The 56,103-nt window shown below is 57.4% G+C and carries 53 protein-coding genes and 4 pseudogenes; 30 read left to right on the forward strand and 27 right to left on the reverse strand.

All coding sequences use genetic code 11. From position 1 onward, the window contains the following. The 5 genes and pseudogenes from ACQUTI_RS24510 to ACQUTI_RS24530 form a co-directional block, all read left to right on the forward strand. A pseudogene (locus ACQUTI_RS24510) lies at positions 1-257 on the forward strand (hypothetical protein); the annotation flags it as partial. Positions 258-806: 549 nt separating this feature from the next. Then, a complete protein-coding gene (locus ACQUTI_RS24515) occupies positions 807-1,226 on the forward strand; it encodes a translesion error-prone DNA polymerase V autoproteolytic subunit (protein WP_004892498.1) in 420 nt (139 codons plus the stop codon). A gap of 1 nt (position 1,227) precedes the next feature. Then, positions 1,228-2,493, forward strand: coding sequence for a Y-family DNA polymerase (locus ACQUTI_RS24520; protein WP_004892495.1), 1,266 nt, complete (start codon positions 1,228-1,230; stop codon positions 2,491-2,493). A 174-nt stretch (positions 2,494-2,667) separates the two neighbouring features. Further along, positions 2,668-3,096, forward strand: coding sequence for a GFA family protein (locus ACQUTI_RS24525; protein ID WP_001554382.1), 429 nt, complete (start codon positions 2,668-2,670; stop codon positions 3,094-3,096). Between the two features lie 219 nt (positions 3,097-3,315). Beyond that, on the forward strand, positions 3,316-4,476 hold the full coding sequence (locus tag ACQUTI_RS24530) for a lysogenic conversion protein (protein ID WP_428923398.1): 1,161 nt from the start codon (positions 3,316-3,318) through the stop codon (positions 4,474-4,476). Positions 4,477-4,707: 231 nt separating this feature from the next. Here the strand turns inward: ACQUTI_RS24530 and ACQUTI_RS24535 are convergent, their stop codons facing one another. The 4 genes from ACQUTI_RS24535 to ACQUTI_RS24550 form a co-directional block, all read right to left on the reverse strand. Then, the gene (locus ACQUTI_RS24535; RefSeq protein ID WP_004892492.1) at positions 4,708-5,385 is read right to left on the reverse strand and encodes an SOS response-associated peptidase; all 678 of its coding nucleotides are present in this window, start codon (positions 5,383-5,385) and stop codon (positions 4,708-4,710) included. Between the two features lie 204 nt (positions 5,386-5,589). Then, a complete protein-coding gene (gene sapB, locus ACQUTI_RS24540) occupies positions 5,590-6,555 on the reverse strand; it encodes a putrescine export ABC transporter permease SapB (RefSeq protein ID WP_017900865.1) in 966 nt (321 codons plus the stop codon). Next, positions 6,552-8,195 (reverse strand): ABC transporter substrate-binding protein SapA, encoded by a 1,644-nt coding sequence (gene sapA, locus ACQUTI_RS24545; RefSeq protein ID WP_023318043.1) that lies wholly within the window; start codon positions 8,193-8,195, stop codon positions 6,552-6,554. The genes sapB and sapA overlap by 4 nt, the downstream gene beginning before the upstream one ends. A gap of 334 nt (positions 8,196-8,529) precedes the next feature. Then, positions 8,530-9,438, reverse strand: a complete 909-nt coding sequence (locus tag ACQUTI_RS24550; RefSeq protein ID WP_428923399.1) for an SDR family oxidoreductase — start codon at positions 9,436-9,438, stop codon at positions 8,530-8,532. A 107-nt stretch (positions 9,439-9,545) separates the two neighbouring features. Here ACQUTI_RS24550 and ACQUTI_RS24555 point away from each other — a divergent pair, with 107 nt between their 5' ends. Next, a complete protein-coding gene (locus ACQUTI_RS24555) occupies positions 9,546-10,388 on the forward strand; it encodes a helix-turn-helix transcriptional regulator (RefSeq protein ID WP_049093361.1) in 843 nt (280 codons plus the stop codon). Here the strand turns inward: ACQUTI_RS24555 and ACQUTI_RS24560 are convergent. After that, complete coding sequence (locus tag ACQUTI_RS24560; protein ID WP_211774277.1) at positions 10,355-12,676, reverse strand: helix-turn-helix domain-containing protein; 2,322 nt, start codon at positions 12,674-12,676, stop codon at positions 10,355-10,357. The two genes, ACQUTI_RS24555 and ACQUTI_RS24560, sit on opposite strands and share 34 nt — an antisense overlap. A gap of 171 nt (positions 12,677-12,847) precedes the next feature. Between ACQUTI_RS24560 and ACQUTI_RS24565 the strand changes: the two genes are divergently transcribed. Both ACQUTI_RS24565 and ACQUTI_RS24570 read left to right on the forward strand, forming a co-directional pair. Next, complete coding sequence (locus ACQUTI_RS24565; protein WP_004203907.1) at positions 12,848-14,017, forward strand: M20 aminoacylase family protein; 1,170 nt, start codon at positions 12,848-12,850, stop codon at positions 14,015-14,017. 25 nt (positions 14,018-14,042) lie between these two features. Further along, positions 14,043-15,434: an MFS transporter gene (locus ACQUTI_RS24570; RefSeq protein WP_126494417.1), complete on the forward strand. Its 1,392-nt coding sequence runs from the start codon at positions 14,043-14,045 to the stop codon at positions 15,432-15,434. Here the strand turns inward: ACQUTI_RS24570 and pspF are convergent. After that, positions 15,425-16,414 (reverse strand): phage shock protein operon transcriptional activator, encoded by a 990-nt coding sequence (gene pspF / locus ACQUTI_RS24575; protein ID WP_017900793.1) that lies wholly within the window; start codon positions 16,412-16,414, stop codon positions 15,425-15,427. The two genes, ACQUTI_RS24570 and pspF, sit on opposite strands and share 10 nt — an antisense overlap. A 152-nt stretch (positions 16,415-16,566) precedes the next feature. Between pspF and pspA the strand changes: the two genes are divergently transcribed. The 8 genes from pspA (at position 16,567) to ACQUTI_RS24615 (ending at position 23,601) form a co-directional block, all read left to right on the forward strand. Beyond that, the gene (gene pspA, locus ACQUTI_RS24580) at positions 16,567-17,235 is read left to right on the forward strand and encodes a phage shock protein PspA (protein WP_004203910.1); all 669 of its coding nucleotides are present in this window, start codon (positions 16,567-16,569) and stop codon (positions 17,233-17,235) included. Between the two features lie 55 nt (positions 17,236-17,290). Beyond that, the gene (pspB, locus tag ACQUTI_RS24585; RefSeq protein ID WP_002901911.1) at positions 17,291-17,515 is read left to right on the forward strand and encodes an envelope stress response membrane protein PspB; all 225 of its coding nucleotides are present in this window, start codon (positions 17,291-17,293) and stop codon (positions 17,513-17,515) included. Beyond that, positions 17,515-17,874, forward strand: coding sequence for an envelope stress response membrane protein PspC (pspC, locus tag ACQUTI_RS24590; RefSeq protein WP_004203911.1), 360 nt, complete (start codon positions 17,515-17,517; stop codon positions 17,872-17,874). The genes pspB and pspC overlap by 1 nt, the downstream gene beginning before the upstream one ends. A 28-nt stretch (positions 17,875-17,902) precedes the next feature. Continuing rightward, positions 17,903-18,121: a phage shock protein PspD gene (gene pspD, locus ACQUTI_RS24595; RefSeq protein WP_168234195.1), complete on the forward strand. Its 219-nt coding sequence runs from the start codon at positions 17,903-17,905 to the stop codon at positions 18,119-18,121. Positions 18,122-18,223: 102 nt separating this feature from the next. Further along, the gene (locus ACQUTI_RS24600; RefSeq protein ID WP_335895017.1) at positions 18,224-19,621 is read left to right on the forward strand and encodes a YcjX family protein; all 1,398 of its coding nucleotides are present in this window, start codon (positions 18,224-18,226) and stop codon (positions 19,619-19,621) included. Beyond that, a complete protein-coding gene (locus tag ACQUTI_RS24605) occupies positions 19,618-20,679 on the forward strand; it encodes a YcjF family protein (RefSeq protein ID WP_335895016.1) in 1,062 nt (353 codons plus the stop codon). The genes ACQUTI_RS24600 and ACQUTI_RS24605 overlap by 4 nt, the downstream gene beginning before the upstream one ends. Before the next feature lie 227 nt (positions 20,680-20,906). Then, a complete protein-coding gene (gene tyrR, locus ACQUTI_RS24610) occupies positions 20,907-22,448 on the forward strand; it encodes a transcriptional regulator TyrR (RefSeq protein WP_004203915.1) in 1,542 nt (513 codons plus the stop codon). Positions 22,449-22,548: 100 nt separating this feature from the next. After that, positions 22,549-23,601, forward strand: coding sequence for an AbrB family transcriptional regulator (locus ACQUTI_RS24615; protein WP_004203916.1), 1,053 nt, complete (start codon positions 22,549-22,551; stop codon positions 23,599-23,601). A 70-nt stretch (positions 23,602-23,671) separates the two neighbouring features. On the opposite strand, the gene tpx is transcribed toward ACQUTI_RS24615, so the two are convergent. Continuing rightward, a complete protein-coding gene (gene tpx / locus ACQUTI_RS24620; protein WP_004203917.1) occupies positions 23,672-24,178 on the reverse strand; it encodes a thiol peroxidase in 507 nt (168 codons plus the stop codon). 102 nt (positions 24,179-24,280) lie between these two features. On the opposite strand from tpx, the gene ycjG reads away from it, so the two are divergent. Further along, entirely contained in the window at positions 24,281-25,246 is a 966-nt protein-coding gene (ycjG, locus tag ACQUTI_RS24625) for an L-Ala-D/L-Glu epimerase (protein WP_043521190.1), read from the forward strand. 2 nt (positions 25,247-25,248) lie between these two features. Here the strand turns inward: ycjG and mpaA are convergent, their stop codons facing one another. Next, entirely contained in the window at positions 25,249-25,956 is a 708-nt protein-coding gene (gene mpaA / locus ACQUTI_RS24630; protein ID WP_023318054.1) for a murein tripeptide amidase MpaA, read from the reverse strand. Between the two features lie 72 nt (positions 25,957-26,028). Between mpaA and ACQUTI_RS24635 the strand changes: the two are divergent. From ACQUTI_RS24635 to ACQUTI_RS24645, 3 genes and pseudogenes are all read left to right on the forward strand, one after another. Next, positions 26,029-26,142 (forward strand): annotated as a pseudogene (locus ACQUTI_RS24635) (hypothetical protein); the annotation flags it as partial. Further along, entirely contained in the window at positions 26,143-27,759 is a 1,617-nt protein-coding gene (locus ACQUTI_RS24640) for a peptide ABC transporter substrate-binding protein (RefSeq protein ID WP_053810936.1), read from the forward strand. Between the two features lie 412 nt (positions 27,760-28,171). Beyond that, complete coding sequence (locus ACQUTI_RS24645) at positions 28,172-28,831, forward strand: hypothetical protein (RefSeq protein ID WP_428923400.1); 660 nt, start codon at positions 28,172-28,174, stop codon at positions 28,829-28,831. Positions 28,832-29,276: 445 nt separating this feature from the next. Here the strand turns inward: ACQUTI_RS24645 and ACQUTI_RS24650 are convergent, their stop codons facing one another. Further along, complete coding sequence (locus ACQUTI_RS24650) at positions 29,277-30,161, reverse strand: LysR family transcriptional regulator (RefSeq protein ID WP_004203922.1); 885 nt, start codon at positions 30,159-30,161, stop codon at positions 29,277-29,279. Positions 30,162-30,330: 169 nt separating this feature from the next. Between ACQUTI_RS24650 and ACQUTI_RS24655 the strand changes: the two genes are divergently transcribed. The 3 genes from ACQUTI_RS24655 (at position 30,331) to ACQUTI_RS24665 (ending at position 33,683) form a co-directional block, all read left to right on the forward strand. After that, positions 30,331-31,464, forward strand: a complete 1,134-nt coding sequence (locus ACQUTI_RS24655; protein WP_335895014.1) for an alpha/beta hydrolase — start codon at positions 30,331-30,333, stop codon at positions 31,462-31,464. Between the two features lie 68 nt (positions 31,465-31,532). Then, the gene (locus ACQUTI_RS24660) at positions 31,533-32,735 is read left to right on the forward strand and encodes an MFS transporter (RefSeq protein WP_428923401.1); all 1,203 of its coding nucleotides are present in this window, start codon (positions 31,533-31,535) and stop codon (positions 32,733-32,735) included. Between the two features lie 78 nt (positions 32,736-32,813). Beyond that, positions 32,814-33,683, forward strand: coding sequence for an aldo/keto reductase (locus tag ACQUTI_RS24665; RefSeq protein WP_049092477.1), 870 nt, complete (start codon positions 32,814-32,816; stop codon positions 33,681-33,683). Positions 33,684-33,707: 24 nt separating this feature from the next. Here the strand turns inward: ACQUTI_RS24665 and ACQUTI_RS24670 are convergent, their stop codons facing one another. From ACQUTI_RS24670 to ACQUTI_RS24700, 7 genes are read right to left on the reverse strand one after another with little or no spacing between them, the layout of a single operon-like run. Beyond that, complete coding sequence (locus ACQUTI_RS24670; RefSeq protein WP_428923402.1) at positions 33,708-35,906, reverse strand: glycosyl hydrolase 2 galactose-binding domain-containing protein; 2,199 nt, start codon at positions 35,904-35,906, stop codon at positions 33,708-33,710. Then, positions 35,896-38,589, reverse strand: a complete 2,694-nt coding sequence (locus ACQUTI_RS24675; protein ID WP_428923403.1) for a response regulator — start codon at positions 38,587-38,589, stop codon at positions 35,896-35,898. The genes ACQUTI_RS24670 and ACQUTI_RS24675 overlap by 11 nt, the downstream gene beginning before the upstream one ends. 2 nt (positions 38,590-38,591) lie before the next feature. After that, positions 38,592-39,026: a globin gene (locus tag ACQUTI_RS24680; protein WP_004179506.1), complete on the reverse strand. Its 435-nt coding sequence runs from the start codon at positions 39,024-39,026 to the stop codon at positions 38,592-38,594. Beyond that, positions 39,023-40,417, reverse strand: a complete 1,395-nt coding sequence (locus ACQUTI_RS24685) for a DUF3131 domain-containing protein (RefSeq protein WP_371332480.1) — start codon at positions 40,415-40,417, stop codon at positions 39,023-39,025. The genes ACQUTI_RS24680 and ACQUTI_RS24685 overlap by 4 nt, the downstream gene beginning before the upstream one ends. Further along, positions 40,402-41,949, reverse strand: a complete 1,548-nt coding sequence (locus tag ACQUTI_RS24690) for a DUF3131 domain-containing protein (protein ID WP_004203929.1) — start codon at positions 41,947-41,949, stop codon at positions 40,402-40,404. Before ACQUTI_RS24690 ends, ACQUTI_RS24685 begins: the two co-directional genes overlap by 16 nt. Further along, complete coding sequence (locus ACQUTI_RS24695) at positions 41,946-43,277, reverse strand: DUF3131 domain-containing protein (RefSeq protein ID WP_315966892.1); 1,332 nt, start codon at positions 43,275-43,277, stop codon at positions 41,946-41,948. The genes ACQUTI_RS24690 and ACQUTI_RS24695 overlap by 4 nt, the downstream gene beginning before the upstream one ends. After that, the gene (locus ACQUTI_RS24700) at positions 43,274-45,091 is read right to left on the reverse strand and encodes a glycosyltransferase family 2 protein (RefSeq protein WP_315966890.1); all 1,818 of its coding nucleotides are present in this window, start codon (positions 45,089-45,091) and stop codon (positions 43,274-43,276) included. The genes ACQUTI_RS24695 and ACQUTI_RS24700 overlap by 4 nt, the downstream gene beginning before the upstream one ends. Positions 45,092-45,367: 276 nt before the next feature. On the opposite strand from ACQUTI_RS24700, the gene opgC reads away from it, so the two are divergent. The 5 genes from opgC to ACQUTI_RS24725 are packed head-to-tail and all read left to right on the forward strand — an operon-like array spanning position 45,368 to position 49,509. Next, positions 45,368-46,585, forward strand: coding sequence for an OpgC domain-containing protein (gene opgC, locus ACQUTI_RS24705; protein WP_226548438.1), 1,218 nt, complete (start codon positions 45,368-45,370; stop codon positions 46,583-46,585). Between the two features lie 10 nt (positions 46,586-46,595). After that, on the forward strand, positions 46,596-47,495 hold the full coding sequence (locus ACQUTI_RS24710) for a hypothetical protein (RefSeq protein ID WP_048294582.1): 900 nt from the start codon (positions 46,596-46,598) through the stop codon (positions 47,493-47,495). Between the two features lie 8 nt (positions 47,496-47,503). Continuing rightward, entirely contained in the window at positions 47,504-48,718 is a 1,215-nt protein-coding gene (locus tag ACQUTI_RS24715) for a PP2C family protein-serine/threonine phosphatase (RefSeq protein WP_109938607.1), read from the forward strand. Next, the gene (locus ACQUTI_RS24720; RefSeq protein ID WP_004183770.1) at positions 48,708-49,046 is read left to right on the forward strand and encodes an STAS domain-containing protein; all 339 of its coding nucleotides are present in this window, start codon (positions 48,708-48,710) and stop codon (positions 49,044-49,046) included. The genes ACQUTI_RS24715 and ACQUTI_RS24720 overlap by 11 nt, the downstream gene beginning before the upstream one ends. Positions 49,047-49,065: 19 nt before the next feature. Further along, positions 49,066-49,509 carry an ATP-binding protein gene (locus tag ACQUTI_RS24725; RefSeq protein WP_428923404.1) on the forward strand — a complete coding sequence of 148 codons (444 nt, stop codon included), beginning with the start codon at positions 49,066-49,068 and terminating at the stop codon, positions 49,507-49,509. Between the two features lie 71 nt (positions 49,510-49,580). Here the strand turns inward: ACQUTI_RS24725 and ACQUTI_RS24730 are convergent, their stop codons facing one another. Together ACQUTI_RS24730 and ACQUTI_RS24735 are read right to left on the reverse strand one after the other, a co-directional pair. Continuing rightward, positions 49,581-49,769: a hypothetical protein gene (locus ACQUTI_RS24730; RefSeq protein WP_004183775.1), complete on the reverse strand. Its 189-nt coding sequence runs from the start codon at positions 49,767-49,769 to the stop codon at positions 49,581-49,583. 301 nt (positions 49,770-50,070) lie between these two features. Continuing rightward, positions 50,071-50,250, reverse strand: a pseudogene (locus tag ACQUTI_RS24735) (LysR family transcriptional regulator); the annotation flags it as partial. On the opposite strand from ACQUTI_RS24735, the pseudogene ACQUTI_RS24740 reads away from it, so the two are divergent. Next, a pseudogene (locus ACQUTI_RS24740) lies at positions 50,248-50,871 on the forward strand (SDR family NAD(P)-dependent oxidoreductase); the annotation flags it as partial. The pseudogenes ACQUTI_RS24735 and ACQUTI_RS24740 sit on opposite strands and share 3 nt — an antisense overlap. A gap of 141 nt (positions 50,872-51,012) precedes the next feature. Here the strand turns inward: ACQUTI_RS24740 and ACQUTI_RS24745 are convergent. Next, the gene (locus ACQUTI_RS24745; protein ID WP_135712251.1) at positions 51,013-51,561 is read right to left on the reverse strand and encodes a DJ-1/PfpI family protein; all 549 of its coding nucleotides are present in this window, start codon (positions 51,559-51,561) and stop codon (positions 51,013-51,015) included. Positions 51,562-51,756: 195 nt separating this feature from the next. Between ACQUTI_RS24745 and ACQUTI_RS24750 the strand changes: the two genes are divergently transcribed. Continuing rightward, entirely contained in the window at positions 51,757-52,938 is a 1,182-nt protein-coding gene (locus ACQUTI_RS24750; protein ID WP_019705445.1) for a tyrosine-type recombinase/integrase, read from the forward strand. On the opposite strand, the gene ACQUTI_RS24755 is transcribed toward ACQUTI_RS24750, so the two are convergent. The 8 genes from ACQUTI_RS24755 to ACQUTI_RS24790 all read right to left on the reverse strand — a co-directional run bounded on the left by ACQUTI_RS24755 (position 52,919) and on the right by ACQUTI_RS24790 (position 56,015). Next, positions 52,919-53,110: a hypothetical protein gene (locus tag ACQUTI_RS24755; protein WP_004198241.1), complete on the reverse strand. Its 192-nt coding sequence runs from the start codon at positions 53,108-53,110 to the stop codon at positions 52,919-52,921. The genes ACQUTI_RS24750 and ACQUTI_RS24755 overlap by 20 nt on opposite strands. A gap of 136 nt (positions 53,111-53,246) precedes the next feature. After that, positions 53,247-53,648, reverse strand: a complete 402-nt coding sequence (locus ACQUTI_RS24760; protein ID WP_019705444.1) for a hypothetical protein — start codon at positions 53,646-53,648, stop codon at positions 53,247-53,249. Then, positions 53,645-53,869 carry a hypothetical protein gene (locus ACQUTI_RS24765; protein ID WP_102023222.1) on the reverse strand — a complete coding sequence of 75 codons (225 nt, stop codon included), beginning with the start codon at positions 53,867-53,869 and terminating at the stop codon, positions 53,645-53,647. The genes ACQUTI_RS24760 and ACQUTI_RS24765 overlap by 4 nt, the downstream gene beginning before the upstream one ends. Further along, positions 53,859-54,569: a Rha family transcriptional regulator gene (locus ACQUTI_RS24770; RefSeq protein ID WP_019705442.1), complete on the reverse strand. Its 711-nt coding sequence runs from the start codon at positions 54,567-54,569 to the stop codon at positions 53,859-53,861. Before ACQUTI_RS24770 ends, ACQUTI_RS24765 begins: the two co-directional genes overlap by 11 nt. 5 nt (positions 54,570-54,574) lie before the next feature. Further along, complete coding sequence (locus tag ACQUTI_RS24775; RefSeq protein ID WP_428923405.1) at positions 54,575-55,093, reverse strand: hypothetical protein; 519 nt, start codon at positions 55,091-55,093, stop codon at positions 54,575-54,577. Between the two features lie 40 nt (positions 55,094-55,133). Then, positions 55,134-55,574, reverse strand: a complete 441-nt coding sequence (locus tag ACQUTI_RS24780; protein WP_019705440.1) for a hypothetical protein — start codon at positions 55,572-55,574, stop codon at positions 55,134-55,136. Continuing rightward, positions 55,571-55,789, reverse strand: a complete 219-nt coding sequence (locus ACQUTI_RS24785; protein WP_129111496.1) for a hypothetical protein — start codon at positions 55,787-55,789, stop codon at positions 55,571-55,573. Before ACQUTI_RS24785 ends, ACQUTI_RS24780 begins: the two co-directional genes overlap by 4 nt. Continuing rightward, complete coding sequence (locus tag ACQUTI_RS24790) at positions 55,761-56,015, reverse strand: hypothetical protein (RefSeq protein ID WP_019705438.1); 255 nt, start codon at positions 56,013-56,015, stop codon at positions 55,761-55,763. Before ACQUTI_RS24790 ends, ACQUTI_RS24785 begins: the two co-directional genes overlap by 29 nt. Positions 56,016-56,103 lie beyond the last annotated feature (88 nt).

Raw genomic sequence — 56,103 nt, forward strand, 5'->3', positions numbered from 1 at the left:
GCTTGATACTGATACGAAAACAGGGTCACCTGAAGGAGCTACGTGTTGAATCAACCCCTCCAGTGGAGGGGATCATTGCTCGTAGAAGAGAACGCTATCCAGAAGATGTTTTTTTATTTCAGAGCCATTCTAACCGTGTGAAGTACCAACGCCGGCCGGTCACTATAATTGCTTTCAACGCCGCTTTACGTCGCGCCGCTAGATCATTACCAGACGTTAACGTAAGCAGTAGTAGCGCGAGAAACATACCGGACTAACCGCTTGTCCAGTCGCGTGTGGCCGATGTGACAGGCGTGGGGGTGAAGACTATTTACAAATATTTGCCAGTACAATACGGCGATAAAAAATCCCCTTGAGCAGGCACACTCAAGGGGAAAATACTACATAACATCATTGCTGTGTGCGTCTTTGCGCTCATCTATCTTCCAAGAAGATGCCTAAAGCTTCCAGATATTTCTGGTCTGAGCAGTTAAAACATCGGATCGGCGGCCTATGTGATAGGAGGGAGTGAAGACGATTTATAAATATTTACCAGCCGGTTAAGTTTGCTCACCTGCGAACCGTATGCAAGAGATCGCAGGTGAGCAATTTGCTATGAAGGCATTGCCATAGCTGAAAAATTTTAACCGCACCCTGTTTGTAAAACCATCAAACAGCTAAGGCCTGAAAACACTTTAAGACTTACCTTACTCGTTACATCAATGTGTTACGGCAATGACATAAATTGATAGCCAGAGCCTATATTGATATGTCGCCCTGTTAAAACTACTGTATATAAAAACAGTATTAATGTGAGCGAGACTATTATGCAGTTCTACACTCCCGTTGAGTTACGTCAGATCATGCTGCTCCCGTTGTACAGCGACCTTGTGCAATGTGGTTTTCCAAGTCCTGCACAGGATTATGTTGAGCAACGCATCGATCTGAACGAGTTGCTCGTTAACCACCCCAGTGCGACGTATTTTGTCAAAGCCGCGGGCGACAGTATGAAAGACGCCGGCATAGGGGAGGGTGATCTTCTTGTTGTGGATAGCTCAAGGACAGCAGTTCATGGCGATATCGTTATCGCTGCAGTGGATGGGGAATTCACCGTTAAGAAGCTGCAGCTGCATCCGCGGGTTCAGCTTAACCCAATGAACCCTGCATATTCGCCGATAGTCGTCGATAGCGAGGATACTCTCGATGTGTTCGGGGTGGTTACGTACATCATTAAATCGGCTGGCTGAAATGTTTGCACTTTGCGATGTGAACTCATTTTACGCATCGTGCGAGACCGTATTTCGTCCTGACCTGAAGGGGCGGCCGGTGGTCGTCCTGTCAAACAACGACGGCTGCGTGATCGCCCGTTCGCAAGAGGCTAAGCCCTTCGTCAAAATGGGTGAGCCTTATTTCAAGCAAAAGGACATGTTTCGCCGGCACGGTATTATCGCGTTTAGCAGCAACTATGAGCTTTATGCCGATATGTCCAACCGAGTGATGACAACGCTGGAGGAACTCTCTCCACGCTGCGAAATTTACAGTATTGATGAGGCATTTTGCGATCTGACTGGTGTGCGTAACTGTCGCGATCTTACCGACTTTGGCAGGGAAATTCGCGAGACGGTACTGCGCAGGACACACCTTACTGTCGGAGTGGGCATCGCCCAGACTAAAACCCTGGCGAAGCTGGCCAATCATGCTGCGAAACAGTGGCAGCGGCAGACCGGAGGAGTGGTGGATCTGTCTAATCAGGAAAGGCAGAGGAAGTTGATGGCTTTGCTTCCGGTGGATGAGGTCTGGGGAGTCGGGCGCCGCCTCAGTAAAAAACTGGAGGCAATGGGCATTAAAACAGTGCTTCAACTGGCGGATACAGATATCAGGTTTATCCGGAAGCATTTTAATGTGGTTCTGGAAAGAACAGTACGTGAGCTGCGTGGCGAGCCATGCCTTGGTCTTGAAGAATTCGCGCCGGTAAAGCAGGAAATTGTGTGCAGCCGTTCTTTCGGTGGCCGCATCACTGAATATCATGAAATGCGACAGGCGATATGCAGCTATGCATCGCGCGCAGCCGAGAAACTTCGCGGCGAGCATCAGTACTGCCGGTTTATCTCCGCTTTTGTCAAAACCAGCCCCTTTGCGCTCAACGAGCCATATTACGGCAACAGCGCATCTGTAAAGCTGCTTACGCCAACCCAGGATAGCCGGGACATAATTACCGCGGCGACGAAATGCCTCGATGTAATCTGGCGAGACGGACATCGCTACCAAAAAGCAGGGGTGATGCTTGGGGATTTCTACAGCCAGGGCGTTGCGCAGCTCAACCTCTTCGACGACAACGCACCACGGAAAAATAGCGAGAAACTGATGGAAGTTCTCGACCATCTCAACGCAAAGGATGGCAGGGGGACACTGTATTTTGCAGGGCAGGGGATCCAGACTGCCTGGCAGATGAAGCGGGAAATGCTTTCGCCTCGCTATACTACGAGGTTCTGTGACCTGCTCAAAGTTAGATGATTAGGCCATTAACGGTAGTGGTTATGCTGCTACAACAGTCCGCTTAGAGCGAAGAGCGGATATTCAGACCGACTGATAGCTGATTTTGAGTTGCCAAAAAGAGCGCTCCTATTCAGTACAAAAAGATGGTAATGTTTCATAAAATCTCTTAGACCTTGCAGGAATGGTTTTGAAATGAATGGATCTTGTTTGTGTGGAACAATTGAATTTGAACTTACTCATAAACCAGCAGTGTTTTATCGTTGTCATTGCTCGCTTTGCAGAAAGCAGAGCGGTGTGGGTTACAATCTCGCCACACTAGTCAAAGACAGTGAGTTTCGCTGGATTAAAGGGGAAAACTGCATTGCTTCATGGTCTAAGCCAACGGGGTACCGTACAGATTTTTGCAATGTATGTGGCTCAACTGTGCCTAACAGTCTGCGAGACGTACCTTATGTCTGGGTTCCTGTTGGTTTAATTGACGAACGTCTTGAAATGGAATGTGCAGGAGACTTCTGCACTGATGATGCAATGCCCTGGGATGAAACCCGCTCACCTAGTTGTCACGCTGGACCTGTCGAGTCGCTAGCCTCGCTTTTAAAGTACCTGAAACTCAATTCCTGAGCGTCAGCATTTGGCACAGAGCGGACAAGCTCACTGGACTGAAGGTCTGCGGTGAACGAGGAGCGGAGGCTAGCAGTTGAGCTCGTAGCCAAATAGTCGCATTACTAACATTGCGACGTGTTAATCAACGCGGAGCAGATCACGCTGGAGTGATATTCCTGTCGCAAGGCTCTAGATAATCCGTATATAATCATTATTCGAATCTTCGATGGAATGAATATGATGACAGAACCTTTAAGTTGGGAGCGCTGGCGCAAGGTTTACTTGAACAAGAAAAACAAAAAAAGAGCCTCGCTTGAACGGTGGGGACTACGAAACCTACATTCTGTAGAAGCTCTTGATCACATTGTTTCTGAAGTTAAAACAACATACTTAAACAACAATCCATATATTAAAGTCAGCGCAAACTCAGTTTGGGTTGATGGCACACCTCAGGCAAAGTTTACCGTAAGCAAGTACGAAAATGTGAAAAACTCCTCTACGAGTTACGGCAACACGAATCAGGTAAGTCTTAAAGCCAGGAAAGATGAAGTCCTTAACTGCGAACTAGCAGACCTTTTGTTTATCTTCAATGAATTTAACAGCCAAAATGGTTTTAAAAAAGTCCGTGCCGTTTTATTACAGGGCAAGTGCTCAGAAAAAAACAATTTATTGCCCGATGGACCTTCAACAGAAAAAGAAAGGAAGTTACTTGAATCGGTTAACCGGGAAGAATTGCTGACCTTATATCCTGGTACTAAAGCATCTGGTAATAAAATAGGGACGTACAAACTTGGTGGATATCAACCGGGACTCGCTGATTGCGCCAAGTATCTGATGATGCCGAAATATGAAGCGTGGAACTATAAATATCCTGAAGATACAGGACCTTACGTGATAGGTTGGCCAGAAAATTCGTCAAGTAAAAGTCTCGGTGTAACAAAAAATTACTTAGATGCAGTCATCGATGAAATGCTCAAATTTCAAACCATGGGAAGAGAGGTTAAATTCAAAAATGGCGATATAGACAGGACATGCGAATGGTCAAAAATGATAGATGACTTGCTGACAAGTTATCATGGCGTAACTATGAAGGGCTATGATCGTCAAAGGCGTTTCTATAAGTCATCTGGATATATTCCTAGCCATATTCAAAACCTTGGTTTTATGATCGATGATGTCAGTCTTTTGAGCCTCTTACAAATAGATTCTGATGATTTTGTCTGGTATTATCGCACTCGTTATGATTATTTTCTAAAAAAATATGGCATTCAGGTTGCAAAGTTAATACAACATAAGTTTGAGCAATATTTAAATTTACTTATTTCAGAGCAGGGACCTGTAATTCCGACGATAATTATAAATATTGATTATAATGAAGGTGAATTTTTTCGAGGTTAAATTATCATCATGCGGAAAATTAAATCCCTGTTTATACAGGGTTTCTCTTTTCTGCTCTAGTATCCATTAGAACCCCTCATTTATCACAGGGAAATTTCCGATTTATTATTTCTTATTTCATAAGATTTGTAAAAAGGACATGGTTATGGCTTATATCATGTGCTCCCAGCTAACTAATATAGCATGATGTTAGCAAGTTCCGCTTATGGCACATTCCGGACGTCATTAAAGCTACAGGCTTTTGATAGCCTCAATCAATTCAGGTCCCTGATTCTTCACGTTACCCACCGCGCGTGAAACTGGGCGCCATGTGAAATGGTCTGCTGACAGAGCGCCATCTGCAATTATTTTCTCTGCCTCCTTCCCTGCGATATCCCGCCTCATCCATTCGCGTGCTGCCTCCGGTGACAAAACCAGTGGCCGGCGGTCGTGAATATCTATCAGCCCTTTATCTGCTGCTGCGGTGACAATCAGAAAGCCTTCGGCTTCGTCTCCACGTTCAAATGGTGTACTCCCGATTGCCGCCATGAATATCGGCTGGCCATCGGCTCGATGGATAAAGTAGGGCTGCTTCTTGTCGCCTTCTTTTTTCCATTCGAACCATCCATCAGCAAAGCAGATCGCCCGGCCATGTTGCCAGAGAGGTTTAAACATTCTGCTAGCGGCTGCCGTTTCGACGCGTGCGTTAATCAGAGGCGGTTTATCCCACCACCCGGGTGCGTAACCCCAGTGAACCGGATCGAGGTGCAGTTGTTCGTCTCGTTCGCTCAGGAGCAAAACTTTAGTCCCCGGCGCCACGTTGTAACGCCCAATCGGCTCAGGGTCGTATGCGATGTCGCGCTCAGCTTCTTCTGCAAGATAAGCCAGGTATTCTTCGCGTGTCTGTGATTGGGCAAATCGTCCGCACATGGTTACCTCCAGTCTTCAGACTGAAAGTATAGAAGGTGTGGAGGAAACGTAGGAAGGGAACTCCGACAGCCACCTAACTGATGACTGTCGGAGATGACGTCAAAAACAATGTGTACAAAATTGTGTATTAAAATCAGGAAAATTGCACAATTTAAAAATTTAACTCATTGTTTTTAATTGACAAAAATATTTATTGTGTAGGTGCTATCGTAGGGCATACCATTCCTTATGTTTCAGTGGGTTAGCCATGGCACCGAGAATATCGGAAATCACGTTGACAATAATCACCAGCGCGCCAATCACCATTACTCCGGCGGAGATCGCCGCGTAGTCCTGCTGACGAATGGCGTTGATCAGCCAGCGGCCCAGTCCGGGCCAGCTGAACACCATCTCGGTGATCATCGCCAGGGTGAGCATGGTGGAAAACTGCAGGCCGAGGCGCGGGATCACCGGCGGCAGGGCGTTGTGCAGCACGTGGCGCAGTAGAATTTTGCGTCGCGACACGCCGCGGGTGGCGGCCGCCTTGACGTAGTTGGTGTCATAGACCTCGCTGGTGCTAATGCGCATCAGGCGGATCACTTCGGTAGTAGGGGCTACCGCCAGGGTCAGCACCGGCAGTACCATATGCCGGGCGGCGCTGACGATCATCTCATGGCGCCACGGCGAGTCCGAAAGCCAGGCGTCGATCAGCGCGAAACCGGTGACGTTTTTCACCTCATACAGCAGGTCGAAGCGGCCGGAGACCGGAAGCCAGCCGAGGGTCAGGGAGAAGAAGAGGGTCAGGAGCAGCGCGAGCCAGAAGACCGGGATCGAAAAACCGACCAGCGCAACGGCGCTGATCAGGGTATCGGGCCATTTGTTGCGCATCACACCGGCAATCATCCCCACCGGAATGCCAATCAGCAGGGCAAAGCCGAAGGCGAGGATGCACAGCTCCATGGTCGCCGGGAACACCTCGCGCAACTGCTCGGAAATCAACTGGCCGTTGATGCTGGAGACGCCAAAATCCCAGTGTAGTACCCCTTCAAACCAGAACAGCCACGCATTCCACAGGGTCGCGCCCTGCAGCGGGGCATGGGGGGTGAAGTAGCTCAGGCTGAAGCCGACAAAGGTCAGAAAAAAGAGGGTGACCAACAGCAGCAGCAGACGGCGCAGGGTAAAAATAATCATGGTTTTTTCACCTCTTCGTTTTTCTCCCGCGATACGCCAGCGAAGGAAGCGTTACCGAAGGGGCTAAGCACCAGACCTTTCATATCATAGCGATAGGCCTGCAACCGCAGCGACGAGGCCAGCGGCAGGACCGGCAGTTCACGGGCGAGGATGCGCTGGGCCTCTTTGTAAGCGTCCATCCGCGAGGAGAGCTGTTGCGAGAGCAGCGCTTTTTGCAGCACGTCATCAAATTCCCGGTTACACCAGTGGGCAAAGTTGGTTTGCGAGGCGATCGCCGCGCAGCTCAGCAGCGGCCGGAAGAAGCTGTCCGGATCGTTACTGTCCGTCGCCCAGCCGGAGAGCGTCAGGTCATGGTTCATGTCCATCAGCCGCGCCTCCTGGAAGCGCCCCTCCACCGGCATGATGATTACTTTGACGCCAATCTGCGCCATATCCGCCTGGATCAGCTCGGCTGTTTTCAACGGGCTGGGGTTCCACGCCTGCGAGCTGGTGGGAACCCACAGCTTGAGGGTAAGATTTTCCAGCCCCAGCGCCTTCAGACGAGCACGAGCCTCCTGGGGATTATATTCGGTAATCTTAGCGTCGTTATCGTAGGCCCAGGAGGCGCGCGGCAGCATCGACGCCGCCGTCTCCGCGGTGCCGTAGTAGATGGATTGCATCAGGCGCTGGTTGTTGATGGCCAGCGCCAGCGCGTGGCGTACCTCCGGGTTGTCCAGCGGCGGCTTGGCGGTGTTGAAGGCCAGCCAGGCAATGTTCATCCCCGGACGCAGCGTCAGGCGCAGGCGCGGGTCGTCACGCAGGATCGTCAACTGGCTGGCGGCCGGCCAGGCCAGCACGTCGCATTCGCCGGTCAGCAGTTTTGACAGGCGGCCGGTACCGCCGGAGCCGAGGTCGACCACCACCTGCGGCATCAACGGTTTGCCGCGCCAGTACCCGGGGTGGCGCTGAAGGCGAACATACTGTCCGGAGCGGTACTCGGACAACTGGAACGGGCCGGTGCCCACCGGCTGGCGATCGAGCTGTTCCTGACGATCGTCCTGCGTTAAGCGGGCGGCATATTCGGCGGAGGTAATCGACGCATAGTGGGTGGCAAGATGCCAGAGGAATGAGGCATCCGGCCGCTTGAGGCGAAATTCCACGGTCTGATTATCGAGCTTGCGGACGCTTTCCACGCTGTCGGCAAACTGCAGGCTGTCGAAATAGGGGAAGCTGCTGCCGTTGACGTTGTGCCAAGGGTGATCGCGGTTAAAGATGCGGCCAAAGGTAAAGATCACGTCATCGGCGTTGAAATCCCGCGTCGGGGAGAACCATGCCGTGCGTTGAAACGGGACGTGGCGACGCAGGTGAAAACGGTAGGTGGCGCCGTTATCAAGGACTTCCCAGCTCTCCGCCAGCTCGGGGACCAGCCGATAGGTATAAGGGTCGACGTCAAGCAGGCGATCGTAGATCTGCGCAGCCAGCGTATCGACGATCAGTCCGCTGCTCACTTTCTGCGGATTAAAGGTATTCACCTGGCCGCTGACGCAATAGACGAAACCGCTGTCGCGAATATCGGCGCGGTCGGGAAGCGCAGGGGCGGCAAAAGCCTGCCCACACAGCAGGGAAACCGCTGCCAGGAGAGATGACAATTTCAGGCGCATATTTTCTGTTTGATTATAGAGTTGAACTCTATCTTATTAAGATTCATAGACATTCACCACCGCCTTCAACAAGCCTGAGGGATAATGCGGTTACCGGGGGCGTATAGTATTCAGTCAATTGATTAAAATAGTCGCGGAACCGAGTCTGTATAATGAAACATGGTAACTTTTTATCGCCGATATCGCCAGTCAGCTCTGTTTGGCCGCGGTTGACCGGACGGTGGAAGCGACGCTAACGCCGAGGATAAATTCAGTATAGCGGGGAGAAAGCAGATGGTCCGACGGGCGGCTAACCCTACCCGTCGGGTGTAATAAAGGGATGGAACGTCTTCGCTTATTGTGACAACGTCACTTTTTGGTAATCCATATTCCGTAAATCCTCCAGCAGCCCGGGGCCGACCGGCTGCCACTGCAATCGCTCGCGGGTCCATGCCGAGCTGGCGCGCAGCTCAAGGGTGGTAAAGGGGGCAAACCAGCCGAACCAGGCGTCGGCCTGCGTCTCATCCAACTGGGTCTGCGGCAGATTTAAACCCCGGGCGATGACTGCGGCAATCTCACGTAACGCGATCCCCTCTTCAGCCACCGCATGGTAGCGTTCGCCCGCAGCGCCCTGCAGCAGGGCGCTGACGTACAGGCGCGCGACGTCATCGACATGGGCGGCGGACCAGCGGTTGTTCCCCTCGCCGCGCAAGGCCACCGCGCCGCTGGCGACCGCGCGCTCGATATAGCAGGTCAGCAGCCCCTGGCGCACGGTGTCATGCACCTGCGGCAGGCGAACCACCCGGACGTCCACTCCCGCCTCCAGCAGCTGCTGGCCGGCGAGCTCTGAAGCGGTGCGCGGACTGGGGTGCGCTGCGTTAAAGCACGACTCGCGGGCCGGGGCGCCGCCCCCGTCGTCGCCCATCAGAGTGCCGGAGGTGATGACCAGCGGCCGCTCGCTGCCGCGCAGCGCCTGGCCCATGGTCAGAATCGCCTGGCGGTCTTTCTCGCAGTTGGCGGCAAAGCGGCTGAAGTCGTGGTCGAAAGCGGTATGGATCACCGCGTCGGCGCGCTCGACGCCCGCCAGCAGCGAATCGGGGGCATCCAGCGTGCCGCGATGCACCTCGACGCCTGCCGCTTCCAGGGCCTGCGCCGTAGCGTCGGTGCGCGCGAGGCCGATAACCTGATGACCGGACGCCTGCAGCGCCGGAAGAATACGCGAGCCGATAAATCCGCTCGCGCCGGTAAGAAATATACGCATCATGAACCTCCTGAACGGGTTTTCAGGCGTATCCTACCCACGATGTCATACTATAAAAGTAGAGACATTATCGGGGTATAAATTCTAACAGGCAGACTCACAGGCAGATGATGAACACTTCTGACAATCATGCTTTAGGTGATTTTCTCCGCGCCAGGCGTCAGCGTCTCGACCCGGCGACGTTTGGCTTCCCGGCGGGACGCCGGCGCACGCCGGGCCTGCGTCGTGAAGAGGTCGCCCAGCTGGCCAGCATCAGCCCGACCTGGTATACCTGGCTTGAACAGGGCCGCGGCGGGGCGCCTTCCCGCGAGGTGCTGGAGCGGATCGCCCGCGGTCTGCGGCTGACCACCCCGGAGCGCGAACATCTGTTTATTCTCGCCTTCGGTCATCCGCCGCAGACCCGTTTGACGGTCACGGATGATATGACGCCGCGGCTGCAGCGGGTGCTCGACGCTTTCACCATTCCGGCGATTATCCGTACCGCCAGCTGGGACGTGATCGCCTGGAACGCGGCGGCGGCCAGGGTGCTGACCGACTACGGCCAGCTGCCGCTGGCGGAGCGCAACGTGCTGCGCCGCCTGTTTACCCGGCCTGAGGCCCGCTGCACCCTGGAGGACTGGCAGACGGTTGGGCAGCTTATCGTTAACGCCTTCCGCGCCGACGTCACGCGGATGGGCGCCACGAAAGAAACTGACCAGCTGATCGCGGAGCTCAGCCAGCAAAGCGTCGAGTTCGCCCGTTTCTGGCAAAGCCATGACGTCGCCGGCCACGGCGAAGGCTATAAGCGCATTAACCACCCGCAGATGGGCCCGCTCGATCTGGAGTTCACCTCTTTTGCCGTGGAAGGCCGCCCCGATCTGTCGCTGCTGGTTTTCAACCCGGCGACGACGGAGAGCCAGCGCAAAATTCACGGTTTGCTTCAGGCGTCAGGATCCTCGCCGGGGGAGAGCTGAGGGGTAAATTCGTACAGCGCCAGGGCGTTGCTCTCCAGCGAGTCGACCCGCAGCCAGTGGCCATCGAGCCGGGCCTCCTCCACGCTGAGCGCCGGACGAGCCTGATGCATCAGCCACTGATAATCTTCGGCGTCGGGGCCGCTGCGGCTGCGAAAGGCGTCCACCAGCGGGAACAGCGCGCCGTGGTGCTGATCGAACAGGTGCTGTTTGACGCGCCAGCGGCCCTTGAGCCCCTGCAGCCGCACACTGTACGGCTGGCTGAAGCGTTGAATAAAAGCCGCTTCGCTGGAGAGCCATGGGTTGTAGACCACCGTATTGCGCAGCAGTAGCTGGTAGTGCCCCTGATGATGGAGCAGCAGCAGGTTTTTGTCGTGGAACAGGATCTCGCCGCGCAGCCGTCGCCAGAGCCACAGCACCCAGTAAACCGGGCGCGGCAGCCCGTGCAGGTAGTGCAGCGCCAGGCTGGAGGTATCCAGCTTGCCGTTGGCGCGGGCTTCGCCCTGAAGGCCGGAATTTAACCAGAAGCCCGCCAGCCAGACCTGGTCAGCGACCCCCAGCAGATTATCCATCAACAGCGCGCCGCGAAAAAAGCGCCCGTTAGTATCCCGCGTATCGCCGGTCAGCGTATTCCACGAGAGCAGCCATAGCGGCAGGTTGAGCTGACGTTGACGCAGGGCGCTGTGGATCTGCCGCAGCTTATGCGCCGGATAGTGCTCGCTGGAGGCCAGACTGCTGCTGTCCGCCTGGGCCAGATCGAGCTGTTCGTTGGCATCCGCCTGGCAGGCGAGAAAATCGGCTTCCGCCAGCAGCGGCGAGTGGAACAGGGGATCGTCCCCGGGTGCGCTGGCGGCAAAGCGGTGCCAGATCCCCAGCTGCGGCTGGGGCAGAAGACGGTGAAGAACCTCGCGCTGCTGCCGCCAGGCGGCCTGGCGAGCCGCTTCGCTCGCCTGCGGCGACCAGTGCCAGACAAAGCGCCAACTGCTGAGCGTCGCCGGCGGAAAATGGTTGGCAGCGAGTTGCAGGAAGCGCTGCAGCAGGTCGCTGCGGGTGGTGACCCCGGTATGCAGGATCACCTGCCAGCCCATCACCGCCAGCCAGCTGAAGATCTGCTGCAGGTTGTACCAGCAGGCGTAGCCAGCCATCTGCGGATCGTCCCAGCCGGTGCCGAACAGGCGGCTGCTGAGAAAGGCGTCGTTGATATCGATGGCATACACAGGCAGGACGCGGTGCAACTGCTCCAGCTCGCGGCGCACGTCCTCCCGCAGCAGATCGTCCAGCTCGCGCACGGTCACCACCATCCGGGTATGGCGCAGCACTGCGGCGCGCGCCGGTCGCTGGTGCAGGTTGATCTCCCGGGTTTGCGGCGGATTGATCAGCAGCGGCTGGCTCTCCCTGTCGGGTGGTTCCGGCTCATTAAGGCGGGCGTAGAGCCGGTCCACGGCCACCGGCTGCCAGCGATCTCCCTGCGGCGGGCGCGGTCGGCCAGGCTCCCGGGGGGACTGCTCGCGATACTGGCGCGGCGTCACGCCATGGTGGCGCTTAAACAGATCGCTCATCATTCGCGTGCTGGCGAACCCCTGTTCGCGGGCAATTTGCTGAACGGGTTTGCGGGTGGTTAACAGCTGGTCGGCGGCGTGGCGCAGGCGCAGCGCGGTGAGGTACTGAACAAAACTGACCCCAACCTCCTTGTGAAACAGGCGTGACAGCCAGGCCTCGGAGACAAACTCTGCGGCCGCCACCTCCTGTAAAGAGAGACGGCGCTGATAGTTGGCGTCGATCCGCGCCACCACGCTGGCTATCCTCCGGCTCCATTTTTCTGAATCGCGCCGCGGCGTGGAGACGATGGGCTGGCTGAAGCGCGTGGCCAGCAGCAGCGCTATCTCGCTCAACCAGCGGTTGGCCTCCAGCCGGTAATGGTCGGGATGATTGACCAGACCGCTCACCAGCAGCTGGCGCATCAGGCGGCGCAGGCCGTCATCGGCATCCCGGGTGCGCGGCGATATCTGGTAGTCGACGGCAAAAAAAGTGGTGTCGAGGCGGGCCAGCCAGCTGGCGGCGAGGGTCAGGATCATCACCGCGTTGCCCCCGGCGCTGCGCAGGCTCCAGCGACGGTTGCGGTTAACGATCGCCAGCTCGTCGACGGCAAGCTGCTGCGGCGCACCTTCCGCCTCCGTTAGATTTACGCTCCCTTCCAGCACCCACAGCAGCGTCAGCAAATCGCTTTCCGGCTGGCTCAGCTGACGCACATCGCGCACGGTGACGCTAAAGTCGCCTGAATGCTGCTCCACATGGCTCTCCTCTGTCGACAAAAAGCAACCGGTTGTTTTTTGTCATAACCGATATGTATGAAAAACACTCATTGATTTCTCGTCAATATAAAACAAAAAACCGCGCCTGAAAGCTGTTTCACCCGCATAAACTCGAAAGTGTCGTGCAAACACAACACAGGAATAAAAAAAATGACACATCCGTTGCTTGAAGCCTTGCAGGTCAACGAGGCGCAATTTATTGCCTTACGTCGCCGGTTCCACCAGCAGCCGGAGATCGGCTTTGAAGAGCATCAGACCAGCAGCGAGGTCGCCCGACTGCTTGGCGAGTGGGGATACGAGGTTCACCGCGGCCTGGCGGGCACCGGAGTGGTGGGCACGCTGCGCGTCGGCCACGGAAAAAAACGCCTCGGCCTGCGGGCCGATATGGATGCGCTGCCGATGCAGGAGCGGAGCGGGAAGCCGTGGGCAAGCCAGGTCGAAGGGCGCTTTCACGGCTGCGGCCATGACGGGCACACCACCACGCTGCTCTACGCGGCTGAATATCTGGCGCGCACACGCCAGTTTAACGGGACGCTGCAGCTGATTTTCCAGCCCGCGGAAGAGTTACTGTACGGTGGGCGGGTAATGGTCGAGGACGGTCTGTTTGACCAGTTTCCCTGCGACGCCATCTTCGGCCTGCACAATATGCCGGGTCAGCCGCTGGGTAAAATCGGCCTGCGCGACGGGGCGATGATGGCCTCCTCCGATACGCTGCATATTGAAGTGAAGGGCGTTGGCGGCCACGGCGCGGTGCCGGAGCATACGGTGGATGCCACGCTGGTGGCCTGCCATATTACCCTCGCGCTGCAGTCCATCGTCTCGCGCAATATCACCCCGTTTGAGCCGGCGGTGGTAACCGTCGGCAGCATCCAGGCCGGACATGCGCCCAATATCATTAACGATCACGTGCTGATGAAGCTCACGGTGCGCACCCTCAATGAGCAGGTACGTGAGACCGTGCTGCAGCGGATCCATGACATTGCCGTGGCCCAAGCGGAGAGCTTCAACGCCACGGCCACGCTGACCCACGTCAACGGCAGCCCGGTATTGCGTAACGATCCGGCGGCAAACGCTATGGTGCGGGAGGTGGCGACAGCGCTGTTTGGCGCAGAGCAGGTGGGCGAGGTGAAGCCGTTTATGGGCAGTGAAGATTTCGCTTTCATGCTGGAGCAGCACCCCCACGGCAGTTATTTCACTATCGGCGCTGGGGACGAGCCGGATCGCTGCATGGTGCATAACCCGGGCTATGACTTCAACGACGCGCTGTTGCTAAGCGGGGCGGCGCTGTGGTGCGGCCTGACGGAACACTATCTGCGTTAATCACCGGAAACGGGAGGGCCATGCAATGAGCACTGTCACCGTAAGCGACACCCCCTTTGTCGGCAGCGATCGTCTGCTGGTAGGGATTGTGCTGAGCGTTTTAACCTTCTGGCTGTTTGCCCAGTCGGTGATTAACGTCGTGCCGGCGATGAAAAGCAGTCTTGATATTTCCCTTGAGACCCTAACCCTGGCCGTCAGCCTCAGCGCGCTGTTCAGCGGCTGTTTCGTGGTGGCCAGCGGCGGTCTGGCGGACAAGTTTGGCCGCATGCGGATGACCACCCTCGGACTGGGGCTGAGCATCATCGGCAGCGCCATGCTGGTACTGGCCCAGGGGCCGGGGCTGTTCCTCGCCGGCCGGGTGCTGCAGGGGCTGTCGGCGGCGTGCATTATGCCGGCGACGCTGGCGCTGATTAAGACCTGGTACCAGGGGCGCGCGCGTCAGCGGGCGGTCAGCTTTTGGGTCATCGGCTCGTGGGGCGGCAGCGGCCTGTGCTCTTTCGTTGGCGGAGCTATCGCCACCGGCCTGGGCTGGCGCTGGATCTTCGTCTTCTCCATTGCCGTCGCTCTGCTGGCGCTGTTTTTGCTGCGCGGCACGCCGGAGAGCCGCAGCGCCAGCGCCAGCCAGCATAAGCTGGACGTTGGCGGCCTGCTGAGCCTGATCGTCGGGCTGGTGCTGGTGAACCTGTTTATCAGCAAAGGCCACGGCTGGGGTTGGGCCAGTCCGCTGTCGTTGAGCATGCTGGCGGGGGGGATGATCGCTGGCGCGGTGTTTATTCGCAGCGGGCTGCGCAAAGGCGAGGCGGCGCTGATCGATTTTGCGCTGTTTCGCAACCGGGCCTACGGTGCGGCGGTGCTGTCGAACTTTCTGCTCAACGGGGCGATTGGCACCATGATGATCGCCAGCATCTGGCTACAGCAAGGGCACCACCTGACGCCGCTGGAGAGCGGAATGATGACCCTCGGCTATCTGGTCACCGTCCTGGCGATGATCCGGGTCGGCGAGAAGCTGCTGCAGCGCTATGGCGCCCGGCTGCCGATGATGGCCGGCCCGGTGCTGACCGCCATCGCCATCGGCCTGATATCCTGCACCTTCCTCGATAAGGCGCTGTATATCGGCGTGGTATTCGCCAGCAACGTGCTGTTCGGCCTCGGCCTGGGCTGCTACGCCACGCCGTCAACGGATACGGCGGTGGCCAACGCGCCGGAGAACAAAATTGGCGTCGCCTCGGGGATCTACAAGATGGGCAGCTCGCTGGGCGGAGCGATGGGCATTGCCGTGACAGCGTCACTTTTCGCGCTGTTTTTGCCGCTGGGCATGGCCCATGCCGCCCAGTATGCCCTGTGGTTCAACGCCGCCTTATGCCTGGGGGCGATGGCGGTGAGCGCGCTGCTGCTGCCGCGTACCTCTCACAGCTGATGCTTTTTCAGCAGCGCGCGGAGCTGGTGATAGGTTAACCCCAGCAGCTCCGCCGCCTGCTTCTGATGATACTTCGCCTGCTGCAGACTCCGCTGCAGCAGGCGTTTTTCCTGCTGTAGCTGAAAATCGCGTAGATCCAGCGGCAGGGCGGGCAGTTCGTCCCCGGACGCGGCCTCCGGCACGGAGGCGGCGGTCTGACGGAAAGGGTTGAGGATAATGGCGTCCAGCTCGTGCTCGCTGTCGCCATGGCGATAGACCGAGCGCTCGACGACGTTCTTCAGTTCACGAATATTCCCCGGCCAGTGGTAGCCGAGCAGCGTTGTGGTGGCACGTTCGCTGAAGCCGGGAAACAGCGGCAGACCGAGCTCGCGGCACATCTGAATGGCAAACTGGTTGGCGAGCAGCATGATATCGCTCTGCCGTTCGCGCAGCGGCGGGAGCTGCACCACGTCGAAGGCCAGACGGTCGAGCAGGTCGGCGCGAAAGTGGCCTTCCTCCACCATGCGCGGCAGGTCAGCGTTGGTGGCGCACACCAACCGGACGTTAACCTGCAGCGGCTGGCTGCCGCCCACGCGCTCCAGCTCGCCATATTCAATCACTCTCAACAGCTTCTCCTGCACCAGCATCGGGGCCGTCGCCAGCTCATCGAGAAACAGCGTCCCGCCATCGGCGCGCTCGAAGCGCCCGGGATGGCGCTTGCTGGCGCCGGTGAAGGCCCCGGCTTCGTGGCCGAACAGTTCCGAATCGAGCAGATTGTCGTTCAGCGCCGCGCAGTTCAGCGAGATAAACGGCCCCTGCCAGCGGGCGGAGAGGTAGTGCAGACGGTTGGCGATAAGCTCTTTCCCGGTACCGCGCTCGCCGATGACCAGCACCGGCTTATCCAGCGGAGCCAGTCGGGAAACCTGTTCCAGCACCTCGAGAAAGCTGTTGGCCTCGCCCAGCAGATTATCCTTGTACTGCGCCATGATGAATTTCGCCATTAAATAGTGGGATTAACCAGGTGAATGTAGCAATGCCCTGCGCAATTCGCAACCACTCTGTTTAAAATCAATAAGATAAAAAGTTGGCACGCCATTTGTATTAGCTAACCCACAGGTGAATGCCTGCAACCAGAACTATGAGGACTGAAATTATGGGTATTTTTTCTCGTTTTGCCGACATCGTGAACGCCAACATCAACTCCCTGCTGGAGAAAGCGGAGGACCCGCAAAAGCTGGTGCGTCTGATGATCCAGGAGATGGAAGACACGCTGGTTGAGGTACGTTCCACGTCGGCCCGCGCGCTGGCCGAAAAGAAACAGCTGACCCGTCGTATTGAGCAGGCGGTCGCCCAGCAGGCGGAATGGCAGGAAAAGGCCGAGCTGGCCCTGCGCAAAGAGAAAGAGGATCTGGCCCGGGCGGCGCTGATCGAAAAACAGAAGCTGACCGACCTTATTGCGCAGCTGGACCACGAAGTGCAGCTGGTGGATGAAACGCTGGCGCGGATGAAGAAAGAGATTGGCGAGCTGGAGAACAAACTCAGCGAAACCCGCGCTCGTCAGCAGGCGCTGGCGCTGCGTCATCAGGCGGCGAGTTCGTCGCGCGATGTGCGTCGCCAGCTGGACAGCGGTAAACTGGATGAGGCGATGGCGCGCTTTGAATCCTTTGAGCGTCGCATCGATCAGATGGAAGCGGAAGCGGAGAGCCACCGCTTTGGCAAGCAGCAGACGCTGGATCAGCAGTTTGCCGAACTGAAAGCGGACGATGAAATCAGCGAGCAGCTGGCGGCGTTGAAAGCCAAAATGAATCAGTCCAACCAGTAAGTACGATTGCGCGGCGCGGCGTTGCGCCGCGGCTCACCCCCTGTAAGGAGTACACATGAGCATGCTTTTTCTCGCCATTCCGCTGACGCTGTTTGTGCTGTTTGTTCTGCCGGTCTGGCTATGGCTGCACTACAACAATCGCGGCGCCAACGGCAGTCTGACGCAAAATGAGCAGCAACGGCTGCTGCAGTTGACCGATGACGCGAAGCGGATGCGCGAGCGCATTCAGGCGCTGGAAGCGATCCTGGATGCCGAACATCCGAACTGGAGAGACAAATAATGGCTGGACTGGATCTGAATAAAAAACTGTGGCGTATTCCGCAGCGCGGAATGGTGAAGGGCGTCTGCGCGGGCATTGCTCAGCATCTTGACGTCCCGGTGAAGCTGGTGCGCCTGATTACCGTGCTGGCGATGATTTTTGGCCTCTTTTTCTTCGTCCTGGTGGCCTACATCATTCTGACCTTCGCCCTGGACCCGATGCCGGACAGTGAGCTGTACGGCCATAAAGCGCCGAGCAATGGCGATCTGTTGGCCGCCGTGGATGCCGAACTGGCCTCCGGCGAACAGCGTCTGCGTGAGATGGAACGGTACGTCACCTCCGACACCTTTACGCTGCGCAGCCGCTTTCGTCAGCTGTAAACCCTGTTGTTAACGAGTGAGGCAACGCATGAATAGCAAATGGCAACGCGCCGGGCAGCAGGTGAAGCCCGGTCTGAAAATCGTCGGTAAGCTGGCGCTGCTGACCGCGCTGCGTTATGGCCCGGCGGGCGTTGCCGGCTGGGCGGTCAAATCGGTCGCGCGGCGGCCGCTGAAAATGCTGCTGGCGGTGGCGCTGGAGCCGCTGCTCAGCCGGCTGGCCAACCGCGTCATGCGCGGGATGAAATAACGCCGCCGTGGGGAAGGCGCAAAAGGATTAACGTTGTCCTGCTTATTCCCGGCGGATAGCTTATGATGACGAGACACACCTTCAGGGCATAACGGACTGGCGATGAAGCGACTGAAAACTGAACTGAATGCGCTGGTCAACCGCGGGGTTGACCGGCATTTACGCCTGGCGGTGACCGGCCTGAGCCGCAGCGGCAAAACGGCGTTTATCACCGCGCTGGTCAACCAACTGCTAAATATTCACACCGGCGCCCGCCTGCCGCTGCTGAGCGCCGCGCGCGAAGAGCGACTGCTTGGGGTCAAGCGCGTGCCGCAGCGGGACTTCGGCATTCCGCGATTCACCTACGATGAAGGGCTGGCCCAGCTGTACGGCCAGCCGCCCATGTGGCCAACCCCGACGCGCGGCGTGAGCGAGATCCGTCTCGCGCTGCGCTACCGTTCCAATGACTCCCTGCTGCGCCACTTTAAAGACACCTCCACGCTGTATCTGGAGATTGTCGACTATCCGGGGGAGTGGCTGCTCGATTTACCGATGCTGGCGCAGGATTATCTGAGCTGGTCGCGGCAGATGACCGGACTCCTGCAGGGACAGCGTGCAGAGTGGTCGGCCCGCTGGCGGCAGCTCTGCGCCGGGCTGGATCCGCTGGCTCCTGCCGACGAGGCCCGTCTGGCCGACATCGCCGCCGCCTGGACGGACTATCTGCACGCCTGTAAGCGCGAAGGGTTGCACTTTATCCAGCCCGGGCGCTTTGTCCTGCCCGGCGAAATGGCCGGCGCGCCGGCGCTACAGTTCTTCCCATGGCCAGACGTCGACGCCGTCGGCGAAGCCAAGCTGGCGCAAGCTGATAAACACAGCAACGCCGGCATGCTGCGCGAACGCTATAAGTACTACTGCGAAAAGGTAGTGAAGGGGTTCTACAAAGAGCACTTCCTGCGCTTCGACCGGCAGATTGTGCTGGTGGACTGCCTGCAGCCGCTCAACAGCGGGCCGCAGGCGTTTAACGATATGCGCCTGGCGCTGACCCAGCTGATGCAAAGTTTCCATTACGGGCAGCGCACCTTATTTCGCCGGCTGTTTTCGCCGGTCATCGACAAGCTGCTGTTCGCTGCCACCAAAGCCGACCACGTCACGGTGGATCAGCACAGCAATATGGTGTCGCTCCTGCAGCAGTTGATCCAGGATGCATGGCAGAATGCCGCCTTCGAGGGGATCAGTATGGATTGCCTGGGGCTGGCGTCCATTCAGGCGACCCAGAGCGGGCGGATTGAGCTGAACGGCGAGAAAATTCCCGCCCTGCGCGGCAATCGGCTGAGCGACGGCCAGCCGTTGACCATCTATCCCGGCGAGGTGCCGGCGCGCCTGCCGGGCCAGGCCTTCTGGCAGCAGCAGGGCTTTCAGTTTGAAAACTTTCGTCCGCAGGTCATGGATGTCGATCGGCCCTTGCCGCACATTCGCCTCGACGCGGCGCTGGAATTTTTGATTGGAGATAAACTGCGATGAGCGAACCGTTAAAACCGCGGATTGATTTTGATGGCCCGCTGCAGGCGGAAAAAACGCCGCCGCTGAAAAGCGCTCGCGCCTTCGACCGACTGGAAGCCGATAACTTCGCGCCGGCGCGTCTGGTGACCGGCGAAGAGGAAGAGGGGGCGGCAGAAGCGGTGGTGGAGTCAGTGCTGCGGCCGAAACGCAGTCTGTGGCGGCGGATGGTCAGCGCTGGCCTGGCGATCTTCGGCCTCAGCGTCGTGGCGCAAGGGGTGCAGTGGACCGCCAACGCCTGGCAGACCCAGGACTGGATTGCGCTGGGCGGCTGCGTCGCCGGGGCGCTGATCGTCGGCGCCGGCGTCGGATCGGTGGCCACCGAGTGGCGCCGCCTGTGGCGACTGCGCCAGCGCGCCCACGAACGCGATGAAGCCCGCGATATGCTGCACAGTCACGCGGTCGGTAAAGGGAAAGCCTTTTGTGAGAAGCTGGCGCAGCAGGCCGGGCTGGATCAGTCGCATCCGGCGCTGCAGCGCTGGTATGCCGCCATCCACGAAACGCAAAGCGACCGGGAAGTGGTCAGCCTCTATGCCCAACTGGTGCAGCCGGTGCTTGATGCTCAGGCGCGGCGGGAAATCAGCCGTTCGGCGGCGGAGTCGACGCTGATGATCGCCGTCAGCCCGCTGGCGCTGGTGGATATGGCGTTTATCGCCTGGCGCAATCTGCGGTTGATCAACCGGATTGCCACCCTGTACGGCATTGAGCTCGGGTATTACAGCCGCCTGCGCCTGTTTCGCCTGGTGCTGCTGAATATCGCTTTCGCCGGCGCCAGCGAACTGGTGCGCGAGGTGGGCATGGACTGGATGTCGCAGGATCTGGCGGCCCGGTTGTCGGCGCGCGCTGCGCAGGGCATCGGCGCCGGCCTGCTCACCGCCCGCCTCGGGATCAAGGCGATGGAGCTGTGCCGCCCACTGCCGTGGCTCGCCGATGATAAACCGCGGCTCGGCGATTTTCGTCGCGAGCTGATTGGCCAGCTGAAAGAGACCCTGCAGAAAAGCAAAACCAGTCCGGAGAAGTAACCTCCGCTCAGAGACATTGCCGGGCGGCGGCTTCGCCTTGCCCGGCCTTGAGGTTATGTAGAATCCCGGCTCGCCCTGGCGTCAATTTCACCACTGACCGCCTGACTTTACGGCGCAACGCCCATTTTTCCGCCATGCTGTCAATAATTGTTGACAGTTAGCTTCCCGAAAGTCCATTCCTGGCCTATTATTCTCCGGTCATTGGCACTTTTAGGGTGAACACTCCCATGCGTCTTGAAGTCTTTTGTGAAGACCGCCTCGGTCTGACTCGTGAATTGCTCGATTTGCTGGTGCTGCGCGGCATTGATCTGCGTGGTATCGATATTGACCCTATTGGCCGTATCTACCTCAATTTTGCCGAACTGGAGTTTGCCACCTTCAGCAGCCTGATGGCGGAGATCCGCCGTATCGCCGGCGTGACAGACGTGCGCACCGTGCCGTGGATGCCATCTGAGCGTGAACATCTTGCGCTCAGCGCGCTGCTGGTGGCGATGCCGGAGCCGGTGCTGTCGCTGGATACCAAAGGCAGGGTCGAACTGGCCAACCCCGCCAGCTGCCTGCTGTTTGGCCAAAGCCAGGCGAAGCTGCGCAACCATCCGGTGGCCCAGCTGATCGCCGATTTCAACGTCCAGCGCTGGCTGGAAAGTAGCCCGCAGGAGACGCATGCGGAGCATGTGGTGGTGAACGGGCAGAACTACCTGCTGGAAGTGACCCCGGTCTATCTGGAAGGGGAGCATAACGAGCGAGTGCTGACCGGCGCCGTGGCGATGCTGCGCTCAACCGTGCGCATGGGACGGCAGCTGCAGACCATGACCAGCCAGGACACCAGCGCCTTCAGTCAGATCCTCGCGGTGGGGCCGAAAATGCGCCACGTGGTGGAGCAAGCGCGCAAGCTGGCGATGCTCAGCGCGCCGCTGTTGATTGTCGGCGATACGGGCACCGGCAAAGATCTGCTGGCGCATGCCTGCCATCTGGCCAGCCCGCGGGCGGGCAAACCCTATCTGGCGCTTAACTGTGGCTCCATTCCCGAGGACGCGGTCGAGAGCGAACTGTTCGGCGACGCCCTGCAGGGCAAAAAAGGCTTCTTCGAGCAGGCCAACGGCGGTTCGGTACTGCTGGATGAAATTGGCGAGATGTCGCCGCGAATGCAGACCAAGCTGCTGCGCTTTCTCAACGACGGCACCTTCCGCCGCGTCGGCGAGGATCATGAAGTACACGTCGATGTGCGGGTGATCTGCGCGACGCAGAAAAACCTGGTCGAGCTGGTGCAGAAAGGGCTGTTCCGCGAAGATCTCTACTATCGCCTCAACGTCCTGACCCTGTATCTACCGCCGCTGCGCGACTGCCCGCAGGACATTATGCCGCTGACGGAGCTGTTTGTTGCCCGCTTTGCTGATGAGCAGGGGATCCCGCGGCCGAAGCTCTCCGCCGACCTGAGTACGGTGCTTACCCGCTACAGCTGGCCCGGCAACGTTCGTCAGCTGAAGAATGCTGTCTATCGCGCGCTAACCCAGCTGGAAGGATTCGAACTGCGTCCGCAGGACATTCTGCTGCCGGACCACGACGTCGCCTCGCTGCCGGTGGGCGAGGAGGCCATGGAAGGGTCGCTGGACGACATTACCCGCCGTTTTGAGCGCTCGGTGCTGACCCAGCTCTATCGCAGCTACCCCAGCACCCGTAAGCTGGCGAAGCGGCTGGGGGTGTCGCATACCGCCATCGCTAATAAGCTGCGTGAATATGGTCTGAGTCAGAAAAAGGGCGACGAATAATCCCGCCAGGCCGGCGACCTATGTCGCCGGCATTCGGCCTGCAAAGCGGGCCAAACCTGTATATACTGGTTTTTTAATTCTTTTTCCGGGGTGGTGCATCTTGGCGTCGCGTCGCGCGATCGGGCAGTGGCTGATATTGCTGCTGCTCTCCGTTCTCTTTTCCTCGCTGCTGTTACGCCTTCATTTGCCGGCAGCGCTGCTGCTGGGGCCGCTGATCGCCGGTCTCATTTTGAGCCTGCGCGGGGTGAAGCTGAGCATACCTCGCCCCTGTTATCTGGCGGCGCAGGCCATTGTTGGCTGCATGATCGCCAGGGCGATTAATCCCTCTGTTTTTGGCGTACTGTTCGCTAACTGGGCGCTGGTGCTGGCGATCCTGTTGACCACCCTGGCGATCAGTGGTCTCACCGGCTGGCTGTTGGTTCGCTATAGCGCGCTGCCGGGCGCCACCGGCGCCTGGGGAAGCTCTCCCGGCGGGGCGTCGGCAATGGTAGTGATGGCTCAGGAGTACGGGGCAGATGTGCGGCTGGTGGCGCTGATGCAGTATCTACGGGTGCTGTTTGTCGTCGGCGCGGCGGCGCTGGTGGTGCGCTATGCCCTGGGCAACGAGGCGCAGGCAATGAGCCAGGCCATCGTCTGGTTTGCGCCGTTGACCCTCAATTTTCCTATCACGCTGTTGCTGACGGCGGCGGCCTGTTGGCTGGGCGTCCGGCTGCGTATCCCTTCCGGCGCCATGCTGCTGCCGATGCTGTTCGGCGCGCTGGTCCAGGGCGGCGGCTGGGTGATGCTGGAGCTGCCGGAGTGGTTGCTGGCGATGGCCTACGCGGTGCTGGGCTGGACGGTGGGCCTGCAGTTTAACAAAGCGGTTTTTCTACTGGCCCTGAAGACGCTGCCGCAGATTATCGCCTCCATCCTCGGGCTGATCCTGATGTGCGCCCTGATGGCCCTTGCCCTGACTCATATTTTGCCGATGGACTTTATGACCGCCTATCTGGCCACCAGCCCCGGCGGGCTGGACACCGTGGCGATTATCGCCGCCGGTACCCGGGCGGATATGTCGTTCATCATGGCGCTGCAGACGCTGCGGCTGTTTACCATTTTGCTGACCGGTCCGGCGATGGCGCGGACGATTTCCCGCTATGCGCCGCGGCAATAAAAAGCCCCCGCAGAGCGGGGGCTGAGCAAAGCGAATGTCCGCAGGCGCGCTGCGCCAGGGCAGTCTGTTATCAGGCTTTCAGGGCGGCCAGCGCGGCGTCGTAGTCTGGCTCTTCGGTGATTTCGTTCACCAGCTGGCTGTAGACGACCTGATCGTTTTCATCGATAACGACCACGGCGCGAGCGGCCAGGCCAGCCAGCGGACCGGCAGAGATAGCGACGCCGTAGTCAGCGAGGAACGATGCGCCGCGCAGCGTGGAAAGGGTCACCACGTTGCTCAGGCCTTCGGCGCCGCAGAAGCGAGACTGGGCGAACGGCAGGTCAGCGGAAATGCACAGCACCACGGTGTTGTCCAGTTCAGCGGCCAGCTGGTTGAATTTACGCACTGATGCGGCGCACACGCCGGTATCAATGCTCGGGAAAATATTCAGTACTTTACGTTTGCCGGCGTACTGGCTCAGCGCGACGTCAGAGAGATCTTTGGCGACCAGCGTAAACGGCTGCGCTTTAGCGCCTGCCTGCGGAATGGTGCCCTGAACAGAAACGGGGTTGCCCTGGAAATGCACGGTTTGTGACATGGTTATCTTCCTGTTTACATATAGTTAACGTCGCGAGTAGTGTATGACATCCGCCAGCTACACGGCAAACCCTATTTAACATTGACCAGAGAGGACAAGGGAATGCGTAACGTGCGAGTGTATGAGGAAGCCTGGCCGCTCCACACCCCCTTTGTGATCGCCCGCGGCAGCCGCAGCGAAGCAAAAGTGGTGGTGGTGGAACTGGAAGAGGACGGTGTGAAAGGCGTGGGCGAATGCACGCCTTATCCACGCTATGGCGAAAGCATCGCGTCGGTCATGGCCCAGGTGATGGCGATCGGCGAGCAGCTGGAGGCGGGACTTACCCGCGAACAGCTGCAGCGGCTGCTGCCCGCAGGCGCCGCGCGCAATGCCATTGACTGCGCCCTGTGGGATCTGCAGGCGCGGCGCGAAGGCAAAACCTTGCCCCAACTGCTGGGAGTGACGTTGCCCGAGCGGGTGATCACCGCCCAGACGGTGGTCATTGGCACGGCGGATCAGATGGCGGCCAGCGCCGCGGCGCTGTGGCAGAAGGGTGCTCAACTGTTGAAGGTGAAGCTCGACGACCGGCTTATCAGCGAGCGGTTAATCGCTATTCGCCAGGCGGCGCCGCAGGCCACGTTGATTGTCGATGCCAATGAATCCTGGCACAGCGAGGGGCTGGCGGCGCGCTGCCAGCTGCTGGCGGACCTCGGCGTGGCGATGCTTGAGCAGCCGCTCCCCGCCGACGCCGATGCGGCGCTGGAAAACTTCGTTCATCCGTTACCGATTTGCGCCGACGAGAGCTGCCATACCCGGGAGAGCCTGCCGAGGCTGCGCGGGCGCTATGAGATGATCAATATCAAACTGGACAAAACCGGCGGCCTGACCGAAGCGCTGGCCCTGGCCGGGGAGGCGGAACGGCAGGGCTTTGAACGGATGCTGGGCTGTATGCTCTGCACCTCGCGCGGGATCGCCGCCGCGCTCCCCCTGGCGCCGCTGGCGCGCTTCGCCGACCTCGACGGCCCGACATGGCTGGCGGTGGACGTTGAGCCGGCGCTGCGGTTCAGCACCGGCGTGCTTCATCTTTAAGTTTAAGCCTGCCAGCGCAGCAGGTCGGTCATCGCCGGCAGGTAACGCTCCGTTGCCTCGTCGGCAGAGACCGGCGGAAACTCGGCGGTGATGCAGGGGAGCCCGATATCGGCGCACCAGCTGCCAAAGGAACCTGGGGTGTCGTAGCCCACGCTGCCCACCAGCGGCAGTGAGAAGGCGTCCGCCAGCCAGTGTCCCAGCGGGCTGTGTCCCGGGTCTTCGATGCAGGCCAGCGGATCGTGAAAGGAGACCACCCACGCCGGATGGATCTGATGGATCAACTGACACAGGGCCTGGGTCTCCCGCTCCGAACCAGGCTGCTCGCCGGTCAACAGCACCACGTCTCGTTCCGCCGCCGCGCTGTTCCAGCGGTACACCGTTTCCCCTTGTCTCCAGTTAGCGGCCGGAAAGTTACGGTTGAGGTCCACGCCGCGGGCGTTAGCGCGTAGCCCGAGCTGACAGCCGTCAGGATTGACCGTCAGGACCACGTGGTGGCGGCGTAGCTCCGGCTTCAGAGTGCGCAGGGCGCAGGAGAGGGTCACAATCGACGAATTCTCATCGCCGTGGGTGCCGGCAATAATCAGGCCGCTGCGGCTGTCGGCCATCGGCGCAGGAAACCACAGCAGCGGCGCGCCCAGTTCAGAGCTGCCGTACTGCCGGGTTCCCGGCGGAAAGTCGCCGCGCTGCGGGCGAGGACGTGAAATAGACATAGGGCTTCCTGTGTGTCGTTATTATTCAGTGTTGGCGAAAAGCGTGTTGGAATCAAACCCATTCCCTGAGGCGTGAAATCCGACGGCACATCAATTTTCTATCATATGTTGTTTGCAATTTCAGGTGATGAAACAAATAATTATCGCTCTGTTGGCGGTGTTTTTTCTCATTTTAAAGGGGATCTTATGAAGTATCCTGTCGCTTTGACATGCGGCGCGCTGTGGTTAGCCAGCGTATCTTCTCTGGCCTGGGCGGCGGACGTACCGCCGGGCACGGTACTGGCGGAAAAACAGCAGTTGGTGCGCCATATCAAAGATGAACCCGCCTCGTTAGATCCCGCCAAAGCGGTGGGCCTGCCGGAAATCCAGGTGATCCGCGATCTGTTTGAAGGTTTAGTCAATCAGGATGCGAAAGGCAACCTGGTGCCGGGGGTGGCGACCCGCTGGCAGAGCAATGATAACCGCGTCTGGACCTTTACCCTGCGCGATAACGCCCGCTGGTCCGACGGTACGCCGGTCACCGCCGAGGATTTCGTCTATAGCTGGCGGCGTCTGGTGGATCCGAAAACCACTTCGCCGTTCGCCTGGTTCGCGGCGCTGGCGGGGATCGCCAACGCGCAGAACATCATCGACGGCAAAGCCGCGCCGGAAACCCTGGGGGTCACCGCCGTCGACGCCCACACCCTGCGGGTGCAGCTGGATAAGCCGCTGCCATGGTTCAGCAACCTGACCGCCAGCTTTGCCTTCTACCCGGTACAAAAGGCGAACGTCGACAGCGGGGCAAACTGGACGCGGCCCGGCAGCCTGGTGGGCAATGGCGCCTATGTTCTGAAAGATCGCGTCGTGAATGAAAAGCTGGTAGTGGTGCCCAACACCCACTACTGGGATAACGCCAAAACGGTGATCCAGCAGGTCACCTTTGTGCCGATCAACCAGGAGTCCGCCGCCACCAAACGCTATCTGGCCGGCGATATCGATATCACCGAATCTTTCCCGAAAAATATGTACCAGAAGCTGCTGAAGGATATTCCGGGGCAGGTGTATACCCCGCCGCAGCTGGGCACCTACTATTACGCCTTTAATACCCAAAAAGGGCCGACGGCGGACGAGCGGGTGCGACTGGCGCTGAGTATGACCATCGATCGCCGGGTGATGGCGGAGAAGGTGCTGGGGACCGGGGAAAAACCGGCCTGGCGCTTTACCCCGGACGTAACGGCGGGCTTCACGCCGCAGCCGTCGCAGTTTGAGAGCATGAGTCAGGCCGAGCTTAACGCCCAGGCGAAAGCCCTGTTGGCCGCCGCCGGCTATGGCCCGAATCGCCCGCTGAAGCTGACGCTGCTGTATAACACCTCTGAGAACCACCAGAAGATTGCCATCGCGGTGGCGTCGATGTGGAAGAAGAACCTCGGCGTGGAAGTGAAGCTGCAGAATCAGGAGTGGAAAACCTATATCGACAGCCGCAACACCGGCAATTTCGATGTGATCCGCGCCTCGTGGGTAGGGGATTACAACGAGCCGTCCACCTTCCTGTCGCTGCTGACTTCCACCCACAGCGGAAATATCTCCCGCTTTAACGATCCGGCATACGATAAAATCCTCGCCCAGGCGGCGGTGGAGAATTCGGCCAAAGCGCGTAACGACGATTACAACGCGGCGGAGAAGATCATTATGGCCAAAGCGCCAATTGCGCCGATCTACCAGTACACCAACGGTCGGCTGATTAAGCCGTGGCTGAAAGGCTACCCGATCACCAACCCGGAAGATGTGGCCTACAGCCGTACCATGTATATCGTTAAACACTGATGCGTACTGGCCTCCTGCTCAGGGCAGGTAGCCATTGCTGAACCCAGAACTGGCGCGGATTGCGGCGCCAGTTATTTATTAATAAGTAAATCAGCCAATTGAGAATTTGGTGCTTTAAGCTTTGCCAGATCTTAAAAATTAATATCGTCATTCCTATAATTATGAACCATAATTAAATAACATTTTATGTTCGAAATATATAAAAAGGCTGTCCTTTTCATATTATATATTCAGTAACTGGTCGCACCGAAGATCGACTTAAGTGAAAATACCAGTTTTCTGTAATCCTGAATTACTAACAATGTACATTGATTTCATATGTCCGGTATGTTCGGTAGCACCATAGAATAGACGAGGGGAAACTATTTCTGTTATAACTGTCTGCAATATTATTTGTTAAAGAAGGAAATTAATGATGGCAAATATACTTCGCTCAATACCTATGCTATTAGTGATTGGTTTTAATCTATTGCTGGCCATCCTGTTTAGTTTGATCTATGCCAGGAAGCATCCGGAAACTGATCTATTCATCATCATAACATTTACTGGTATGTTATTAATTTCTACATATATTATAAATTTCTACTCTGTTCCGACCTTTGCAACTAGTGAGAAAAAGAAAATAAAAGGTGTCTTTCCCGGACGAAGAGGTAAGCTAAAAAGAATTATTACAGACTCGATGGTACTAATCCTGGTTTTTTTTGTATCAGGCTCAATAGTATTTTCAGGGAGTGATTTGAATTATGGTCTTACTCTCTTAGCCATTTCAACAGGCTATTTTACTTTCTTGTTTGTTAATTATTATTTTCTGTGTATGTCAAGAGTAAAAGAAAAGATAGTCAAAATAATAAATAAAATCCTTTTTATTGTGTTCTCGATTATATTGTTTTTTTCTAAGATGATTGCAAATGGTTTTGTTAAAGAGTTTTTTGATGTTGATATCGCTAAAGTTCCTTATATTAGTTGGTCATTCTCGATTCTGTTTGCCATTCCATTTTTTTTGATTACTTCCCACGTGGGGGGGGATGATTTTAGAAGGTACAACAGATTTATTCCGGATAAGAAAAATTAAAGTGCCTTCGATGATCCATTATTCGATATTATGTTTATCTTGCGTTTTTTTTAGCATTAGTTATATTTCTTATTTGGGTAGCGCAGGTTGGTTATTTAATGCTGTGACGAAAAAGGTTTATTCTTATGATACCAGGAGCTCTTTTCAATGCAATAATAAGTACTGGACGATTCCAGAGTTAGGGAGGGATGCGAGGTATCTCGCTGAAACATCTGATAGTTACCGTGTTATCTATATTAGAGGAAATAATGTTAATGTGGAAGTTGTAAAATGTGAAAAAAAAGAAGGATAAATCCGTTTTCCCATTGAAAATGCTAACGATATATTAAAAAAGCCGGTTCCACAGGGAGGCTGACTCACGTAAGGCTGCGAATATTGAGTCTTGATTTAGTGCGGATAGAGGTACATTTTGCCACAGTTCTAAACACGATCCAGGCATCCTCTACTACATTCGCAATGTATCAATGACCGCTCTCAGCGCGGGCGACACATTTCGGTGCGGGTAATAGAGAAATGAACCTTCCAGACGCTGGCTATAGCGCTGGAGCACCCGGATAAGCGTACCGCGTTGCAGATCATCTGTGACCAGCTCCTCCGGGACATAAGCTAGTCCCAGCCCCAGCCGCGCCGCTTTGGCCTCCATATAGCTGTCGGCGAAAGCCCACTGTCCCTGAGGCGGGTGGGTAATTTTTTTGCCTTCCACGTTAAGTTCCCAGGCGTACAGGCTGCCGTCGCCGAACTGATAGGCGATGCAGGGATGACCGGTTAAATCGGCAGGGGTTTGCGGAAAGCCGTAGCGACGAAAATGCTCCGGGGTTCCGACAACCGCCATCTCCATATCGGGCGAAATACGTACCGCAATCATGCCACTCCCCACTTCCGGGCCCAGACGCACGCCCGCATCGAAACGCTCCGCAATAATATCGACGAACCGGCTTTCGGTGATCAGTTCCAGGCGGATATCGGGATAGCGTTGTTTAAATATCGCCAGCTTAGGCAGCAGAACTTTATCAATAGCGTGCTGGCTGGCATTGATGCGAACCGTACCGGACGGTGTTTGCCGATAATGGGCCAGCGTGGCGAGTCCCATATCTAAGGCGTCGAAACCGGATTCGACATTGTGATAGAGCTGCTCACCCGCCTGAGTGAGCGACAACCGGCGGGTGGTGCGCACCAGAAGCTGAACGCCCAGCCGCTCTTCGAGTTCGCGAACCGCACGGCTGATCCCGGACTGCGCCAGACCCAGTCGTTGCGCTGCGGCGGTAAAACTGCCTTCCCGCACCACCTGCATAAACAGGTAGAGGTCATTATAGTTTTCCCGTTTCGCCATCTTCCGCCTCGTAACAATCGCGCTATTTAGAACTAAATGGTATTAATCTTAGCATTTTTTAGCCTCTAATAAGCACTTTTATTGCTAGCTACAATAAGCGCATGACAACAAAGCCCAGCAGCGTTGTCCTCTGGAGACTGGTTTTTACACGTTTATTTAGGGGGATTTAATGACGGTTTTCAGCAAAAAAATGACAGCCACGATACCCGCCATGCTGCTATGCGCCTTATTAAGTGGAGCCACAACGATGAGTTATGCTGATACAACTAACCCGAACGCACCTGTTTCATTGATTGAACAATGGGATAAAACATTCCCGGAGAGCGCAAAAGTGGATCACCGTAAGGTGACCTTTCAGAACCGCTACGGGATTACCTTAGTTGGAGATCTCTACCTGCCGAAGGATCGCGGTGAACGCAAACTGGCAGCTATTGCCGTGAGCGGTCCCTTCGGCGCGGTAAAAGAGCAGTCCAGCGGCCTGTATGCCCAGACGCTGGCCGAACAGGGGTTTGTCACCCTGGCGTTTGACCCATCCTATACGGGCGAAAGCGGTGGCTACCCACGCAACGTGGCCTCACCGGATATCAATACCGAGGATTTCAGTGCCGCGGTGGACTTTCTGGGCCTGCAAAAAGAGGTGGATCGCAACCGTATCGGTTTGCTCGGCATTTGCGGCTGGGGGGGTATGGCCCTAAACGACGCGGCGATGGATACACGCGTCAAAGCGGTGGCGACCAGCGTCATGTATGACATGAGCCGCGCGATGGGTTATGGGGTAGGCGATGGCAAAGACCGCTACACGACAGCCGACCGCCGAGCGGTACTGCAGTACTTGAACGCGCAGCGCTGGAAGGATGCGGCAAACGGCACTTTCGCCCCAGGTGGGCATGACATATATGTTGATGATAAAGGCTACGTCAGCGCTGCCGCTCGTATTTTGCCGGAAACCTTGCCCGCCAACCCCAACCCGGTGCTGAAAGAGTTCTTCGATTATTACCGTATGCCGCGAGGTTTCCATGCGCGTTCGGTTAATTCAACCGGGGCATGGAATGCGACGATGCCGCTGTCGTTTATGAATATGCCGCTGCTGAGTTACGCCAGCGAAGTGACTATTCCGACGCTTATTGTGACCGGCGAACAAGCCCATTCACGCTATTTTGCCGAAGATGCTTTCAAGGCGATCGGCACCAAAGAGAAAGCGCTGGTGATTGTCCCTGGGGCAAACCATGTCGATCTCTATGACAACGCCGCGGGCAAAATTCCCTTCGCTACGTTCGCGCAGTTTTTCGAAACCAACCTGTAATCGCTCTCCTGTGCCGGAGACATCCCCAAAGCCGCCTGCAGGCGGCTTTGTTTTGTCGGAGATAAATAATGTCTGGATTACATAACACCCGCGCATACTGGAGCGGCGTCCTGGCGATGACGCTCTGCGTATTTGTGCTCATTGCCTCAGAGTTTATGCCGGTCAGTCTGTTGACACCCATCGCGGGTGATTTACACATTACCGAGGGATTAGCAGGCCAGGGGATCGCGCTTTCTGGCGCGCTGGCGGTACTGACCAGCCTGACGATTTCCCCTCTTACCGGGTCGCTGGACCGTAAATGGCTGCTGCTGGGGCTCACGGCGCTGATGGCGGCCTCAGGATTGATGATTGCCCAGGCGTCCAGTTTTCCGGTTTATATGCTGGGCAGGGCGCTCATCGGGATCGTCATTGGCGGATTCTGGTCATTGTCGGCAGCAACGGCCATTCGGCTGGTGCCGCAACGCCAGGTTCCCCGCGCGCTGGCCATTTTTAACGGTGGTAACGCATTGGCCACGGTCGTCGCTGCCCCGCTGGGCAGCTACCTGGGGGCCACCGTCGGCTGGCGCGGCGCCTTTTTATGTCTCGTCCCGCTGGCGATGGTAGCCTTCATCTGGCAATGCGTTAGCCTGCCATCGATGAAAAGTCAGCGCGCACCACAGCGACAGGGAACCGTGCTGCGTCTGTTCCGTCGCTCGACGGTATCCCTTGGATTGCTGGCCTGCGGGCTGTTCTTTATGGGGCAGTTTACCTTATTTACCTATGTGCGACCGTTTCTGGAGATAGTGACTCGAGTCAAGCCTTCTGGCCTCTCCCTGATATTACTGGCGATTGGCGCCGCCGGTTTTGTCGGCACGCTGCTTATTACGACCGTTCTGAACGCCCGGTTTTATCCGACACTGGTGGCTATCCCTTTGTTAATGGCCGCGATTGCCGGAACGCTTCTGCTGGCCGGGCACCACACAGGTTCAGTCGCCGTACTGTTAAGCTTGTGGGGCCTGCTGGCGACGGCAGCGCCCACCGGCTGGTGGACATGGATTGCGCGGACGCTGCCCGAGGATGCGGAGGCGGGCGGCGGTCTGATGGTCGCCGTGATCCGACTATCGATTGCCCTCGGGTCAACGGCAGGAGGCCTGGTGTTTGATAGTCTGGGATGGCGCAGCACTTTTGCTCTGAGCGGTCTGTTACTTTTGGGCGCGGCAGGGGGGAGCTTCCTGCTTTCTGTCAAACACAGGAGATATCAGCGCACTGCGATTAATGAGCTGGATGCATAAGTCAAATCACAAATGACGGGGTAATCGCGGCGATGTTTCTGGTCTATCATGAAATTTTTAACAAACTGAGACTGCACCGTGGAATATTGTGTATTAAGTAACAACCGTAAAATGCCGATGCTGGGTTTTGGCGTTTTTAAGGTGACCGATAAAGCAGAGTGTAAGCGGGCGGTACTGAACGCTATTCGTGCCGGCTATCGCCTTATCGATACCGCTGCCGTCTACGATAATGAAGATGCGGTGGGGGAGGCCGTTCGCGAAGCCATCGCCGAAGGTCTGTGTACCCGCGAGGCGCTATTTATCACCTCCAAACTGTGGGTTCAGGACATGGCCAACGCCGGGATGGCGAAAGCCGGTATCGCCGCGTCCTTAAAAAAATCCGGGCTGGAATACTTCGATCTTTATCTGTTGCATCAGGCGATGGGCGATTATTTCAGCGCCTGGCGCGCGCTGGAGGAGGCTTATGAGGCCGGTATCCTGAAAGCGATTGGCGTGTCCAATTTCTACGCCCATGTGTTAGCGAACTTCTGCGAAACCGTCAGAATTAAGCCGATGGTGAACCAGGTCGAACTGCATCCTTATTTCGCCCAGCCCGCGGCGCTGGAAACCATGAAGCACTATCACGTTCAGCCGGAAGCCTGGGCGCCGTTAGGCGGCGGCAGACATAACCCGTATGAAGAGGCAACGCTGCAGGAGATTGCCGATGCCCATCATAAAACCATTGCGCAGGTTATCCTGCGCTGGAACGTGCAGCGTGGCGTCACGGTAATTCCAAAATCCACCCGCCAGGAGCGTATTGAAGAGAACTTTGCCATCTGGGATTTCTCGCTCACCGCGCGCGAAATGGCGCAAATCAGCGCTCTGGATTTAGGCTATGTCGGCGAAGCGGTAAAACACTTTAACCCTCAATTCGTTCGCGGTTGTCTGGGGGTGAAAATCCACGACTGATCGCGGCTCAGCGGGAAGCCTCCTTCATTTCGCTGCCTGGGCCGCGGCGACGGGTTCGCTATGCTGGTTAGCCCCCACGCGTTTGCCGCGACGGTTGTCAATACGGTAGACGATCGTCACGGGCTGCTGGCCGGCGGGGGTGACGGTCAGCTCCCTGACCATCTGGCCGGCGTCGGGCGGCAGGGTCCGCGTGGTTTCCCCCTGAGTCAGTATCCGACCATTTTGCCTGACCTGCCAGGTCAGGCGACAATCCTCGCAGGCCGTCCAGGTATCGTTAATCGCCCACAGGCGCACCGTCGCCGGGCTACCCTGACGCCAGCTGGCGGTCACCGGCTCGATGGACGGCAGGATCGGCTGATAGGCGCGCTGCAGGGCATAGTAACCCGCCTTTGGCTGGCGCAGATAATCCACCACCCCCCAGTTGATGGAGGGCCATGTCTCGACAAACATAAACTGGAACAGGGCGGTCACCGGCTGATAACGCTGGCGACGATAGCTCTCCGCCGCCAGGGCCACCAGCCTGGCCTGATACGCCTGGGTGTTTTCAATCATCTCCTGAATATTGTTGCCTCGCGGAATCCCGGCGAATTTAAAGGTCTGGAAAGGCTGAAAATTATGGTACTTCCATCGCACCCAGCCGGGATCGTCGGCGGCGGTGGTTTTCGGCCACAGCAGACGGGCCGGGATAATGGTCTTCAGGGTGGAGAGGCGGGGCAGCGCCTGGGCGCCAAACTCGGTAATAATCCCGGTTTTCGCCGGGGCGAGCAGGTCGCGCAGGGTGCCGAAATACCACCCTGCCCAGTAGTGCTCTTCGACAGCGGAAAAGCGATGCACGATGCGGGAGGTGTCTTCCGCCAGCGCATCGCCCACCCGCTGCGTCAGGGTCTGGTTTAAGGTTTTACGCCAGTCGGGGAAGCGTTTCTCCATCCACGGCGAGTTCCACGGCGGCTCGTTGTGACCGCCCCAGACAATAATCGCCGGCGAATTGCCGAACTGGTCCATCATCGCCCGGGTCTGGCGCACGGCGTTATCGGCGAAGGCGGCGCTATCATCATAACCCCACTGCAGCGGGACATCCTGCCAAATCATGAGTCCCATCTCATCGGCCACCTCATACAGCGCGCGGCCCGCCACGTGGCCATGAACGCGGATGGCGTTGGCGTTCATCGCCGTGACCAGTCTGAAATCCCGGAGATACTTTTTCCGCGTCATGGTGCTCAGCCACGGCGAGCCAATATAGTTGCTGCCCTTGATGAACAGCCGTCTGTCATTGATGCGCCAGCCCTGATTATCCGCCAGCGCTTCCACCTTACGTAATCCGGTGCGGGTGACGGCGGTATCCATGATCCCCCGCTTATCCACGAGGGTGGCGCGCACGCGGTACAGGTTCGGTTTACCTGTGCCCACCGGCCACCAGAGCTTTGCCGAGGGCATGGGCAGCGAGACGCGCAGAGTGCCTGCGGTATTCTCCAGGGTGACCGCAAAGGCCTGCTGAAAAGGCGGGCCGGAAAAATTGTCCGGGGTGGCCGTCAGGCGCAGCGTGACGGGGCCGGGCGTCACGGTCCGATAGCGGATTTCGGCACGCAGCATGGGCTTCTCCAGCCCCTGTCGCCAGTCCGGGCACAGGATCACCTCGTCGATAGTGACGCCGCGGCTCAGATGGAGCTTCACCGGCGCCCAGATCCCCCCGGAGTTGGCATCCTGCCCCTGAACCGACCAGGCGCCGCCCGGACGGGTATCGTGCTGATTGAGGATCCCTTTCATCAGCGTCTTGTGCAGCGGCCAGATCTTTTGCGGGTCTTCATAGGGGCTGTCGACCCGCACGGCGAGCTGATTATGGCGGCGAACGGCCCCGGTGATGTCCACCGGGAAGCGCTGAAAATAGCCTTCGTGCCGGGTCAGCGTCTTGCCGTTGAGCGCCACCTCGGCAAAGTAATCGACGCCGTCAAACACCAGCGTAGCCATGGCGTCCGGCGTCAGGCCATGCAGGGTAAATTGATGGCGATACCACAGGGCGCCCTGATGATCGTATCCGGCGCTGTACCAGTTTGCCGGTACCCGCAGCGTGCTCCAGTCGCCGTCCGAAGCCTGCGCGCCGGCGAAGGCGCTGTCGTTGGCGTCATGCACCCGCCATTGTCCGGCCAGTGACCAGGTCACCGGCGCTGAACCGGCGTGCGCCAGCGGCAGGCAAATGACCAGCAGCAGAAGACGTCTAGCGATCACGGGGAACCTCCTGCGTTCTGCGGCGCAGCCACAGGTGGCAGCCCGCGATCGCCTCGGTCAGCGCGTCGCGCAGGTCGCCCGGCACGCTTTGGTCTGGCGAGGCCGCCTGGCTCTCCAGCCGCTGGAGCACACTGGCAAGGCGTTGAAAACCTAGGGTGGCCGCCTCGCCGCGCAGCTTGTGGGCGGCGCGGCGCCATGTCTCCCGGTCATTGGCGTCAATGGCGTGGTTGAGGGCGGCGGCCGCAGCATTAAGTCCTGCAGCGAAGAGTCCCAGCAACTCCTCGACAAGCTCAGGATCGTCGGCGCACTGTTTCAGCAGGCGGGCTTCGTCCGGCAGGCCTTCCTCTTCCTCCGGCGCGCTATCTTCCGCCGCGCCGACGCGGGCGATGGCTTCCCGTAGCGCCTCCTGGCTCACCGGCTTGGCTATATAGCCGTCAAAACCCATCGCCAGACAGCGTTCTCTATCGCCCTGCATAGCGTGGGCGGTCATGGCAATCGCGGGCTGATGTTGCCTGCCCAGCGCCTGGGTCTCTTCCCGCAGCAGGCGGATGGCGGTTTCACCGTCCATCTCCGGCATTTGCAGATCGATCAGCAGAAGATCCCAGCAGGCTGCGCGCCAGCGCTCCAGCGCTTCCCGACCGTTATTCACCACCTCGCAGCGGTGACCCAACTGCTCCAGCAGCCGTCTGGCGACCTTCTGGTTTACCAGGTTGTCCTCGGCGAGCAGGATATTTAGCCCGGTCTGGTCCCTGACCGGTTGCGCAACGGGGGCAGGCGTTGTCGTCACCACTGGCGTGGGCACCAGTATGCCGGCGATAACCTGATGCAGTTCGCGCTGTGCCACCGGTTTATGCAGATAGTGGGCAATGCCGATGCGCTTAAGCATATTGGCGTCAAAATGACGGCTCATGGAGCTGAGCATAATAATCTGGCTTTGCCGGGCTTCAGGCAAAGCGGAGAGCTCCAGCGCCAGGGATACGCCGTCCATATCCGGCATCTGCGCGTCCAGCAGGATCAGCGGCCATGGCGGGCCTTCGGCGGCCCGGCGTAGCGCCTCGCCAGCGTTGTTCACGCAGGTTGGCATCAGTCCCATCTGGCGAAGCATGGCGTCAAGCAGGCGCAGGTTGGTGCTGTTGTCGTCAACCACCAGCACCCGCTGGTGGTTGAAGCGGCTCAGCGGGGCGCTACCGGAGGCCGCGGCGTTCAGGCCTTCCAGCGGCAGGGTGAAGGCAAATTCGCTGCCTGCCCCAGGCTGGCTCTCCACCGTCAGCTCACCGCCCATCAGGCTGACCAGGCGGGCCGAAATGGTTAACCCCAGTCCGGTGCCTCCGTAGCGACGGGTGGTAGAGCTATCGGCCTGGCTGAAGGCCTCGAAGATCGCCTTTTGCTTCTCCGGGGCAATGCCGATGCCGGTATCGCGAATGCGAAAGCGCCAGTGGTTTTCGTCCTCGGCCGGCGCTATCGCCAGCAGGACCTCCCCCTGATGAGTGAACTTCAGGGCATTACCCAGCAGGTTGGTCAGGATTTGCCGCAGCCGGGGGCCATCGACGATCAGCACCTCAGGCACCGCAGGGGAGATATCCACCAGCAGCTCAATGCCCTTTTCGCTGGCGGCAGGCATATGCGGGCGGATCAGCGACTGAACAAAAGGGCGGATCTCCAGCGGCTCTACGTCCACCTGCATTTTGCCCGACTCAATGCGTGAAAAATCAAGAATGTCATTGATAATGTGCAGCAGCGACTGGGCTGAGCTCATCACCAGCGAAAGGTACTCCCGCTGCTCCGCGGTCAGCGGCGTGTCGAGGCAGAGCTGCGTCATGCCGAGGATGCCGTTCATCGGGGTGCGGATTTCGTGGCTCATATTGGCGAGGAAGGCGCTTTTCGCTTCGTTCGCCTCGCGGGCCTCCTTCGCCGCCTCAATGGCCAGCAGCTCTGCGGCTTTGCGCCGGGTAATATCCTGCAAGGTGCCGATCACCCGCTCTGCCTGCTGCTGCATGTTGAGGGTGACGATCTGCCCCGAGAGCAGCATCCAGCGCCAGCCCTGCGTCGGGTGCTGGACGCGAAGCTCACATTCAAAAACCGGCATGTGCTCGTTTTGCGAGGCGATCATCGCCTGCTGCAGAGTGGCGCGATCGTCCTCGTGGACCAGGTTGAGCATAAAGCGCAGCGGAAAGCGCCACTGCGCCCGCGACTGGCCGACCATCGCCAGCAGGGTGTCATTCACCTGCAGGCTGTCGCCGGAGACCTGCCAGTCCCAGATGCCGATCTGGATCGACTCCGCGGTGAATAAAAAGTCATCATGCAGTTGATGACGCGAACGCCGGGCCTCGTCAAGCTCGGTGATGTCGGTATGCAGGCTGACAATCCCGCCATCCGCCAGCCGCTGATGCTGAACGTAAATCCGGCGGTTGCCCGACTGGCGGACCTCGCAGTGGTTCGTCTGGCGGCAGTTGCGGATAATCGCCTCGCGCAGCGTCTGTTGCCGGCCTGGGTCGATGTTGTATCCGGCATCGATAAACTTTTCCGCCAGGCTCTCAAGAGAGGCGCCGACGGCAAGCCAGGGCGCGATCGTTGGATAAAACAGCGCCACCTTATCATTCCAGGCCTGCAGTCGTTCGCGCTCATCGTAGATCATCACCGCCGAGGGCAGGAGGTTAAGGTCGTTACGGTTAGCGGCATGCATGATTACTGGCCAACAGTTTGATAGTGGAGCTCCGCCTGGCGGCGCAGATACTCGAGCCCAGGGGCGATGGCCATTGCCCATGCGGTGAGGATCTCCTCATCGCACAGCGGATCGCAGGCGCGGACGGTTTTGAGCATCGCTTCCCGCCAGAGGGCAAAAAACCGCGGCGGTAGACGCAGGCCTTCCTCGCTCTGCGCTCGCGCCAGCCGTTCCAGAAAATCGGGTACAAAGAGGTCGCCATTGACCGCCAGCATGGCGAAAAAGCTCTTAAAGATCATCTGCTGGCCTTCCTCGCCGGAGCGTTGGGAGAAGTGCTGCTCGGTTTCCGGTGACATATGGATAAAGGTGCTGTAAAAGGCCTGGAAGAAGCGCTGTTTGTCGTGCTCTGGTACGACGCGATTCAGGCTGGCTTCAAAGAGATCGCGATAAAACTTCATGGTGCGCTCCTCATGACCCGTTCGCCCGGCAGGCAGCGGCGGGGCGGGTTAAATTCGTCCGTCGCGCGGTGGGCAAAGTAGCTGTTGTCATCCGCGAGGCCGTTTTTGAACAACGGCCCGGCGTTGTGTTTGTAAAACAGCGCCTCCAGCACCATGGCGTTGGTGGAGAGGGTGAGGGTGGCGTTGACGTCGCCGGTGGCCTCGACCCGTCCTTCAAACCAGCCGCGCTGCGGGTCGTTAAGATGGGTAGTGACCGCCATCAGCGCATCGGTATACTCGGTTTCCCACAGCGTCCACAGGACAAAGACCGCTTTGGTGGTCACCTGCGCCAGCCGGGGGTAGTACTTCCCGTCGTCCCCGAGCGTATTCCAGGCGTAGCCATTCCCCCAGACGGTGTCTTCCACGTGCCAGGGCGCCTGGGTAAGCGAAAAATCGGCCCGGGCGGTAAGCACCTTATCCTGCGTCCAGCGCGTTTTCTGGCTGAGCCATATCCCTTCCGCCCGCTCGCGCATGGCTTTTTGCGCCATCTCCGGCACGCCGGGCGGCTGCCAGCCGAACTCCAGTCCCGGCAGCATGGCGGGCAGAGTAGAGAGCACCACGGGTTGCCAGGTGGTTCGCGGGTCGCGGTCGTCAACGGCGAGGCGGCGCTGATAAATAATCACATGGCGCGCCGGGGGGGAGAGGGCCTTGCCGGCCGGAAATCCCCACAGGCGAAACGCGCTGGCGGCGTATTCACTGTCTCCCAGCCGGAGCTCCTCGCGGATCGTCCGCTGACCGTTCTGCAGTGAGGCGGACCACAGCTCCCCGTCTTTATCGATAACCGGACAGAAGTTCCAGCGCAGGACAATTTTATCAATGTATTCACCATACTGCGGCGCGCGTTCGGCGGTGAGCCGCAGGGCGAGCATCAGTCGGGCCATATCTTTTGCTGACCAGCCGCTGGCCGCCGGTTTGCCGCTGAAGTCGACAGGGGTCGCCGTCTGAGTGGAGTATAGCCTGCCCGGCGAACCGCCGTCGGTCAGCGTCAGGCGATTGAGGGTGCCGAGCAGGGGCGTCAGGCGGGCGTCGAATTCCGCTTCCTTTACCAACCCCAGCTCTCTGGCGGCGAGCAGGGCGATAAGGGTGTCGCCCATCTGCCATAGCGTTGCGCGGGGCTGTTTGTCGCTGCCGTTGACCAGGCCGGTTTGCGGCTGGGTATTGTTCTCGACGTACCGCCAGGCGATCTGCGCCCACGTGCGCTCCTGCGGCGTCAGGCTGCTGATGCGGGCAGTGGTGTGCCAGCCGCCTTTGGTCAGCCAGCGCCACCCCGCGCTTTCGCGATAAAACAGCGCCAGGGCGATAAGAAAAAGGACGACGGCGATGGCCAGCCAGCGGGCTATGGTTTTAAGCATTGCGCGGTCACCGGCGGAAGTTTAACGGGCTCGTCAGCCTTGCAGGCGGCACACTGGCAGGCCTGGCAGGCGGGTTTGGTGCGCTGCGTGGTCCCGGTCTGCTCGCACCATGTTTTGACGGCGGGGGTGTTGCTCAGGAACGGGCGATTGCGCGGGCCGTTATTGGGTTCAAAGAGATCCACCAGCTTCTTGTCCCACAGCGACGGGGCGAAATCGCGGTTTTTCGGATTGTCGCTGGAAAACTGCAGCAGTTTTCCCTCCTTTTTAAATAGCAGTGCTTCCAGCATGATGCCGTTGTTGTTGGCGGTAAACTCATTGATTGGCCCGTCGCCGTTCTCATACAACCCCTCGTAATAGCCTTTTCCCGCTTCGTTCGCGTTTTCAATGGCGTCCAGCAGACGATCGGTATAGGGCGAGTTCCACAGCACCCACATCCCCATCGCCGCTTTGAGCGACACGGCGGCGCTATTCGGTACGAACTGGCCTTTGTCGGTTATGGTGTTCCAGTTAAACCCGTCGCTGAACACGGTGTCATAGACAAAGTACGGGGATTTATCGAGCTGATGCTCGGAGCGGGCGGTGAGGATCCCGGTGATGGCGTAGCGATTCTCCTGGGCCTGGTAGACCCGGTCAGCGAAGTTTTTCATCCAGGGATGGGAGTACTCGCGCGGGCTGTTGTTCCGGTCACCAGGGTTATCAAAGCCAAACTCCATGCCATACAGCACGTAGGATTCACTGACCACATAGTTATGCTGGCTGGTTTGCCGTGGGTCGCGCGAATCATAGGGGACCAGCACGCAGTAAATCTCCGCCAGCTCGTAGGGCTGCGGCCGGCTGGCCTGACAGGTGTTAAATCCCCACAGCTGAAAGCCCGCCGCGCCGTACTCCTCGTATCCCAGACGGCCTTCCTGAACGTATTTGGGCTGGCCGTTTTCCAGATACGCCCCGTACAGCGTGCCGCAGGGATCGACCACATGGCTAAAATCCCACCCCAGCACCACATTATCGATGCTGTTGCTGTATTCCGGATAGCGCTCCTTGATCACCTTCAGCCAGATCAGCATTCTGCCGATATCCAGCGCCGAAAAGCCGATTTCACCCGGCTTGTTCTGGTAGTTAACCTTTTGTCCGCTTATCGTGTTATAGGCTTTGTTGGGTAGTTCGTTACGGAATAAATCGAGCTTATTCAACGTGGCGAGAAACTTCAGCATCCGACGGTCAAACTCCGCCTTATCAATAATCCCCAACTCACGGGCTGCGGTCATTGCGGCCAGATAGGAGGCGCTGTCCCACATGGTGGTGGAGGGGTATTTGTTTACCGCATTCACCAGCCCGGTGGTGGGCTGAAAGTTGGCGACGAAGTATTGCCAGGCGTTTCTGGCGATAGTCATCTCCCTCGGCGTCAGCTCCCCGCTGCGCGGGGCGTATTCCGCAGCCGGCAGACCGGTCGCGGCCTGCGCGCCGGAGAGCGAGAGCCACAGCGCCATGAGTCCGGCCAGCAGGGGAAAACGGGAAAAATAGGTCAGCTTCATGGCGTTGCTCCTGCTGAGGACGAGGATAGAGGGGCAGGGCTCTGGCAGGCCAGACACAGCATCTGCCCCCGGGAAATGTAGGCCAGGCTTTCCAGCACGATCGCGTTGGTATCGCCGTCAATAACGTCGTTGACGCTGCGGTTGAGATTTAACCCTCGCTGCCAGCCCTTGCCCGGGACCTGCAGCGTCTGCACCTGCTGGCGCAGCGCCTCGCTCCAGCTATTACGGAACAGGGCGTACCAGGCAAAGGCGGTGCGGGTGGAGGTGATCGCCGTTTGCTCCGGGGCGGCGCTGCGTGGGGCGAAGGCGCTCTGCGGCTGCCGGTCCGCCAGCGCGCTGGCATAATCCGGCGCGGGCTCGGCGTAGTCAGTGCTGATCGGCGGCTTGCTGACCCTCAGGCTATGACGGCGCTGCTGGATTTGCATGATGCGCCAGGCGATCTCCGCACTCTGCGCGTCAAAGCCCAGCTCAAGTCCGGTGAGCAGGTACGGCAGGCTGATCAGCGAAGGCTGCCGCCCCCAGGGCGTGCGCAGCCCCTCGTCGGGCACCATGATGCCGTCGATATCGATCATCTGCTGCCCCTGCGGCGGGTTGGTCACCGCCAGCCCCGCCGCGCTGTCGATCAACCGCAGCGTATGGCTGGCGTACAGCCGGTAGCCAAAGCTGTCCCGCGGTTCATCTGCCGCCAGCGCCCAGTGGTGCAGCGGCGCCGCGGCCTGGCTGGCGGGGCTGTTGCTGATGAGCGCGCCGACCCGCCACTGATAAAACAGATCCCGCACCGCGGCGGCGTGCTGAGGATAGCGCCAGAGCAGGGTTTGCAGGGCGGTGAGCAGGCGTCCCATACCGATGGCGGAGGAGTCCGGGTTGCCGAGGATCTGCAGCGTGTCGGCATGGTACTGAGCGGCGGGCAATCCCTGGGCGTTGAGGGGCAGTTGACCGAGTGTAAACAGGGCGGCGGCAATGCGCTCATCACCTTCGGCGGCGGTCACAATATGCAGCTGCTCTGCGGCGACCACGGCGAAAAGATAGCTGCCGACGCTCCACAGGCTGAGCCAGGGTTCGCCATCGTGCGCGTTGGCCAGGCCGTTTGGCTGGGTATTGTTGACATAATACTGCCAGGCCACCCGCGCCCAGATCGCCTCGTCAAAGGTCAGCTCGCGCGGGGGAGGGAGCGGCGGAAAATCCTGGCTCAACGTCATCCCGCCGCTGCTCTCGACGCGCGCGGGCATTTGTTTTTCCACCCACACGACAATCGCAAAACCCAGCAGGAAGCCAATGAGGATAGTGAGATAGCTGCGCGCGGATACCAGGGCGTCGCGGATCCTCATCGGCTCGCCTCCTGCTCTTCGGGGGGCGTCCACATGGCGGCGAAGATCAGTGGCAGCATGGCGGCAATATTCACCGCGCCCCAGAAAATGTTGATGACGTACCCGGAGGGGTCGTCAATCTGACCGCGCGCCACCTGAATACCGCCCCATATCAGCCCCGTCAGGGTGAGCAAAACGATGGCAATTTGCGGCTTGACGAGATAGAGAAAACGGCCCGTCTGTCGCTCTTTCGGCGTAACGTGAAATTTGATCTGCTCCCCGCGCAAAACGGTGTCCAGCGCCCGCAGATTCATCGAGAAAAAGGAGAGGTAAGAGGCCCGGCCGTCCCAGGCAGAAATGCCCCAGGTGCCGAACATAAAGGCCAGTTCGGAGACAATAAAAAAGGGTAAAAAGTGCAGATAGAAAGGGGTAGACCACGCCGACACCGGCGGAATGCCGGTGAAGAGAAAGATAACAGGCGAGATCAGGAACACGGTGTTCCACACGCAGGCCAGATACGACCAGAAGGTGGTCGCGTACATCAGCGTTTGCGGCAGCGAGAGTTTAAAGCGGCGTCGGTTGAAGATGTTGTCATGGAACAGGATATCCAGCGATCCGGCGGCGTACTTAAAGCGCTGGATCATCCACGTCAGCATATCCTGCGGAGAGAGCATTTTCGACTCGATCCGCGGGTGCATTACCGAGCGCCAGCGGCGGGCAGCGTCGCCGTGTAGCAGGATTGAGGTATAAATATCTTCCGAGACGTGGAACTTATAGGGCGTCAGTTCAGTATCGAAGGCAACGTGGGGGCGCATGGCGTCCTGCAGCGCTTCCCGCGTTGCCGGGTCGCGAATATCCCGCGTATGACGCGCGATTTCGGCGTCAACGCTCCAGACGTAGCTGCGCAGCGCCGCCTGCATCACCGCTTCCCGTCGGTGAACGGAGGCGGCGCCACAGCAGAACGCGGCGTTAGCCCAGTTGCGGCGCCGTAAAATCACGTCGTAAAACATGCGCGGATCGTTGAAAAAAGGATCGCGACCAATGGTCACCGGACCGACGATTTTCTGCGCCAGCCAGCCCACGCCATAGCCTGCGCCGCCTGCTTTACGCCGCAGCCAGCGCGCCAGATCCTCCCCCTCCGGGAGATCGAAAAACCATTGTGGGGTCTGCACCCAGGCGACGTCCGGATCGCGAAAATAGCCGAGCGTGTGGCTCAGCAGGGTCGGGAAAACGCGGGTATCGGCATCACAGATGATGAGAAAGTCGCCATCGGTATGTTCCAGCCCGTTGCGCAGGTTACCGGCCTTATAGCCGATATTGCTCTGACGGGTGATATAGTTCGCCCCCTCCTGCTCGCAGACCGCCTTCATCTCCGGGCGACGCCCGTCGTCAAGGACATGCACTTTATAATCGAGCGGACCAGGATAGGTCATCCGCATGGCGTCACGAATCGACAGCCTGACCAGCTCCACATCTTCGGAATAGGTGGCGATAAACAGATCGACTTTAATCGGCCTCGACTCCACCGCTTCATCCGCGCGCAGACAGTCGTTGATCTCCGTCGGGGGGACCCCTGGCGGAGGATCTTTCTCCTGCCATAAATTAATGGTGAACAGAACTGTGCCAATCCACGCCAGGGTTTCCGCCAGCACCAGAGGGATCGCATACCACAGTGCGTCAGTGTTTAAGGAGGCGGTCCAGCGCCAGTAAATATAATTAGCGCCAAGCACCAGGGCGGCCACAGCTAATACCTGCCAAATCATTCTCACCCAGCGCGGGGTGCTGAGCGGTTCAGGCGGTCGGCGATGTTCAAAACGGGAAAAATAAAAATCCATAGCAAGGATATCCTGATTCCGCGCTGGGTTTGAATGACAGGTCTGTTATCGATTGGGGGCGTTCTGCAGAACGCACAGGGGCTTATAAATAACAGTAAAGTGAGTGTAGATGGTGGCGCAAAAATTTCAACAGCGCGAACTGATAGTCACCGGGATGACTTAACATAGTGTGATACACGCCGGCGGAATTTATAAAACGAACATTGCAAGATAGCCCATTCTACACTATCTAAATAATTTGTAATAAATGTTGCAGGGTAGACGGCAGGATCCCTAATGAGCCAGGTTGCTTCAGCGATTTCGCAAAAAGAAACTCATAAATCAATGCCCTGGCGTTACTCTCTGACCGGGGATCGCGACCTGCGTATCGACTTTATGCGCGGTATTGCTCTTGTGATGATGGTGGTGGCGCATACCGAAGTGATGTCGATATTTAATATTTTCAGCTGGGAACGATTTGGTTTGACTACCGGTGCCGAGGGCTTTGTGATCCTGTCCGGCTTCATGTTAGGGATGCTAAATCGTGTCAGATTACAAAAGGCAGTATTACTGACGGTGAGCTGGGGGCTTTATCTTCGCGCATGGAAAATATATCAGGTTAATATTATTATTATTGTCTCTTTTCTTTTGCTGAGATATTTGCCTTATATTAATGTCTATGAAGTCACTCATTTTACCGACCGCTTTTCCGGGACCAGTTGGTCGCTCTATCCGCTCACCCCGCAAATAAAAGAGACGTGGTTTAACATTATCCTTTATCTGCAGATTGGCCCGCATCAGACGCAGATCCTCGGACTCTATATTTTTTTGTTATTGCTCAGCCCGCTGTTTCTGGGAATGTTGCTAAAGGGTCATGTCTACCCATTACTGGGCGCCTCGCTGCTGATCTACGGCTACTGGCAACGCTGGCCGGTACGGGTCACGCCCTGCGAATTTGAATTCGCCTTTCCCCTGCTGGCCTGGCAATTTATCTTTGTGCTGGGCATGTGCTGCGGCTGGTACAAAGCGGAACTGATCTCTTTCGCCCGCACGCCGCCCGGCAAAGTTGCCGTGGCGGCGCTGGTGTTCATCGCGCTTATCCTTGCGTTTGTCGCCCAGAACCATACCAATCCTTTTATGCCGCCCGCGCTGCTGATGCACGTAATCCCGCCGGCGGATTTTAACGCCTTTTACCATACCTGGGCGGCGAAAAACGGCCTCGGTCCGGTACGGATCCTTAATGATATCAGTCTGATGGTCACCATTTATCTGCTATTGACCTGGTGCTGGCGCCCCCTTAACCGGCTGGCAGGCTGGTTCCTGATCCCGCTCGGGCAGCGTTCGCTCTACACCTTTATTTTGCATGTTTACATCGTGCTCGCCGTAAGCCAGCTGGTCACCTTCGATCTGTGGCGCCAGGCGTGGATAGTGAACACCTTGATCCATGCCGCTGCGCTGGGCGTTCTGTGGCTGATGGCCAAATACCGCGTCGCCGCACGCTGGATACCTAACTAAGGAAGGGCAAATGCGGGAGAAATATATGCTGGCCTGCGCGCTATGGTGCGCCATCGCAGGTGCGGAAGGAGCAGAGAAGAACGACGCACAACCGCTGCGTGATAAAAATGGTGAACCGGTGCAGGCCGGCGTGTTTACCAGCCGCTGGGGACGGCTTTTTTCCGGGAATGACAAGGTATTCTCGGGAGCGCTGAGCTTTAGTTCGGGTTTAAAAGAGCAGTGGATGACCGTCCCCAACAGCTCAGACAGCGCAGAACAGAAGAAAAAATATAATCAGACGCTGAACCTCAGCCTGCAATACTCGCCCTACAGCTTCTGGTTCGCCAACGTGACATCCCGTTTACCGGTGACTGATACCAGCCGCTATACCGCCGATTTTCGCTATAGTTTTGGTTACGACGACTGGCATGCCAACACCTTCAGCCTGGTTTACAGTAACTATGGCGATAACCACTTCTGGACCTCGGGCAGCAAGCGTCACACCTATTTTGAGCAGGGGGCATTTACCCTGGCGTATAAATTTTCGCTGCCGAAGCCGATGGAAAATGCACTATTGATTAACAAAGGCGACGCCATTATCTGCCAGGCAGGCTACAGCTGGGTGCCGCGTTATTACGATCTGGAGAGTAACGATATCCGCAAAAACAAAAATGTGCTGCTTGGGGGGTGTGGATATACCTTTAAGCAGCATTTTTTTGTGCGCGCCACCGCCTTCTGGTATCCGGACAGCAGCCAGCAGCAGCCGTGGAATGGCGATTATAGTTACAGCTTTGGCTACGCGGGCTATACGCCGGGATCGTTCTCTGTGCAGTATGCCAACTATGCCGGTACCCGCTACCCGGGGCATGACAGCGGCAGCGGCAAGTTTCGTGAAGGCACGATCAGCCTTATCTGGTTCTTGCCGATTTAGGAGGCGCGATGTCGGCACAGCACGTCCTGATTGTTGAAGATTCGCTGGTTTATCGTCGGCTGCTAAGTCGGATGTTGACGCAGTGGGGCTATATCGTCAGTGAGGCGGAAAACGGCGTCGACGCGCTGGCGATCCTCGAAAACCAGCCTGTCAGCCTGGTGATAAGCGACTGGGAAATGCCGGAGATGAATGGCCTGACGCTGTGCCGGGAAGTGCGCCGCCGCCAGTTTGGTCACTACGTTTATCTGATATTGCTCACCGCCCGCGAAGATCCTGGCGATCTAACGCAGGGGTTTGAGGCCGGGGCCGATGATTTTCTCAGCAAACCGGTAGAGCAGAGCGAGCTGCGGGCGCGGCTGCACGCCGGGGCGCGGATCCTCTCCCTCGAGGCTGACCTCGCCGCGCGCAATGCGCGGCTGAGCGAAGCGCTGCGACAGATTGAACAGGATCTGGAGCTGGCGGCGCGCATTCAACAGTCGGTTCTCCCGGCTCATGAGCTGCGCCATCAGGGATTTTTCTCCGACTGGATTTTCCTGCCCTCGGCCTGGGTGTCGGGGGATATTTTTAACGTCTTCCCGCTGGGCGATCGTCTCGGATTTTACTGCGTGGATGTCTCCGGACACGGCGTGGGGGCGGCGATGATGTCGCTCGCCGTCGCCCGCCAGTTTTTGCATGGCAGGGCCGTTGAGCGCTTTCTTTTTACGGCAGACAACCAGCCGGCGTCGCCGGCCGAGGTGGTGACGATCCTCAATGGTCGTTTTTGCAGTGACGAAACAGAGATCGTCAGCTATTTCACGTTGATCTATGGCGTCATCGACCTGAAGACCGGCGCGGGCAAACTCTGTCAGGCCGGGCATCCCACGCCTTTTATCGTTAGCCCGGACGCTACCGTCCGCCCGGTCGGCAGCGGCGGGGCGCCGGTGGGGTTGATAGACCATCTCTCGTGGGCAGATGTCAGTTTTTCGCTGGCGCCGGGAGAGCGGCTGTGCCTGTTCAGCGACGGTATTACCGAATGTGAAAACCGGAGCGGTGAACAGTTTGGCGAGGCGCGCTTGCAAGCGTGGCTGCAGGACAGCGTGACGCAGCCGCTGCCCGCGCTGCTGCCGCGTTTTGCCCGGCACCTGATCCGCTGGCGCAGTGGCGACGCGCAGGAGACCCAGGCGATGGCCGATGATGTTTCACTCTTGATTATTGAACGTACAGGGGACAGTGATGAAAATTGAAACTGAACGGCAGGCCTCGGTGACGATCCTGACGCCGGCGGTGCGTCGGCTGGATGCTTCCGTCGCGGTAGCCTTTAAGGCGGCAATCGCCCAGGAGATAGGCGAAGATAGCACCGATCTGATTGTTGATTTCAGTAAAATCGATTTTATCGACAGCAGCGGTTTGGGAACGCTGGTTTCCCTGATGAAAATGATGAACGGTAAAGGAGAAATGACACTGTGCGCGCTGAACCCCGGCATTCGCAATATGTTTACCCTGACCAGGATGGATCGTATTTTTCGTATTTGCGAGGATCGCACTTCAGCCCTTGCGCAGTTCAATCCGTGACGCGCCCGTGAATAACGTCATGAATTTTCCTGCCCAACTCAGCTCGCTATCACCGCTGGCGGCGTGGCTGGCTCAACAAATGGCGCCGCTGCCCGTCGGGGAGGATTGGCGCTTCGCGCTCGATCTTGCCGTCTGTGAGACGGCCACCAATATCATTCGCTATGCGTTACATGAGGATCGGCAACGTGTTTTTCGTGTCGAATTTATCGCGGCGGAAGACCGGGTGACGCTGCGCTTTATTGATGCGGGAGAGGTCTTTCCGGCCGAGCGCCTGGCGCTGGCGCGTGGCGATGAGCGCTTCGATGTCGATCCGTTAGCGGAAAGCGGCAGAGGTTTGCGGCTTATTCTGCGCGCGGTGGACTATTTTAATGTGGAAACCCGCGCCGGGGAGAATGTGACGACCCTGATAAAAGCGTTGCCGGATGCCGTTCTTCGCCATTCCACCGACGATCGCGTCAGGTGAAGGAACAGAGCTTGCCCCCAGGTGAATCCCCGGGGGAATTTTCCCGCCCGCGTTCACCGGCTTCATCCGTCTTATGGCTGGGCCTGAGCGGTGGACAGCGCGCCCAGGTGATAAGGGCGAAGAGTATCTAACGTCATCATGGCCGATTTGCAGAAAATGCATTTCGCACCAAAGGGATTTTTTTCCGTCACGTCAAACTGGGACGTTCTGTACTGGGAGCCATGGCAGCATGGGCATCTAAAATGGATATGTTCAATCATAATGTAAACCTTGTATGGGTAATGTTCTGTTGAAAAGACAATGGTCGTTTTCAGGGAAATTAACGCGGCTGATTTTTGTTAGGAGTAAGCCGGGTATTGGGTCAGTCGGAGGGCTTGTTTAACGAGCCAACAGGGGCTGACAGGGCCTGTTTACAGAAAAAGCAAAATACTAACGGGACTGCTCAAAGGAAGGTGGTATCAGGGATAACGCCTGGAGATGAGAACACGTACTTAGATAATAACTTTTCGTCTGGTACATCGACTTAACGATTAACGCACGAGCCGCAAATAATAGCAAACATTATTTTAGCCTTGCGGATGCCTGCTGCGCCAGGAGCGCCTTCATCAGCGCCGTCACCCAGTCGATAAATACCTGTACCCGGGCAGAGAGCTGCCGGCTGCTGGGGTAGAGCAGGGAGAGCGGCAGCGGCGCAGGGCGAAAATCAGCCAGCACCTCCGTTAACACACCGGATGCCAGATCGCGCGGGTTGAAGCTCAGGGCTCGCGGGCGATCGCGCTGCCCTTCAGCGCCGGCGAAACCGACACCTTTGACGGGTTTGTCAGCGCCTTTCAGGAGGCGCTGACGGCGCTGGGGGCCGATCGGTTTCATTACCTGGTTAATAATGCCGGCAATGCCAGCGGCATGGGGTTTCTGAACGCTACCGAAGCGGAGTTCGATGCGCTTTATCGCATCCATGTGAAGGGGGTTTTTTTCCTCAGCCAAAAATTATTGCCGCTGCTGGCGGATGGCGGGCGAATTGTGAATATCTCGTCCGGACTGACCCGTATCGTGATGGCGAACCGGGCGCCGTATGCGATCATGAAATCTGCGGTGGAAACCCTGACCCGTTATATGGCGTTTGAGCTGGGCGGCCGCGGGATCACGGTAAACTGCGTAGCGCCGGGCGCCATCGCCACGGATTTCAGCGGCGGGGTGGTGCGGGATAACCCGCAGGTCGCTCAGGCGGTGGCGAACATGACGGCGCTTGGCCGACCGGGGGTGCCAGAAGATATCGGGCCGATGATCGCCTCGCTGTTATCCGATGATCATCGCTGGGTTAATGCTCAGCGCATTGAAGTTTCCGGGGGAATGCGCATCTGAGTCGAGGAGATAACCCGGCCAGCGTATCGCTGAGCTGGTCAGGTTTGACTGTAGCGGAAACGGCCGCTCGAAAACCGCCGGCCGGTAAGCAAGAGAGCACCAGCGCGGCGATAGTCCATTTGTCTGGTCAGAGAAAATGCGTTACTCCGCCAGCAGGGCGGCGAATTTCGCCAGCCACTGCGGGTGGGCCGGCCAGGCGGGAGCAGTGACCAGATTGCCGTCAACATGCGCCTGATCGATACCGATATCGGCATAATGCCCGCCGCTCAGACGCACCTCCGGGGCGCAGGCCGGATAGGTGCTGCAGGTCCGCCCCTGCAGAATACCGGCGGCGGCCAGCAGCTGTGGCCCGTGGCAGACGGCGGCGATAGGTTTACGCGCGGCGTCGAACGCCTGTACCAGTTTAATCACCTGCTCGTTCAGACGCAGATACTCCGGCGCCCGGCCGCCGGGGATCACTAGCGCGTCGTAATCCTCGGCCTTCACCGCGGCAAAATCGGCGTTCAGGGTGAAGCGGTGCCCCGGCTTTTCGCTGTAGGTTTGGGCTCCGTCAAAATCATGGATCGCCGTCATCACATAGTCGCCGGTGGCTTTATCCGGGCAGACCGCATCGACCTGGTGGCCAATCATCTGCAGAGCCTGAAAAGGGACCATCGTTTCGTAATCTTCGGCAAGGTGTGGGCTTTGCACATGGTTGAGATTGTTCAGACAAGAATGAATACGGTTAGATGTTTATGTATATGATTTTTATTATTATTTTAGTTGTGCTGCCAATTGTCGCGCATGGTTGTACATGATTTGATATTGTTGTTTATGTTCGTTCATGCGATATTGAGTACAGAATAAGTACATAAAATACCAAAGTGATGAGTACAGAAAACTAACATGGCAATCAGTGACACAAAGCTTCGCTCTATCTATGGTAAACCATATTCTGGGCCTGCTGAAATTACGGATTCTGACGGGCTTGGAGTTCGCATAACCCCCAAAGGCGTGATCAGCTTTCAGTTTAGGTTCCGATGGGAAGGAAAGCAGAACCGAATGGGGCTTGGGCGCTACCCAGCGCTGACGCTGCGCGATGCCCGCAATATCGTTGCAGACCTGAGGGAATCGGCAGACAAAGGCATTGACCCCCGAACGCTGGCTGGCGGTAAGAAATCCAACAGTAAGCCAACGGTGAAGGATTGTCTGGATTACTGGAAGGAGAATTACGTTGATGTAACTCTAAGGGCTAAGACTATAGCGCTTTATAAGTCAACGGTTATAAAGCACATGCGCGACGCTTTTTCCGGTATTCCGGTTGAGGATATACCTGTCCGCTTGTGGGTAGAGAGGTTTACCGAAGAAGAGAAAATCAACCCTCGCCGAGCCCGGCATTTATTGATACAGCTCAGGTCCGCCATTGGGTGGTGTACGCGCCGACAGTTCATTAGCACAACCGAACTCATGCTTTTGCAGCCGAAAGACATCGGTGTTAAACCTGTGATTGGGGAGACCACGCTCAGCTATAACCAGCTTGCCAAAATCTGGATGGCTATAGAAAGAAGTCGTGGGTCAACTTCTAACCGATTGCTTCATCAACTGCTAATGCTGTACGGCGCTAGGAATAGCGAACTTCGGCTGGCTATCAGGGGGGAATTTGACCGAGAGGAGGGGTTATGGGTTGTTCCAGCAGAGAAAAGCAAAACCAACAAAATTATCAGGCGCCCAATTTTCTCCGCGGCAGATGATTTGCTGAAAAAAGCTGAAATGACGTATGGGGATATACTTTTCCCGGGCGAGGACCTGAAAAGCCCTATAACTATTTCTGGTGCAAATAAATTTCTGAGAAGAATCAAAGACTCGTTGGGGTTTGGTGAGTTTACTTCACATGATTTCCGGCGCACCTTGGCAACCCGACTATCCGAAGAGGGGGTTGCCCCGCACGTCATCGAAAAAATGCTGGGGCATGAGCTGGGCGGCGTGCTTTCTGTCTATAACAAGCATGACTGGATTGCCGAACAGAAAGACGCCTATGATCTGTATGCTGAAAAGATATTTTGGCATATCAGGAAGATTTCTGGTTGACACCCCCGTTTAAGATCCACTCCACAATAGCAGAGCGCAGATACTGTTTAGGGTAGGTCCGGACCGGTTTGGGGAAATTATAGCGCTCGGTGTATTTCCGGATGGTCACGCGTGAAGATACTCGGATCATCCGCATCGCCTCTTCCTCGTCAATCATTTCAATGTCTACCATATTTCCCACCTCACACTACAATCAGGCCACGACAGTGGCGCCCCAACTCAAATTCACTATTCATGTCGTTAACTCCGAAACAGCCAGGCAATGGCGAGCGCGCAACCGACGATGCTGAATGCTGTAGGCCAGTCCATCACTTCACCTCAATCATCGCAGCACGAAAGTCTTGCTCCAGTCGCTGTTCAGCTTTAATTTTTGCCCGGCGCAAACACTCACTGAAAACCTCTTTGCTCACCTGGCTTTTCAGTTGCGCCATCAGGGCTTCATTTTCATACTGCCAGCGAAGACGGTTAACGTCCTTTTCCTGACGGCGCAAAATAGCCAGTTGTTCGCAGATTCGTGAGCGAGCCCAGAACCATGATTTGTGCGCAACTGTAGCCCGTCTGTACCAGTCTGATTTTTTATCGGAACGCTGAGACATTTGGTCTTTAATACTGTCCAGCGTCCTGTTCGCCAGCGCGAGTCCGCGCAAGTGATCTTCAATTGTTACCATGGAATCAAGGTTAATACGTCCATTTTCGAGTGTGATGATCATCGCTTAGCCTCCCTGAACAGATGTTTGTAAGCCCGGAGGGCGTGCATTGTCTTGCCACTTAAAATCGTTTTCATAATGAAAAAACCGCTGCTCTGGCTGGTCATTTCAGGCGTGAGAAGAAACGCCACATCAATCGCCCGGTTGTGTCGGCGGAACTCAAATACAGTGCTGGTGACCGTGATGACTGATACCGACCCTTGATCATTAAACTCAACCTTCACAATGTCTTTCCTCCCATCCGATAGCCTGAAACAGGCCCATTTTCGGGTGATACCAACGGGTCCCACGTGGTTCGGCTTCTGCCATCATTTGGCGAAATGCTTTCATGAAAGGCTCAAGCTCCACGATAGCCCGGCGAGACAGCAGGCCATCAGGCGTCATGAATTCGTGCGTATCGGTTGGGATGCGGTATGCGTTAACAAGGTTTCGACACTTGGCATCGGTCATGCCGCTTTTTGCGACTACCTGGCGATAACCGACATACCCGGCCCGCATATTTCCACGCTTAATGTTTTCGACAGCTTCGACTACGGTTTCCACCTGTTCTTCAACCTGGTAGAGGCGCCGCTCTTGCTCAACATTCAGCAGGGCCATTTCAGCGATCAGCTCTGCCTGCGATTTTGGCCGGGAGCGTTCTTCTTCCAGCTCTTTCCAGCGATCTACCAGTCTGGCGGTAAACTCGGGACTGAGTTGCGCGACCACAATGATGCTGTCACGTTTCCCTTCTTCACTTTCAAAAACGTAAATTGTTGTGGGGCGCCCGGCAGTAGGCTTTTCCTCAATTTGAGGAGAAGTAATAACGCCACGCATAATCAGGGTCTCAATCGTACGTTTCACGTTGTCGTGGCGTTTTTCTACCAGCTCGGCGATCTCAAGGCTGGTCATGGATGGTTTGTTAGTGATCAAGTTATTCATCATCATTCCCCTCAATGCATAATCGGTGCTTCTGGCACACCTTCGATCTGGATGTGTTCGATAAAGCTGTCATGGAGGAGGTTAAACCCCTCCCGGCCAAGTGCTGATAACCTGAACCCAAATTCTTCGTCAGCAATAACCATGTCCTGATACATCCGCAGCGCCAGCTGCTGGCCAACCTCTGGCCCATATTTCTCGATTGCCCTCAGCTCAATATGGTTGGCGAGTGCAAAGCGTTCAGGTCCCGGATAGACGCTAATGGCGCCATGCTTGCTGGAATAGATAACAGCAGTATCAACACCGCCAGTATCATTCGGAACGTCGACAGTTCCGTTTTTCTCCAGCTCCTCAGTGATGAACACGGCAGCCAGTAACCAGCGCCAGAGGATCAACTCTTTTTCGATATTGAGCGTGATCCAGTTGCTTTCTACCGCTTCCATGATGCAGGCCAGAATTTCCATTCCATCGGCAAGGTGTTTGTCATAGCGACCGTTATCCAGCAGGCGAATAGCAGCGGAGTAGCCAATCACCCGGTTTCCAGACCGGATCCCTGTTGAGGTTGGTTCCGGGTTAAGCATGTTCTGAAGCATTGCGCACCTCTGCTGGTTTACAGGCCTGCAGTTCTTCGCGCTCTTTCACGTAGCGGTCGTGCATGGCATCCCACTTTTCGCACCACTTTTGCATTTCTCTTTTGCGGGCGAGGATGCGACGCAGCCGGCGAACGGTACGCTGGTGGGCGTTGAAATATTCCGTGGTGACGGCGCCACGTTGCCAGCTACTCAGTTCTGGATTCAGTGGATGAATCACCTGTACGTCCGGAAAACGCTGCTTGAAACCAGAGCGCCCAAAAGCTCGGGAGGTCATGAAGAACGCCAGGTAACGAATTGCCGTATCCCGGCTGAAGCACCGCTTCATGCGTCCGTGGCGGATCGCAGCGAACAGATCACCAACTGGTGTTGGATGCTTTTGCAACGCCAGGTCAATGGCGCTGACAGTTCTGTTGTCAATCATCTGTCTTTCTCCCGGTTATAGGTTTCATGACTCATAACTTCCCAGTTCCGGCCATCGTCTTTCGATAACAGCCGCCAGCGTGGGTTAACCTTCAGACTGAGGTAGCCGGTGCGGCGCATTCGCCGCGGGAATATTCGCCGGCGCCTATACCGCAGCAGGACCTGCAGCGCCTGCAGGTGAACCCACTCAGGAATTCGTATCGCTGTCAGTGCCACCAGCTACCTCCTTAAATCTCAGCTCCATTTCGCGCGCCATTTCGATAAACGTGGCCAGTGAGCAAATGTGCTCGTCGTCGAACAGTTGGCGGTCGCATATCACCCTCCCGTTCTCGATGTGCACGACTACCCGCCCGGTAAAATCAGGGAGGACATGCAGATCCACGTTCAATACGGGGCGGGGGATCAGCACCCCCTGATAGAGCATTGTTTGCTGGTTATTCATTGCCGGACTCCGCCGTAACTGGTTTCTGCTTTTTGACGAACTCCACCAGTTCAGAAATAAGCTCGTCGATTAACTCTTTCCCGCTTTC

It is taken from the genome of Klebsiella sp. 7-CIP_Kleb. (assembly GCF_050378655.1).
GTDB lineage: Bacteria > Pseudomonadota > Gammaproteobacteria > Enterobacterales > Enterobacteriaceae > Klebsiella > Klebsiella quasipneumoniae.

Bases quoted from the DNA above. Each gene is read 5' to 3' on its own strand.
- ACQUTI_RS24515 (WP_004892498.1), top strand. From the start codon at position 807: ATGCAGTTCTACACTCCCGTTGAGTTACGTCAGATCATGCTGCTCCCG.
- ACQUTI_RS24520 (WP_004892495.1), top strand. From the start codon at position 1,228: ATGTTTGCACTTTGCGATGTGAACTCATTTTACGCATCGTGCGAGACC.
- ACQUTI_RS24525 (WP_001554382.1), top strand. From the start codon at position 2,668: ATGAATGGATCTTGTTTGTGTGGAACAATTGAATTTGAACTTACTCAT.
- ACQUTI_RS24530 (WP_428923398.1), top strand. From the start codon at position 3,316: ATGATGACAGAACCTTTAAGTTGGGAGCGCTGGCGCAAGGTTTACTTG.
- ACQUTI_RS24535 (WP_004892492.1), bottom strand. From the start codon at position 5,385: ATGTGCGGACGATTTGCCCAATCACAGACACGCGAAGAATACCTGGCT.
- sapB (WP_017900865.1), bottom strand. From the start codon at position 6,555: ATGATTATTTTTACCCTGCGCCGTCTGCTGCTGCTGTTGGTCACCCTC.
- sapA (WP_023318043.1), bottom strand. From the start codon at position 8,195: ATGCGCCTGAAATTGTCATCTCTCCTGGCAGCGGTTTCCCTGCTGTGT.
- ACQUTI_RS24550 (WP_428923399.1), bottom strand. From the start codon at position 9,438: ATGATGCGTATATTTCTTACCGGCGCGAGCGGATTTATCGGCTCGCGT.
- ACQUTI_RS24555 (WP_049093361.1), top strand. From the start codon at position 9,546: ATGAACACTTCTGACAATCATGCTTTAGGTGATTTTCTCCGCGCCAGG.
- ACQUTI_RS24565 (WP_004203907.1), top strand. From the start codon at position 12,848: ATGACACATCCGTTGCTTGAAGCCTTGCAGGTCAACGAGGCGCAATTT.
- ACQUTI_RS24570 (WP_126494417.1), top strand. From the start codon at position 14,043: ATGAGCACTGTCACCGTAAGCGACACCCCCTTTGTCGGCAGCGATCGT.
- pspF (WP_017900793.1), bottom strand. From the start codon at position 16,414: ATGGCGAAATTCATCATGGCGCAGTACAAGGATAATCTGCTGGGCGAG.
- pspA (WP_004203910.1), top strand. From the start codon at position 16,567: ATGGGTATTTTTTCTCGTTTTGCCGACATCGTGAACGCCAACATCAAC.
- pspB (WP_002901911.1), top strand. From the start codon at position 17,291: ATGAGCATGCTTTTTCTCGCCATTCCGCTGACGCTGTTTGTGCTGTTT.
- pspC (WP_004203911.1), top strand. From the start codon at position 17,515: ATGGCTGGACTGGATCTGAATAAAAAACTGTGGCGTATTCCGCAGCGC.
- pspD (WP_168234195.1), top strand. From the start codon at position 17,903: ATGAATAGCAAATGGCAACGCGCCGGGCAGCAGGTGAAGCCCGGTCTG.
- ACQUTI_RS24600 (WP_335895017.1), top strand. From the start codon at position 18,224: ATGAAGCGACTGAAAACTGAACTGAATGCGCTGGTCAACCGCGGGGTT.
- ACQUTI_RS24605 (WP_335895016.1), top strand. From the start codon at position 19,618: ATGAGCGAACCGTTAAAACCGCGGATTGATTTTGATGGCCCGCTGCAG.
- tyrR (WP_004203915.1), top strand. From the start codon at position 20,907: ATGCGTCTTGAAGTCTTTTGTGAAGACCGCCTCGGTCTGACTCGTGAA.
- tpx (WP_004203917.1), bottom strand. From the start codon at position 24,178: ATGTCACAAACCGTGCATTTCCAGGGCAACCCCGTTTCTGTTCAGGGC.
- ycjG (WP_043521190.1), top strand. From the start codon at position 24,281: ATGCGTAACGTGCGAGTGTATGAGGAAGCCTGGCCGCTCCACACCCCC.
- mpaA (WP_023318054.1), bottom strand. From the start codon at position 25,956: ATGTCTATTTCACGTCCTCGCCCGCAGCGCGGCGACTTTCCGCCGGGA.
- ACQUTI_RS24640 (WP_053810936.1), top strand. From the start codon at position 26,143: ATGAAGTATCCTGTCGCTTTGACATGCGGCGCGCTGTGGTTAGCCAGC.
- ACQUTI_RS24645 (WP_428923400.1), top strand. From the start codon at position 28,172: ATGATGGCAAATATACTTCGCTCAATACCTATGCTATTAGTGATTGGT.
- ACQUTI_RS24650 (WP_004203922.1), bottom strand. From the start codon at position 30,161: ATGGCGAAACGGGAAAACTATAATGACCTCTACCTGTTTATGCAGGTG.
- ACQUTI_RS24655 (WP_335895014.1), top strand. From the start codon at position 30,331: ATGACGGTTTTCAGCAAAAAAATGACAGCCACGATACCCGCCATGCTG.
- ACQUTI_RS24660 (WP_428923401.1), top strand. From the start codon at position 31,533: ATGTCTGGATTACATAACACCCGCGCATACTGGAGCGGCGTCCTGGCG.
- ACQUTI_RS24675 (WP_428923403.1), bottom strand. From the start codon at position 38,589: ATGCATGCCGCTAACCGTAACGACCTTAACCTCCTGCCCTCGGCGGTG.
- ACQUTI_RS24680 (WP_004179506.1), bottom strand. From the start codon at position 39,026: ATGAAGTTTTATCGCGATCTCTTTGAAGCCAGCCTGAATCGCGTCGTA.
- ACQUTI_RS24685 (WP_371332480.1), bottom strand. From the start codon at position 40,417: ATGCTTAAAACCATAGCCCGCTGGCTGGCCATCGCCGTCGTCCTTTTT.
- ACQUTI_RS24690 (WP_004203929.1), bottom strand. From the start codon at position 41,949: ATGAAGCTGACCTATTTTTCCCGTTTTCCCCTGCTGGCCGGACTCATG.
- ACQUTI_RS24695 (WP_315966892.1), bottom strand. From the start codon at position 43,277: ATGAGGATCCGCGACGCCCTGGTATCCGCGCGCAGCTATCTCACTATC.
- ACQUTI_RS24700 (WP_315966890.1), bottom strand. From the start codon at position 45,091: ATGGATTTTTATTTTTCCCGTTTTGAACATCGCCGACCGCCTGAACCG.
- opgC (WP_226548438.1), top strand. From the start codon at position 45,368: ATGAGCCAGGTTGCTTCAGCGATTTCGCAAAAAGAAACTCATAAATCA.
- ACQUTI_RS24710 (WP_048294582.1), top strand. From the start codon at position 46,596: ATGCGGGAGAAATATATGCTGGCCTGCGCGCTATGGTGCGCCATCGCA.
- ACQUTI_RS24715 (WP_109938607.1), top strand. From the start codon at position 47,504: ATGTCGGCACAGCACGTCCTGATTGTTGAAGATTCGCTGGTTTATCGT.
- ACQUTI_RS24720 (WP_004183770.1), top strand. From the start codon at position 48,708: ATGAAAATTGAAACTGAACGGCAGGCCTCGGTGACGATCCTGACGCCG.
- ACQUTI_RS24725 (WP_428923404.1), top strand. From the start codon at position 49,066: ATGAATTTTCCTGCCCAACTCAGCTCGCTATCACCGCTGGCGGCGTGG.
- ACQUTI_RS24730 (WP_004183775.1), bottom strand. From the start codon at position 49,769: ATGATTGAACATATCCATTTTAGATGCCCATGCTGCCATGGCTCCCAG.
- ACQUTI_RS24750 (WP_019705445.1), top strand. From the start codon at position 51,757: ATGGCAATCAGTGACACAAAGCTTCGCTCTATCTATGGTAAACCATAT.
- ACQUTI_RS24755 (WP_004198241.1), bottom strand. From the start codon at position 53,110: ATGGTAGACATTGAAATGATTGACGAGGAAGAGGCGATGCGGATGATC.
- ACQUTI_RS24760 (WP_019705444.1), bottom strand. From the start codon at position 53,648: ATGATCATCACACTCGAAAATGGACGTATTAACCTTGATTCCATGGTA.
- ACQUTI_RS24770 (WP_019705442.1), bottom strand. From the start codon at position 54,569: ATGATGATGAATAACTTGATCACTAACAAACCATCCATGACCAGCCTT.
- ACQUTI_RS24780 (WP_019705440.1), bottom strand. From the start codon at position 55,574: ATGATTGACAACAGAACTGTCAGCGCCATTGACCTGGCGTTGCAAAAG.
- ACQUTI_RS24790 (WP_019705438.1), bottom strand. From the start codon at position 56,015: ATGAATAACCAGCAAACAATGCTCTATCAGGGGGTGCTGATCCCCCGC.